Below are 57,671 nucleotides of genomic sequence, written 5' to 3' on the forward strand. Positions count from 1 at the left end.
TCATGTCACGTACAATGCCGCTCACCAGCTCCGCACAGAACAGATCGCCAGTGCCTTTCAGATCGGTTTCTACCCGTGGATGTTCAATAATATCCATCGATTCAGCCGTCACCACCGCCACGTTGATAGCGTCACGGTTTTGTCCGGGAGCACTGGTGATCACAATCCACTTCAGCGTATCGGTGAGCAGCGACCTCGCCGCAATCACTGCCTCATCAAGCGTACCGCACGGTTTGCCGCTCAGCATGTGCAGTTCAAAGACATTTGGCGTCAGCCCATGCGCCACTGGCAGCAGATGCTGACGGTAAGCCTCCGGGATCTCCGCTTTCACATACATACCGCTGTCCACGTCCCCTATCACCGGATCAACCAAAATGGTGATATTGGGGTGGTGCTGGCGCACGTTCTGCAACCATTGCGCCAACAGGACGATTTGCTCTGCGCTGCCCATGTAACCGGTGGTCACCGCCTTCAGCTCGCGCAGGGCGTCGCGCTCACTCAGCGCCTGTAAATAGCCGTTAAACCAGTCGGCAGGAATAATGCCGCCATAAAACGTCTCGTAATGCGGCGTATTACTGAACAGCACCGTAGGTACCGCCGTGACGCGCAAACCTTTTGCCTTAATAGCCGGCACCGCGATGCTGTTACCCACGCTGCCGTACACCACCTGTGACTGAACGGCGACGATGTCGGTTTGTAACGCCCGATGGCTATCGCTAAAAAGCACTGACTGTATATCACTCTCCTGCGCCATAAACATCTCCTCTCACTGGACAGCGGGCTGGCGCCTCACTATTATCGTCATATGCTAAAATTCATTTTGTCATAGGTCAATAATGATCGACGGAAAAACCGCCAGCGAAATCTTTGACAGCATCCGCCAGCATATCACCAGCGGAGCGTTACGTTCGGGGGATACCTTACCTCCCGTGCGTGAACTGGCCCAGGCGCTGAACGTCAACCGAAATACTGTCGCTGCGGCCTACAAACGGCTGGTCATCTCCGGGCTGGCGCTGAGTCAGGGGCGCAACGGCACGGTGATAAACGGCGCCTCTGCGCCAGTTGCGCTGGAAGGAAGCGATCCGCACACTCCGCTTGTCGATCTTTCCGGCGGCAATCCCGCAGCGGATCGTCTGCCCGAGCTGGGACGCTATCTAAAAACGCTCACGCATACTCACCGCTTGTACGGCGATGAAGCGTTATCGCCCGCGTTACAACAGTGGGCGCAAACATGGATGAAGGATGCCACCCCTGCCGAAGGCGAAATTGATATTACCAGCGGCGCCATTGATGCCATTGAACGCCTGCTGAGCGCCCACCTGCTGCCGGGCGACAGCGTGGCGGTGGAAGATCCGTGCTTTCTGAGCAGCATTAATATGCTGCGCTACAGCGGTTTTCGCGCCACGCCCGTGCGCGTTGACGAGGAAGGCATGCAACCGGACATGCTGGAGCAGGCTTTACGCCTGGGCGCACGCGCGGTGATTATTACCCCACGCGCGCATAATCCAACCGGATGCAGCCTGAGCGCCACGCGTGCCGCCGCGTTACAAAACATACTTGCCCGCTATCCGCAGGTGTCAGTCATTGTCGACGATCATTTCGCCCTGCTCTCGACATCAGCCTGGCATCCGGTTATCGCCGCGGAAACCCTGCGCTGGGCGGTGGTGCGTTCAATGTCGAAAACGCTCGGCCCGGACCTGCGTCTCGCCATCGTTTCCAGCGATCCGCTGACGTCGCAGAAACTGCGTCTGCGCCTGAACGCGGGCAGCCAGTGGGTCAGTCATCTACTTCAGGATCTCGCTTCTGCCTGCCTGAACGACAGTGATTTTCAGCGTTCACTGAACCATACCCGGCAGTTTTATGCGTCCCGCCAGCAAAAGCTGGCCGGGGCGCTGGGCCAGTATGGCCTGGCCGTACCGCCGGGCGACGGTCTGAATCTGTGGCTGCCACTGAAGGACATCAGTCAGAAAACCGCTTTTATGCTGGCGAAATCAGGCTGGCTGGTGCGCGAAGGTGAGGCGTTTGGCGTGAACGAACCTGCACACGGTCTGCGTATCACGCTGTCGACACTGAGCGACAGCGATATCAACACCCTGGCGGCTGATATTTATCAGGCGCTGAATGGCTAACAGGAGAAAAGCGTGCGAGTACATTTTGTTGTTCACGAATCATTTGAATCCACCGGCGCCTATCTGACATGGGCAGAACAACGGGGCTATACCCTCTCATGGTCTCGCGTTTATGCCGGAGAACCCGTGCCGAAGAACGCGGACGGCTTTGACATGCTGGTTGTATTTGGCGGCCCCCAGTCGCCGCGAACAACGCTTGCAGAATGTCCGTACTTTGACTCGCTGGCGGAACAGCATCTCATTAATCAGGCGATAAGCGCCGGACGTATTGTGGTGGGCATCTGTCTTGGCGCGCAATTGATTGGCGAAGCATTGGGCGCAAAGGTCTGTAAAAGCCCGGAAAAAGAGATCGGTCATTTCCCTATTACGCTGACCGCAGCAGGCAAAGAGCATCCGTTTTTCTCTCACTTTGATTCTCCACTGAGTGTCGGTCACTGGCATAACGATATGCCGGGATTAACCGATCAGGCGACCGTCATTGCGGAAAGTAAAGGCTGTCCGCGACAAATTGTGCAGTTTGGTCATTTCATTTACGGCTTCCAGTGCCACATGGAGTTTACCGCCGAGTCCGTCGAAGGGTTAATTAGGCACTCCCAACAGGAACTGGCGGAAGCCGCAGGGAAAACGTTCATCCGTTCGGTAAAGGAAATGCGCGAATGGAGTTACCAGGAAATGAATGAAACGCTGTGGCGGTTTCTGGATAAACTTCTGCAAGCACATTCAGAAAATTACCCCGGTCGCGGGTGCAACTAAACGCAGGACGCCTTGTCAGAACTACGAAGGATTTCTCATCGCAAGGAAAAGTGGAATGAAAAGAATCGCCTGTACGCTATTTGCTCTCCTGTTAACTCTTCCGGTCTGGGCGAAGCTGAATGCCCATGAAGAGGCACGCATCAGCGCCATGCTTGATGCACTGGCGCAAAAAAAGGATTTAATCTTCGTGAGAAACGGCGATTCACATAATTGTGATGAAGCAGTATCCCACCTGCGCCTGAAGCTGGGGAATACCCGCAACCGTATTGATACCGCAGAACAATTCATTGATAAAGTCGCCTCCTCTTCATCGATTACCGGCAAACCCTACATTGTGCGAATTCCGGGTAAAAATGATGAAAATGCCAAACCTTATCTGCACGCACTGATCGCGGAAACAGATAAAACCCTTAACTAATTTTCTCAACGAATCGGTTAGAACATTCCCTAACCGATAGTTTTACCATTGCCAAAGAGATAATGTCATGGCAAATACTTTATTGAAGTTTGTTTTACCTGTTTTATCATTAATGATAAGTCACAATGTGATTGCCGCAGAGAATAATCGCTGTGATTTCTCTATCAGTCAGCAATCCCCTTCGACACAAATTACCTCACTGATGAATCAATTACCGGATGTGGTTAAAACCGGTAACAAAGAATCCGTAGGGAATTTCGTCGACAGCATCTGGAATGAACTGCATGCATCCTGTGCTAATTTCGAAGACGCGAATGCGATAGTATGGCGCCTCACTCAGGCGCTGGATGAAACCGCTCAGTATGAAAAAGCCATTGAATTAAATAAAAAAGCAGCAGAGGCGACCGCCAATGTTGATCAGCAACAGCGTTTTATTCGTAAAGCGACCATGCAAGCGATGCTGGCTGGTAAAGAAAGTGAAGCACAGCAGTTCATTAAAACGTATCTTTCCATCAAAAACCTCCCCGCTGAGATGTGGCAACTGGATGATGCGAATAATCAGTTAAATTATGCTCTTGCCCATCTGACGGTGCCGTTAACCACCGGGCGCTGGACGCTGGCAAAAATATATTCTACCGGTCAACGTGATGGCGCGTCAGTAATTCGTTTTACTAACAATGGCGATGGGATCTATAACGTCGCAGACAACTATGTTTCCGCTGACATAACGCTCCACTACCGGGGTTCTAATGACCCTGAGCATTCAGTAAAAACAACGCAGATAAAACGACCCTGGCTTTATACAACAGCAGAGGATGCTGAGCTTTCGGCAAAATTACCTGATTTCCCAGGCGAAAATATTAAGCAAATAAAATCAGCTCAACGTTATAGCGTCGCCGGGGATAGCGTGACGACGGCAATATGGCAAATAACGCAAGGATCGTGGGAAATGGCGGTTCAGGCAACATTTCAGACAGCGCACAGCGAAAATGCCCTTCAGCAACTGTCTTCACTGTTTACAAAAATAAAATGGCCGCAGGCAGACACGCTTCCCCCCATTCAGAAAGAACTGGATGCACTGACAAAAACAACTTACCGTACCACGGCCGAGTGGAATAACGCTGCCCAACAGGCAAACTTACTGCTTCCGGCGGCAAAATTCCCGCTTGAAAAAGCAAGAGTCAACGCCATTCTCGGTATCCATTCATACCGGCAAAATAAACTGGAGAAAGCCTGGTCATATCTTCAATATGCTCGCGCCGCTTATTCGCAAACCATAACGACTCAAACCGAAGATAACTATGATTCGCAAGCGCTTCTGATGTACCTGACGGACATTGCTTACCGGACGAAAAAGAAGACCTATACCGAACTGGTGAAACAATCATTAAGGCATTCGCCAATGGATAGCCATTGGGTTTTTGATCCTGTTATCCCAGAAATATTCAACAAAAAAAGCCAGTTACGCTTTCCCTTTAACGTCGGCATTTTCCATGCCTCAGCATTCACGTATATCGAAGGAACCGTTGTTTATTCTGCAGCAAAATATGGCTATTCGACTGAGTTTTCCGCCGGGTTGACGGAGTTGTCTGAAGTCAATGTGCCGAACATTATCAAAGCTAAAATCAAACGCCTTCAGGAAGAAGATCGACAAAAAATAACTATAGCGGACAAAGACCTGCATAAAACAACCTATCCCTTTAGTTTACAGGGACAGAAGAAAATGGCGACAAAGTGGTCGGTCAAATGGTACAGCGGTAGCGAAAAAACAGAAAAATCACTGATCTACTGGACGTTTCCTTACCAGAGCGGTTATGGCGCGCTCCTTGCGGTGGTCGATAACAAGGACAACGCGGTATTGCCCGAGCTGGATAAATTTGCCAAACAACTGGCACAGTACTCTGCCCCTGCATCGTCGTCAGTTTCTGGAGAACGTAATGATGTTTCTAACTAACAGGCACGTTTTATTCGCTCTGGTTTGTTCCTTTGTCGCGCCAACGTTTGCCGCAGCCACCTCATCTCCTGTTGAACGATATGAACTGTGCCAAAAGCTACCCTATTACGACCAAGAGCAACAATATCTGATACGGCGCCAGCAACTCGACAGCTACAAGGAAGCAATGGGATTAATTCAGCAGGGAGATTTTATTACTGCACAGCGGGCGCTACTGTCCAGTCTGGAAAAAATGAAGGTAAGCTGCGACATTAACCACTATGAGTTGTCATCAGAACTGGATACCCTGGCATGGCTGTTGGAAAAAAAACACCGCTACGCTGAAGCACAGAGCCTGTTCGAAAATGCGCTACCGCTGGCAGAATATGATGATTTCATTAAAGGATTTTTAATTTCTGCCGCTAAATATGCCTGGTTCGCAGAAAAACAAACGGATGCCATCCTTTTAATTAAACGTGTGTATTCCGGCGAAGGAGGTAAAAAAATCTCACCTGATCTTTGGCACATAGACGAAAAAAATAACCAACTGTCCTGGCGGGTGGCTAATATGCGCTTCCCTGTTATTAACGCAAAGAAATGGTTGCTGGTTGATATTGACTCGGGTGAAACCCGGGATTACCCGACAGACCTGACCTACATATTATCATCCGGTGGAAAGATTCGCTTCACGATGGCCTATAATGAAGTCGAAAAAGAAGACTCAATGGTATCACCTGAGGATAAAAACGTTGCGCCGCCCGTAACAGATATCGGCCATATACCAGATTTCCCGGTGGATAAAAATCTCCAGCAGAAATTTGTTGTAGCAGCAGAGGAACAAATTTCCGTCACATGGAAAATTAAGCAAGGTGACTGGCGGGTCACCATAAAAGCGAAAATTCCTGAAAGCGACAGCCAGGCCGCAATAAAGTCGATTGCTGATTTGTTTGCGCAGATTAAATGGGATAATCCGCCAAAACTCTATCACCAGCAAACGATGCGCTCGATTGAAGCTGAATTGTATCCTCTTGGGGTAGGACTGTCCGCGCCTGATGCTCCTGATGAGAACTGGGACAAAGCCAGGATCATCGCGCAAAAAGGGTTACAGATCGCCGCATTCCCGGCTGAATATCAAAAATTTTACAGCATTACAGGCCTTGCGGATTATCGTAAGGGAAAGTATGCCGATGCCAGTCAGGCGTTCGAAAAAGCGCGGGCGCAGTTCCCCTATACTCATAACGACTGGGACTATGAAAAAATTTTATTCTACTCAGCGCTCAGTACATTACGTTTTGAAGAAGGGAAAGACGGTTATGAGCTTCTGGCGAAATATATCCAGGCAGCCGGCCTCATTGGCGATAGCCAGCAGTGGAGCGTAGACACCGCGCACGGGGCGATAAGAGAAAATAAAGATGATGGATTGATTTTTCCCTTACTCACTGCCCAGACAATACTGGAGTATGCAGGGACGGATTATCTCCTGTATTCCTCTGAAAAAAATCCAGACAGTTTCCTGGTTCAGATATTACCGTCAGATACGTCGCCAAAAGCATTTATCCTGCAGCGTCTGAAAATGGCGAAAGATCAGACGGAAGGCATTAAATTCGAGCACACCGCACAGGATATTTCAGGGAGTCAGAACAACGCCGTGCGTTGGGTCTTCCATAAAGAGGAATCCATCAGAGATTACCTGTCGCCGGATGACGGTGTTTACTGGTTTATTCCCTGGCAGGGAAAGACCATTGCTGTTTTTCCCAGAACGTATGACCGCAAAGCGCCTGCGGCAGAGAAAACGGATAACTTCGTTCGTGAACTGCTGACTGCTGATTTAAAAGGAAAAGCCTAATCTACGTCAAACCGGTCAGTGACACACTGACCGGCATTGGTTATATCCCCGCCCCCTGGCTGAAATGCTCTTCGCCAAACACCCCCGTGGAAAGGTAACGATCGCCACGATCGCAGATAATCGCCACAACGACGGCGCCCGGTGTCGCCTGCGCCACACGAATCGCCCCGGCCACCGCGCCACCGGAACTGACACCGCAGAAAATCCCTTCCCGCACCGCGAGCTCGCGCATGGTGTTTTCCGCAGCCTGCTGATGAATATCCAGTACCTCGTCAACCAGCGAGGCGTTAAATATTCCCGGCATATATTCCGCAGGCCAACGGCGGATCCCCGGAATACTGCTGCCCTCTTCCGGTTGCAGGCCAACGATGGTGACAGGCTTCGCCTGCTCGCGCAGAAAACGCGACACGCCAGTGATTGTGCCGGTCGTGCCCATACTGGAGACAAAATGGGTGATGCGCCCGGCAGTTTGCTGCCAGATCTCCGGCCCGGTGGTGCTGTAATGCGCCAGCGGGTTATCAGGGTTGTTAAACTGATCGAGCAGTTTACCCTCTCCGCGTTCTGACATGGCTAACGCTAAGTCGCGCGCCCCTTCCATGCCCTGCTCTTTGCTGACCAGAATCAGCTCTGCGCCATAGGCGCGCATCGCCGCGCGTCGCTCCTGGCTCATGTTGTCCGGCATCAGCAGGGTCATGCGGTAGCCTTTCAGCGCGGCAATCATCGCCAGCGCAATCCCGGTATTTCCACTGGTTGCTTCAATGAGTACGTCGCCTGGTTTAATTTCCCCGCGCTTTTCCGCCTGCACGATCATCGATAGCGCAGCGCGATCTTTCACCGACCCGGCGGGATTGTTACCTTCCAGTTTGAGCCAGATTTCACTGCCGTTGTCCGGCCCCATCCGCTGCAATTTCACCAAAGGCGTATTGCCGATTGTTTGTTCTAGTGTGTTCACGTCTTTTGTCCAACTCAATGCCCGATGGCGCTACGCTTATCGGGCCTGGGTAAAATCATCCCGGGATTACGCTATTTCTGCCAATACCACATCGTCATGGCGCTCAATGCGCTGCTCGCCATTATACAGCCGGGCATTTTGCAGGCCGACAAACAGGCGTTCGCCGCGCGCCGGGGTATCGTCGCCCTGCATCACCACCGTCAGCGGTTCGTTATACCATCCCAGCGGCTGCACGACTAACTGGGTAAAGTGGCCTTTCGGGCTGGCTTCGATCACCTGTACCGGCAATGGCGAGTCGAGACTGGTACGACGGCTAATGTCCACTTCCCACGGACGCAGGAACAGATCGACCGGCCCCTGATACGCAGGGGTATAACCCAGCGGCCAGCGGTGCGCGCCGACGTGGAACTGCGCGCCGCGAACAGTGCCCTGCAGTCGGTTCACCTCGCCCATAAACTCCAGCACGAAGCGGGTGGCCGGTTCGCGCCAGACCTGATCCGGCGCGTCGGCCTGTTCAATATGGCCCTGGCTCATCACCACCACCCGGTCCGCCACTTCGGTCGCTTCTTCCTGATCGTGGGTCACAAACACGCTGGTGAATTTCAGCTCTTCATGCAACTGACGCAGCCAGCGCCTGAGCTCTTTACGCACCTGGGCATCCAGCGCGCCGAAGGGTTCGTCGAGCAATAAAATTTGCGGCTCAACGGCGAGCGCGCGCGCCAGCGCCACCCGCTGTTTCTGCCCGCCGGAAAGTTGCGCCGGAAAACGATCCGCCAGGTGCGCAAGCTGCACCATTTCCAGCAGTTTGGTCACTTTCGTCTTGATAGCGGCCGCATTCGGTCGTTCACGACGCGGCAGCACCGTCAGGCCAAAAGCGATGTTGTCAAAGACGCTCATATGGCGAAACAGCGCGTAGTGCTGAAACACAAACCCGACCTTACGGTCGCGGGCATGCAGTCGGCTGACGTCAGTGCCGTGAAAACGAATATGCCCGCTGCTCTGATGCTCAAGCCCGGCGATAATCCGCAGCAGCGTGGTTTTACCAGAGCCGGACGGCCCCAGAAGCGCCACCATCTGACCAGAAGGAATATCCAGCGAGATATCGTTCAGCACCTGGGTGCGACCAAAAGACTTCTTAATATTGGCAATCTCAATGCTCATGATGTTCCTCCTGTTGCGCGCGTTTTTCCTGATTCTCCAGGCGCCATTGCAACATGCTCTTTAAAAACAGGGTAATAATCGCCATCAGCGTCAGCAGCGCGGCGGCGGTAAAGGAGCCAACGGTGTTATAGTCCTGCTCCAACAGTTCAATCTGTAACGGCAGCGACAGCGTTTCGCCGCGAATTGAGCCGGACACCACCGACACCGCGCCAAATTCGCCAATCGCCCGGGCGTTGGTCAGTACCACGCCGTACAGCAGCGCCCAGCGGATATTGGGCAGCGTTACGCGGCGGAACATCTGCCAGCCGGAAGCGCCGAGCAAAATCGCCGCCTCGTCCTCCTGACTGCCCTGACTGAGCATCACCGGCACCAGTTCTCGCACCACAAACGGACAGGTGACAAAGATAGTGACCAGCACCATCCCCGGCCAGGAGAACATGATTTGCAGGTTATGCTCGTCCAGCCAGCCGCCCAGCGGGCCGTTGGAACCATAGAACAGCAGATACACCAGCCCGGCGACCACCGGCGATACCGCAAACGGAATATCCAGCAGCGTGAGCAAAAGCTGGCGACCGGGAAAGTTAAAACGCGTCACCAGCCAGGCCAGCAGAACGCCAAACACCAGGTTCACCGGCACCGCGATCAGCGCAATCAGCACCGTCAGCCAGATGGCATGGAGCATGTCCGGGTCAGATAAATTCTCAATAACCGGCATCAGCCCACGGCTGAACGCCTGTACGAAGATGTAAATCATCGGCACCAGCAAAATGAACGCTGAAACCAGCATACCGACGCCAATCAGAAGCCATTTTCCCCAGTTAATGCGGGGAGCGTCATAACGCTTCAATTGAGTAACTTCCGCCATTAGTGACCTACCACGCGTCGGCCAAAGCGACTTTGCAGAGTGTTAATCGAAAACAGCAGCAGCAGCGAAGCCGCGAGGATCACCGAAGCGATCGCGCTGGCGGCGGGGTAATCAAATTCCTGCAACCGCACGAAAATCATCAGCGACGTCACTTCCGTTTTCCAGGCGATATTCCCGGCGATAAAAATCACCGCCCCGAACTCGCCGAGGCTGCGGGTAAAGGACAGGGCAACTCCCGCCACCAGCGCAGGCGACAGTTCCGGTAGCACGACTTTACGAAAACTTTGCAGACGCGTTGCGCCCAGCGTTTCCGCCGCTTCTTCATATTCCGGGCCCAGTTCTTCCAGCACCGGCTGCACGGTGCGTACCACAAACGGAATGCTGGTAAAGGCCATCGCCACCGCAATCCCCAGCCAGGTATACGTAACTTTGATGTCGACGCTCGCCAAAAACTGGCCGTAAAAACCATTGACTGAAAACAGTGAAGCCAGCGTCAAACCTGCGACTGCGGTTGGCAAGGCGAACGGCAGATCCATCAGCGCGTCCAGCAGCGTGCGCCCCGGGAAACGGTAGCGGGTTAAGATCCACGCCATCAGCAGGCCAAATACGCCGTTAAAAATCGACGCCACGAACGCCGCCAGCAACGTCACTTTATAGGCTGCGACCACCTGCGGGTTAGTGATGACCTCCCAGTATTGCGCCCAGCTCATTTGCGAGAGCTGCATCACCAGCGCGCTCAGCGGCAACAGCAAAATCAGGCAGACGAACAGCAGGCTGGTGCCCAGGCTTAAGGTAAAGCCGGGCAGCACGCGCCGGGAGGAGACAGCAAACATTACTTACGCCCCGCCGCCAGCAGTTTGTCCAGTTCGCCGCCGCTGGCGAAATGGGTTTTCATGACGTCCGGCCAGGCGCCAAACTTATCTTCCACGCGGAACAGTTCGGTCTGTGGGAATTGATCCTTCAGCTTATCCATGACTTCCGGGTTATTCACCCGGTAATAAAAACCGGTAATGATGGTCTGCGCCTGTGGGCTATACAGCCAGTTCAGGTACGCTTTCGCCGCTTTTTCCGTCCCGTTGGCTTGCACATTTTTATCGACCCACGCGACCGGGAATTCCGCCAGAATGTTGGTTTTCGGTATCACCACTTCAAATCCCTGCGCTTCGTACTGTTTACGGATGTTGTTCACTTCGGACTCGAAGCTTATCAACACATCGCCCAGCCCGCGTTCGGCGAACGTGGTGGTGGCGCCGCGTCCGCCGGTATCAAACACTTCGACGTTCTTCAGGAACTGAGTCATGAACTGCTCGGTTTTGGCTTTATCGGCACCGTCAGCATTATCTGCCGCGCCCCAGGCCGCCAGATAGGTATAGCGCGCGTTACCGGAGGTTTTGGGGTTTGGGAAGATCAGCTTCACATCGGAGCGCACGAGATCGTTCCAGTCCTGAATGTTTTTCGGGTTGCCTTTACGCACCAGGAAGCCCATCGTGGAATAGAATGGCGAGCTGTTGTTCGGCAAACGGCTCTGCCAGTCCGCCGGGATCAGCTTGCCTTTATCATGCAGGATCTGCACGTCAGTGACCTGGTTATAGGTGACCACATCAGCTTTTAACCCCTGCAAAATCGCCAGCGCCTGTTTTGAAGAACCGGCATGAGACTGTTTGATGGTCAGCTTGTCGCCGCCGTTATCTTTCGCCCACTGTTGTTCAAATGGCGGGTTAAGGGCGGCAAACAGCTCGCGGGAAACGTCATAGGAGCTGTTAAGCAGTTCCGTCGCCTGCGCCTGCCCGACCAGCAACAGCGACGCAACCAGCGCCAGAGAGTTCTTTTTCAGTAAGTTAACGGCCATTGCGCACCCTTATAAAATTAATGACTTTCTAATAGCCATAATATTTATAACCAGTGTGAAAGGAGTAACGGTTTTATATACCGTTTGCTGATTTGAAAGTTGAAAAGGGAATAAGAGAACCCCTTCCGGTCAGCGGAAGGGGTGTAACGTCGGTCAGACGCCGACGCTGACGCTTTCCGGCAGCGTGCTGCCGCCGTCAATCACGTTTTGGGTGCCCGTGAGATAGCTGGACTCGTCGGAGGCCAGGAACGCCGCCAGTTCGCCCACTTCCAGCGGACAGGCCAGACGACGCAGTGGTATCGCCTTCGCCATTTCTGTCAGCACCGATTCCGGATCGTCCGCGTTGGACTGGCGGGCGATGCTTTCCGCCATTGGCGTACGTACGTAGCCCGGGCAAATGGCGTTCACGCGGATCCCCGATTGCGCAAATTCCACCGCCAGCGATTTGGTCAGGCCGACAATCGCCGCCTTCGATAACGCATAAGCAGTTTCACCCGGATCGGCCACCATATCGCCGGTCACCGAAGACATCATCACAATGCGGCCATCTTTACGTTTTACCATTTCCGGCAATACGGCTTTCGTGACGTTCCAGACGCCTTTAATGTTGACATCAATATGGAAGTCGCGATCTTCATCGCTCATCTCGAGGAAACCGCCGAGGCGACACACGCCCGCGTTGTTGACGAGGATATCGATGCGTCCTTCCACCTCTTTCGCTCGCTTGATCGCTGCGGCGACAGACGCCGGATCCGTTACATCCGCCACCACGGCCGTGCAGCGATGACCGCGTCCACCCAGTTCGTCCGCCAGCTTTTCAATCTCATCGGAGATATCCAGCAGGATTAAGTTCGCGCCGTGGCGAGCAAACACTCTGGCGATCCCTTCGCCAATGCCCTTCGATGCGCCCGTAATCAGTGCTGTTTTGCCCGTGAGTTTACCCATTTCAATGCTCTCCTTGTGAATATGAAGTCTTACACTCCATTAACAACGAAAATACATTAAAAACAGATAAGTGCTGAGGAACAGCTCACTAATTAAGGTAAATCTTAGGAAAAAATGCGCCGGAATCAATCCCGGAGCAGATTAATCAACTCACTGCTGCGTTCGATCATTCGTAATGACTCGACATCATTGCGCTGTACCAACCCGACAAAGAGCAGGTCGGTGACCGAGTTCTGAGCGGTACGCGTCGACATAGATGAACTGCGCCATGCCTTCTCACTCGAAACCGTGTCCAGCGTGTAATGCGCCAGCCGGCGCAGCGGGGAATCAGCAAGCGAAGTAATGGCAATCACCGTCGCCCCCCGTTCGCGCGCCGCTTGCGCGCACAGTACGATCTCCTTTTTGGCGCCGCTGTAGGAGATCGCCAGTTGCACATCGCCCTTCTGCAACGCCTGCGCAACCGTCACCTGCACATGCGTATCCGCTTCACAGGCCACGCGATAGCCAATCTTCATCAGTTTAAACGACAGATCGCGTCCCACCAGCGCCGACCCGCCCAGTCCGGTTATCTGAATAAACCCGGCGCGACTGATGGTTTCAATCACCTGTTTCAGCCGGACGAAATCCATCAGGCCACTGGTCTCTTCCAGGGCGGATAATTTTTCGCGATTCAGCTTACGGGCAATGACCTCCAGGCTGTCTTCGCTGGTGATTGAGCTGTGCAGATGTAGCGCTTTATCCTGTTTTTTTTCGCGCCTGGCGCTGTTTTCCTCAATCAGCGCCATTCGTAATTCAGTAAACCCCTTCGCCCCCAGCTTTTGGGCAAATTTGACAATACTCGACTGGCTAACCTGCAACTGCTTCGCGAGCTGACGGGAGGAGACGGTTTTTAGCTCGTTGAGATGAGCCAACAGAAATTCAGCGATCTTGCGTTCATTGTCGGTAAATTCTGCTTCAGCGCTGCGTATTTTCGCCAGAAAAAACATGTCGTCTTACTCTCCCCTGTTAACGAATTTCTCAATTCTACCGCCTGCCCGGCAGGATACCGGATTGTTTACCAGAGTATGACTACCCTCACATTCTTCACACGGCAATTCAACGATTCCATTGCGATGTAAATCAGAGAATATATGATTCCATTCATTTTCCATAGTAGCAGCCCCGTTAAGCTGTAAAGTTTGTGGCGCTCTCGACAAAATGGCGGCGGTAGCATTCACCCGGGACCGGAGAAGGAATAAAGCGAATGGCAAAAGAAATCAGCGTTGATCTCCTGCAGGCAATCCTCTCCCGGGTTGGCGGAGCGGAAAACATTGCCCGGTGCGGAAACTGCATGACGCGTTTACGCCTGACGGTACATGACAGTCGTCTGGTTGACGCCAGCATCAAAACGCTGGAAGGCATTAAAGGCGTGGTGCTGTCGGATAATCAGGTTCAGGTCATTTTTGGCCCCGGCAAAGCGCAGCGGGCAGCGGATGCCATGAATGCCCTCCTTGAAAACGGCGGCCCTGCCGTTACGGCTGGCGCGGCGGAGATTGCCGCAAACACCAAAAAGCAGATCAAAGCGAAACAGACCTCCGGCATTCAGCAGTTCCTCGCCAGGTTTGCCACCATCTTTACGCCGCTGATCCCCGGTTTTATTGCCGCAGGCCTGCTGCTGGGGATTGCCACACTTCTTGCTACGGTGTTGCACGTGCCGGCAGATGCGCAGGGCGCCTTGCCCGACGCGCTGAACTTTATGAAGGTCTTCAGTAAAGGACTTTTCACCTTCCTGGTGATCCTGATTGGCTATAACGCCGCACAGGCCTTTGGTGGAACGGGCGTAAACGGCGCCATCATCGCCTCACTGTTTCTGCTGGGCTATAACCCCGCCGCGACCACCGGTTATTACGCAGGCATTGAGGATTTCTTTGGCCTGACAATCGATCCTCGCGGGAACATAATCGGCGTACTGATTGCGGCATGGGCAAGTGCGCGAATTGAGAACGTCATTCGCCGCTTTATGCCGGACGATCTCGATATGCTTCTGACCGCCACGCTGACCTTACTGGTCACCGCCGCACTGGCCTACCTGGTGATTATGCCGCTCGGCGGCTGGCTGTTCGAAGGAATGTCCTGGCTGTTTATCCACCTCAACAGTAACCCGTTAGGCTGCGCCGTGCTGGCGGGGCTGTTTCTGGTTGCGGTGGTGTTTGGCGTCCATCAGGGGTTTATTCCGGTTTATCTGGCGTTAATGAGCAGTCAGGGGTTCAACAGCCTGTTCCCTATCCTTTCTATGGCGGGCGCGGGTCAGGTCGGCGCGGCGCTGGCGCTCTACTGGCGCGCGGAAAAACACAGCGCCATCCGCAGCCAGATCCGCGGGGCGATAATCCCCGGGCTGCTCGGCGTCGGTGAACCGCTTATTTACGGCGTGACGCTGCCGCGAATGAAACCGTTTATTACCGCCTGTCTGGGCGGCGCAGCAGGCGGGCTGTTTATCGGTCTGGTGGCCTGGTCAGGTTTGCCTATGGGGCTGAACAGCGCATTCGGTCCGTCAGGGCTGGTGGCCTTGCCTTTAATGACCTCTGCGCAAGGGATCCTGCCAGCCATGGCGGTGTACGCCGGGGGGATGCTGGTGGCTTACGTTGGCGGCTTTATTTTTACCGCGCTGTTTGGCTGCCGAAATGTCAATCTGGACTAAATTATGCGTAAACGTTTTCTGCTTATGTCCGCGCTGGCCCTGAGTTTTAGCCTCAGCGCAACCCCATTTCCGGTCCTTACGGAAAGTACGCCTGAAAAAGTCGGAATGGATACTGAACGTCTGAACAGGCTGGATAACTGGATAGCGCAACAGGTGGCGGCGGGCTATCCCGGGGTGAATCTGCTCATCGTGAAAGACAACCATATTGTCTATCGCAAGGCGTGGGGGGACGCCAAAAAATACGACGGTCATGTTCTGATGCCTCAGCCTATCAGGGCGACCACGGATACTCTGTACGACCTCGCCTCCAACACCAAAATGTACGCCACTAACTTTGCGCTGCAAAAGCTGATGTCAGAGGGCAAACTGCATCCGGACGATCTCGTCTCGACGTACATTCCTGGTTTTGCCGATGCGCCAGAAGATGTGATTAAAGGGAAGAATGCGTTACGGATTGCGGACCTGCTGCATCACTCCGGCGGCTTCCCCGCTGACCCGCAGTATCCAAACCAGGCCGTCGCCGGGAAACTGTACTCGCAGGATAAGGCCACGACGCTGGCGATGATCAAACGTACACCGCTGGAATACCGCCCCGGCACGAAGCATATTTACAGCGACGTCGACTATATGTTGTTGGGCTTTATCGTCGAGTCCATCACCGACCAGCCTCTCGACCACTATGTCGAAAACGCCATTTATCGTCCGCTGGGTTTAAGCCATACGGTGTTTAATCCCCTTCAGAAAGGCTTTCGTCCACCGCAGATCGCCGCGACGGAGCTGAACGGCAACACCCGCGATGGCGTGATTCATTTCCCGCATATTCGCACCACGACGTTATGGGGCGAAGTGCACGATGAAAAAGCCTTCTACTCGATGGGAGGGGTCTCCGGCCACGCGGGACTGTTTTCCACCACCGGCGATCTCGCCGTACTGATGCAAACCATGCTCAACGGCGGCGGCTACGGCAACGTCAGATTGTTCAGCCCGGAGACGGTGAAAATGTTTACCCAACGCTCGGCGCAGGACGCCACGTTCGGCCTGGGCTGGCGGGTTAACGGGAATGCCAGCATGACGCCAACATTTGGCGCGTTGGCCAGTGCGCAGGCCTACGGTCACACAGGCTGGACGGGGACGCTTACCGTTATCGATCCGGTAAACCATCTGGCCATTGTGATGTTGAGCAATAAACCTCATTCACCGGTTGCCGATCCCCAAACGAATCCGAACCTGTTCAAGAGTGGCCTGCTGCCGATGGCGACATATGGGTGGGTAGTGGATCAGGTCTACGCGGCGATAAAATGACCGCATCGTACCGGATAAGGGTTCAAACAACGCCTTATCCGGCACGGCTTTCCTGATGGCGTTACGCTTATCAGGTTACAGGTTGATTCGCTTACAGCGCCAGCAGGCGATCCCGTGATGGGGCAAAGTAATAGCCGCCAGTCACCGGTTTGGTGAAGCGCAGCATCGCGTCACGTTTACCGTCGGTGTCACCGAACATACTCAGCAACTGCTGCTCAATGTTATGCAGACGCGCGCAGTAAGCGCAGAAGTACAGGCCATGGGTGCCGCTCGCGGTGCCGTAAGGCAGACTCTGGCGAACAATTTTCAGCCCTTTACCGTCTTCTTTAAGATCGACACGGCTCAGATGAGAGGTGGCCGGACGCGCGTCGCCGTCGATCTCTTCATTCGCGTCTTTCGTGCGGCCAATCATCATTTCCTGATCGTGAACGCTCATGCGATTGAGCTGCTTCAGGTTATGTTCCCAACGCTGAACGAACACATAGCTGCCGCCTGCATCCACACCGTCTTTAATGACCGCCACTTCACGACGCGTTTCTTCACCCGCCGGGTTTTCGGTACCGTCAACAAAACCACTGAGATCGCGCTCCTCCACCCAGCGGAAGCCATGGATTTCTTCCTGAACGTCAACGCAGTCGCCAAAGGCCTCCATCGCCGCCTGGGCTACGGAGAAATTCACATCGTGACGCAGGGAAAGAATGTGGATCAGGACGTCATACTGGGTGGCCGGTGCGAGTCCCTTACCGTAAGGGATGAAATTTTTCAGCTCTTCGGCCCCGACGCCGCCGCTCAGCGCACGCCAGGTGTCGTGTCCAAAAGCCACGACCGCGCCCAGATGCGCCTCGGGAAATTTCGCTTCAAACGTCGCCAGCTTATCGGCGAAGACTTTGCTGGCGCTGCGCAGTGCGTCAACGTCGCCTTTAACATTCGCTTCAATCCAAATCGCGGCGCGGCAATGTTCTGGCAAAATGCCACTCTGAACCTGAGACATCGTTCCTCCTGGAAAATGAGAATGCCACGCGGTCGTGGCATTGATGGAGGCTATTTTACCCTGTTTTTACGCGCAGCGGTTTGTTCAGACGCAAATTAACGACGCCAGATTATCTTGCTGACTTTCCATTCTTTAAGCGTGTCATCAGACGGCATTAAGCCTTCCGGCCCATGCCATTCGCCGGAAAAGAGATAGCTAATATGCTGACTGCCTTGCGCTTTACACTCCACCGCGACGCGGTCGTCATCAGTGGCTGGCTGGCAGTTGCCAAAGGCTTTGCTGTAGAGATCACTAAACGGCGTGCCCACGTCGACCCCGGCTTCGGAAGGAATGTCGCTGTCGAGAACATCGATGCGGCTAAGGGTGCCTTGTTCGCCATTAATGACCATCGCCACCTTGTCGTCCTTCATGGCTTCAAAAAAGCGCACGACGTTGCCGTTGGCGATTTTCATTCCGCTGCGCAGGCGATAATCCCCGTCCAGCGCGTCGGCTATCGCCTGTTCATTAAGCGGTGTGGCGGCAGTTAATGCGCCAACGCCCTGCTCGGTCACCTCCGTCGAGGAGCCAAACCAGTTCCACGGATTCGCCGCAGACCAGTTTACAGACGAGAGCGTCGAACACCCGGTCAGCGCCAGCGGCATCGCACATAACATCAAACGCAGCGATTTCATCACATTTCCTTCTTTATTCATCATCGTTGCTTGGAGTCCCGGTTCGCCAAAAAGTGCCGTTATTCTTTTTCAAGGGTGAAGCAGGCGCGTAACCGACGATGGGAGATCAGCCAGATCAACGCCACGACATCCGCCACCACCAGCGCCAGACTGACGCCGTTAACCGCTTCCCCTTGCAGCCATAGCACAAGCTGCCAGCCCAGCAGTACCGCCTGCGCCAGGATCAGTGCCGCGTAAAGCCCTCGCCAGATCGCAGGAAAAGCGTAGCGCCGCCCGCTAAGAAGGAAAGCCAGCACCGCCGGGACGCCAGGCAGCAATCCAAGCCAGAAATTATCGTGATCGGGATAAAACAAATTCAGCAGCGTATTGCCCTGTTCCCGGGAGGAACCGGCAATCACAAACAGCACCCAGGTTCGGGCCTGCAGCAACAATACCAGCCAGAACAGCGCAGGCAGGCGCAAATGGCCATGCGCGTCGTAATCAGCAGGATGAAACTCAGTATTCTTCATCTTCGATCAGGCGCTTACCCAAACAGAGCACGTCCGTATGTTCATAGCCCAGCCGTTCGTACATGCCGAGCACCACGTCGTTATCCTCGCGCACCATGATCTGCACCTTTGGACAACCACGCGCAATGAGCTTCTTTTCCAGCCGGTTGAGCAGCGCGTTGGCGATACCACGTCCCCGGAACTCCGGGTGCACGCCAAGATAATAAGCGGATCCGCGATGGCCGTCGTATCCCCCCATCACCGTCCCGACCACCTCGCCGCTGACTTCAGCCACGAGGAACAAGCTGACATCATGATTGAGCTTACGCTCAATATCCATTTCAGGATCGTTCCACGGACGCAGCAGATCGCAGCGCTCCCAAAGGGTGATCACCTCTTCGAAATCTTCCTGGCGAAAAACGCGTATCTCCATGGTATTTGCCGCCTTTTCGGGTCTAAAAACCAAGATTATGGCGCAAAGCGTTGATTCAGCCAATATCTGACGCGAAGCGGTGAAAAAAATGGCATAATAGCGAGCTGTCATGTATTGAAATGAAAAGTAAAACAATTCTCAACATCAACAGTCGTAACGGATTACGCGATACGATATAACATCTGGATTAAATATTTTTACAACTCAGGCCGTATGAGCACTTTTAAACCCCTAAAAACACTCACATCGCGCCGCCAGGTGCTGAAAGCCGGGCTGGCTGCCCTGACCATTTCGGGGATGACCCACGCCACAGCAAAAGAAGCTCCCCTGAAAACCAGCAACGGACACAGCCAGCCCGCGAAAAAAAAATCGGGCGGCAAGCGGATCGTGGTGCTGGACCCCGGCCACGGCGGCATTGATACCGGCGCGATTGGTCGCAACGGCTCGAAAGAGAAACATGTCGTGCTGGCGATCGCCAAAAATGTGCGTTCAATATTACGCAGCCAGGGAATCGACTGCCGCCTGACGCGTTCGGGGGATACGTTTATCCCTCTGTACGATCGCGTGGAAATCGCTCATAAGCACGGCGCCGATCTGTTTATGTCGATCCACGCCGACGGTTTTACGAACCCAAGCGCCTCAGGCGCGTCAGTGTTCGCATTGTCTAATCGCGGCGCCAGTAGCGCAATGGCGAAATACCTTTCCGACCGCGAAAACCGCGCCGACGAGGTGGCCGGTAAAAAAACCACCGACAGGGATCACCTGTTACAACAGGTGTTGTTCGACCTGGTGCAGACGGACACCATTAAAAACAGCCTGACGCTTGGATCGCACATTCTTAAGAAGATCAAACCCGTGCACAAGCTGCACAGCCGTTCCACGGAACAGGCGGCGTTTGTGGTGCTAAAATCACCGTCAATACCGTCGGTGCTGGTAGAAACCTCCTTTATCACGAATCCGGAAGAAGAGCGACTGCTGGGCACTGCGGCGTTCCGGCAGAAAATCGCGACCGCCATCGCCAATGGCGTCGTCAGTTATTTCCACTGGTTCGATAACCAGAAAGCCCATTCGAAGAAACGCTGAATATGAAACCCGATGCACAACGCGTTAAACAGTTCCTGCTGACCTTGCAGGACACCCTTTGCCAGCAGCTCAGCGCCATTGACGGCGCGACATTCATTGAAGACAGCTGGCAGCGTGAAGCTGGCGGCGGTGGACGCAGTCGGGTACTGCGTAACGGCGGCATTTTTGAGCAGGCGGGCGTAAATTTTTCCCATGTCCATGGCGAGGCGATGCCCGCTTCCGCCACGGCCCATCGTCCTGAGCTGGCCGGACGCAGTTTCGAAGCGATGGGCGTCTCGCTGGTGGTGCATCCGCTCAATCCGTACGTTCCCACCAGCCACGCTAACGTGCGCTTTTTTATTGCTGAAAAGCCCGGTGCCGATCCGGTCTGGTGGTTCGGCGGCGGTTTTGACCTCACGCCCTACTACGGTTTTGCCGACGATGCCGTTCACTGGCACCGGACCGCACGCGATCTGTGTCTGCCGTTTGGCGACGAGCTCTACCCCCGCTATAAAAAATGGTGTGACGACTACTTTTTCCTGAAGCATCGCAATGAGCAGCGCGGCATCGGCGGGCTGTTTTTTGACGATCTGAACACACCGGATTTCGATCGCTGTTTCGCCTTTATGCAGGCGGTGGGGAACGGCTATACCGACGCCTATCTGCCGATCGTCGAACGTCGCAAAGCGATGCCCTGGGGCGAGCGCGAGCGTAACTTCCAGTTGTATCGTCGCGGGCGTTATGTGGAATTTAACCTGGTCTGGGATCGCGGTACCCTGTTTGGGTTACAGACAGGCGGACGCACCGAATCGATTTTGATGTCGATGCCGCCGCTGGTGCGTTGGGAGTACGACTGGCAGCCGGAAGACGGTAGCCCGGAAGCCGCATTGAGTGACTTTATTCAGGTACGCGACTGGGTGTGAGTCGCGCCGCTTCGCAGGCTGGATAAGCGGCGCGCCATGCGGCAATCACGCAGCCGCCATTGCCTCACATCCACTGGCGCATTCGTTGATGTAACGTCGACGACGGCTTCTCGGCAAACAGCTGCTGGTAGTCGGTGGCGAACTGGCCCAAGTGCCAGAATCCCCACTGCATCGCGGCGTCCTTGACCGTGGCGCTTTGCGACCACGGACTGATCAGTTCGCGGCGCACCGCGTTCAGGCGGATCCTTTTCAACCACGCGTTTGGGCCAATCCCCAAAATAGCGTGAAACGCATTCTGCAACGTGCGACGGCTGACGTGCAGTTGATTGCACAGATCCAGCACCGTCAGCGGCTCAGACATGTTTTCCAGCACATACTCCCGCGCCCGCGACAGCAGCCTGCGGTAGCCCTGATGGCTAACGCTTTCCGCCGTATGAATTGGCTGCGCCTCTTCCAGCATCGTCCCCATCGCCATTAGCAGGTTATCGCCAAGCACTTTTCGTACAGCGGGCTGATGGAGATTCTCCGGATTCTCGCTAAACGTCGCCAGCGCCTGCTGAACAAAGCCCCACAGCGCCGCTTTGTGCTGCTCTTTGACCTCCAGCGCCGCCTGGCTGCGCAGCATATGTAGCACCCGCTCCGGGTTATGTAAAAAGTTGGCCTGCCGGGAGATCACATCTTCCGAAATCACCACCCCAAGAATGGTGTAATCGTCCGGGGTACTCAGTTCAAACTCGGTACCACCCGGCCGGGTCGCAATCTCCGCGCTGCCGAGGCACTGGCTGCCAATAAACCCCTGCTCGCCGCGCGTCGCCGGAATACCAAACCAGAAAGAGTTCGGCCAGACCAGACATGACTGGCGCAGCGCCAGTCCGGTGTATTCACGGAACACCTGAATATCATCGAGCAGGATTTCCGTGAACTCACCATGAAATTTGCCGGGATGCAGTTGATCGTAAATCTGCTGCCAGGCGGTAATGGTCAGGGCGTGCTCATACACGTCCGTGGTTCGCCGCTGGTGAACGTTGTCCACTTCCACCTTCGGCGTCAGTTTTACGTCTTCGGGTAATGCTTCATGATAAAGATGGTGCAAGTTAGCTGTACGGGTCTTTTTCATGATCTTTATGCCGGACGCCTGTTGAGACGCCCGGCCCTCCGACAGATTAATTTTTTATGCGATAGCGACTGCTGCGTTTACGCAACGCCCCGTCCGTAAAAAGCTGCTCCAGCGCCGCCCGGGCCTGCTCCAGCGGCCAGCCAAAATGCGCGGCGACCTCGCCCGCCGTCATGCCCTGACGCACCCCGGCGAGTTTTGCCAACAGCGCATCGGCGTTGTCTGGTACGCCAGGCGGCTGCGGCGCCGTTTTCGGCGCGGGAGGCGCCGATGCACGCTGAAACCCGCCGATCAGCCACTGGGTGTCATCCTCGGGCCGCCCAATCTCTTTTCGGCTGATGACGCGTCCGGTGCGCTGCGCCGCGGCGCTTCCGGCATCCAGCGCCGCCCGACAGGCCGCCAGATCGCCCTCCACTACCAGCGTCACCTTGCCAGGGTCAAGCACTTCGTGATTCAGCAGCGTAACGTTGGCGGCTTTCAGCATGGCATCCGCGGCATCCACCGCCGCGACCATGCCCTCCACTTCCAGTAATCCCAGCGCATTGATCATCGGCAACCTCCGTTACGCGCGCTGGATGGGACTACGGGCGATATCCAGAACCGCATCGGTAAAGGCATTGCAGGCCGCTTTACAGGCCGCCTGGCTCCCGGTTAAAAACGCAGCGGAATAGTTGGTTTCCGACGGCGGCGGCACGTAGGTCACCAGTTGAACATCGGCAGATTTCATCGCCGCATCAATACCAAAGGTCGCTTCGAGCGGCGGCGCAACCAGATAAGCGATCGGATCGCCCAGCGCAATCCCCGCGGTTGACGAGAGATACGAACCGGTGCGCGACACCACGTGCGCGAGAAATGCCGTATCTTCCGCATCGTTCGCCCACTGGAACGCAGCGCCGCTTTCAATATGGGCGACCATCGCGTCCAGTCCGGCGCGAACCTCCGCCGGGTTTGGTCCGCCGAGCATAATCAGCACTTCTCCGGCGGTAGGCGACGGGCCGTGGGCAGCGCCGGCGTATAGCGAGCGGCCATACACCACTTCCACCATCGCCTGTTTCGTCGCTTCGTCTGCGGCAATATACGTCACGTCGTCAGAGTCTGCCGTGATGAGACCGAGGCTACGTATATGCGACGGTAATTTCAGTTCGCGCGCAAACCCGTCGTTTACGGAAGCAATCACGCGCATCGCGCTGACCGAGGGTCGAATCAAATCTAATGCTGGCATGCTGCCTCCTTTAACGGGTCATGTTGATGCCGGACGCCTTTTGCTCCAGCATGCGTTTGGCCAAATCGACAATGACGGCGGCCGCTTCGACCGGCGGGGTGCCACCCTGGTGGATGTTCGAAATACAGGTGCGATCGGCTTCCACGGTGGTCGCCACACGTGGGGAATAGACCGCGTAGCAGGAGAGACTTTCTGACTGCCCCAGCCCAGGACGTTCGCCGACCAGCAGGACAACCACCTTCGCACCGAGGATCTCGCCGATCTGATCTTCTATCTTCACGCGGCCATAGCGCACAAAGAACGGCGTGCCGACCTTCAGCCCCGCCTGCTTCAGCCCGGCGAGAAGCGGCGGCAAAATCTCCTCATAGTTGGCAGTGATCGCATCAGTGGAAAGACCGTCGGATACCACCACCTGCACGTCCGGATTCATCACGCACTGCGCTTTCAGCGCCTCGACCGCTTCCGGACTCAGCCGACGCCCCATGTCCGGGCGGGTCAGATACAGGTTTTTATCGCTGATTTCCGAACGCACCTCCAGCAACCCCTGGGCTTTCACCCACTCTTCCGGCACCTCTTTCAGCACCGTGTCTTTCGAACGCGAGTGATCGGCGAGAAAGCGCAGCAGCGCCTGGGTGCGTGGGCGCGGCCCGGCGCGCCCCGTGCAAACCCGCGCGGCGGTGCTACGACGCAGCTCCGTGAGCACGTCGGCGCGGTGCGGATGCTCAACGCCAATCCACGCTTTCGCTTGTGCGGATCCTAAATCGACCTCACAGCTTTCGCTGGCGACGGGTGCCGCGCACTGCGGCTTATGGCATCCCTGCGCGGACGGCGCGGCGGTTTGTGGCGCGTCCTGGCCCATTGACGCCATCACGCTACGTACAATTTCTTCAATCTGTTTTTGATCCATGGTGTCTCATCCCCGCGTCATCAGAAGAACAGTGACGGATCGCCCGCCCGTTTGGTCAGACGACCGTTTGCCATAATGCCCATCGTTTCCAGCCAGCGTTCAAACTCCGGCGACGGGCGCAGGTTCAGCAGCTGGCGCACGGTTGCGGTGTCGTGGAAGGCGGTGGTCTGATAGTTGAGCATGATGTCGTCGCCGAGCGGCATGCCCATGATGTAGTTGCAGCCGGCGGTGGCGAGCAGAATCATCAGGTTTTCGTTGAGGTTCTGATCGGCGTCGGCATGGTTGGTGTAGCAGCAGTCGCAGCCCATCGAAATGCCGCTCAGCTTGCCCATAAAGTGATCTTCCAGGCCCGCACGGATAATCTGGCGATCGTTATAGAGGTATTCCGGCCCGATAAAGCCCACCACCGTATTAACGAGGAACGGATCGTAGTGCCGCGCCAGCCCGTAGTTACGCGCTTCCATTGTCACCTGATCCGCGCCAAAGTTAGCGCCAGCGGAAAGCGCCGAACCTTGCCCGGTTTCAAAGTACAGGCAGTTTTCCCCGGCGATGCGGTTGAATTCCGCCCCCACCGCGCGCGCTTCATCCAGCATCGCCAGCTCGACGCCAAACTCTTTTAATCCCTTCTCGCTGCCGCAAATACTCTGGAAGATCAGCCCGCCCGGCGCGCCGCGACGGATCGCTTCGATCTGGGTGGTGACGTGCGCCAGCACGCAGCCCTGGGTCGGGATGTTGAACTTGTCGATGACGCCGTAAACGGTATCCAGCACGCGGCTTAAGTTTTCCACGTCGTCGGTGACCGGGTTGACGCCAATCACCGCATCGCCTGCGCCAAAAGAAAGCCCTTCATAGATTTGCGCGGCAATACTCTGCACATCGTCGCGGGTGTCGTTCGGTTGTAAGCGGCAGCTAAAGGTGCCTGGAATACCGATCGTGGTATTGGCCTTTTTAATCACCGGCATTTTCTTGCCGCCGTAAATCAGATCGGCGTTGGAACAAATTTTCGCCACCGCCGCCACCACTTCAGAGGTGAGTCCTTTACGGGTAAAAGCGATGTCGTCAACGGATGTTTCGTCGCTCAACACGTACTCGCGCAGTTCGCTGATGCTCCAGTTTTTAATGCGGTTATAAGCGGTTTCGTTGACGTCATCCTGAATCAGACGCGTCACGCAGTCCTCCTCATAGGCAATCACCGGATTATTGCGAATATCCGCCACTGTCATTTCTGACAGTACCTGTTTCGCCGCCACGCGCTCCTGCGAACTTTGCGCTGCGACGCCTGCCAGCACATCCCCCGAACGCAGTTCGTTGGCCTTTGCCAGCACCTCTTTTACATCCTTAAACTGATATACATTGCCGAACAATGTGGTCTTTAGTTTCATAAGTCGTTCCCTCAGGAAGGAAATGCGAGTGATTTCACCGTCACCGGCACAACCGATCCGCCAAAAAGAGGCGTACCAATGTCGATATAGTCCCCCGCCCGCACGACCACCTCATCGATGACCGCCAGCGGGAGTTGCTGTAACTGCGGGCGCAACAACATGCCCAGGGCTTTACCAAAATCCTGCTCGGCCACCACCAGCAGGGGATGCGGATTGGGAAAACGCGCGACAAAGGCGGTCAGCGCGTCGATGACCGACAGTAACGCGGCGTAACGCACCGGAAGCGAGGCGGGCAGCGCCAGCACGTAAGCGTCGTTTTGCGGATCGAGATCGAGTTGAATGAGCGCCTGCTGCCAGGCATGCAACAGATCCGCGTCATCCTGCGGGATCGCCACCGGCAGATTGCGCAGCGGCAGTTGAACGTCGTCCAGCCAAATCGTACTGCCGGACAGCGACAGCGTATGCGCCCCCGCGCCGATCACCGTGGCCCGTACGGTCTGCGCCGGAAACTGCACGTTCATCTCCCGCAGGCGGGGATGTTCGTGCAGCGCCGTCGCTAACAGCGGTCCGATGTCAGCAAAACAGAACGGATCGGCGGGCAGGTTGCGGTAGCATTCGCCCACCCCGCCGGAAAGCGTAATCACATCAGGTTTCGCCCCGGCAGGCAGCAGCGCCGTTTGCATCAGCGCCTGCGCCAGCGGTGACGGCGTGCCGTCTATGATTTCCACAATCAGTTCCGCCATCCGCTGCGTCACCTCAACGACCTGCGCCACAGTAAGTGTGCGGGCGTCAGTTCCTTCGCCGAACAGCGCTGCGACGATCTTCTGACCGGGTTGGTGAGCGTAAACCACGCGTCCCTGGCCGTCGGTTTCCAACAGACGGCCCCCCACATTCAGGCAGGCGGTACCGGTGACCTTTCCGGCATCAAACAGCGCGTAGTTCGACGTCCCGCCGCCGATGTCGATATTGAGCACCCGACACATCCGCTGCTCTGAAAGGGTTTGCGCGCCCGCGCCGTGTCCGGCAATCACCGACTCCAGATGGGGACCGGCGCTGGCGACGACAAAGTCGCCGAGCGACTGCGACAGCGCCATCACCGCCCCGCGCGCATTGCGGGTTTTCGCGCTCTCGCCGGTGATGATGATCGCCCCGGAGTCCACGGTTTCCGGCGCGATGCCGGCCGCCTGGTATTGTTCAAGGATTAATGCCCTGAGTTCGACCTCTTTTAACCCACCCTGCTTATCGACAGGCGTAAAGAAAACCGGGCTTTGCCAGCTAATTTCGCGTTTGATGAATTCGTAACGAGGCACCTGCGACACCGCCGCGCGGTTGACCAGTTCCAGTCGTGAGAAGATCACCTGGGTGGTGGTGGTGCCAATATCGATACCAACGCTCAGTAGCTGGCGAGTGTTCACGATTGCGCCTCCACGTCGATTTCTGCCGGGACATTTTCATCTTTTGGCACCAGCATCATCGCCACGCCAATCGCCGTGACGCCGCCAATGAGCTTGCCGACAATCATCGGGAAAATCATCGCGTTCATGTTGGCTGCCGCGAAGCCTAAGTGGTCGCCCAGCGCGAAGGCGGCAGAGACGGCAAATGCGCAGTTGATCACTTTGCCGCGGGTATCCATCTGCTTCATCATGCCGAACATCGGAATATTGTTCGCCAGCGTCGCCACCATGCCGCCCGCCGCCATATTGTTGATTTTGAGCAGGCCGCCGACGCGCATCAGTGGTTTTTCGAACCAGCGGGTCAGCAACAGCACCATCGGATAAGCGCCGAGCAGCACGCAGGAGATAGAACCGATCACTTCAATGGCGCGCATCACCTCGCCGGGCGTGTCGCCAGGGGCCATGAAGATCGGATCAAGCCCTGGGATCAGATCCCAACCGAGCAGGAATTTGATCACCGCCGCCGCAAGGCCGATAGTGATCAGCGCCACGAGGAATTTGGCGAAGATCTGGAAGCCGCTGATCATCTTTTCCGGAATGAACTTCAACCCCAGCGCCACCAGCACCGCAACGATGATCACCGGGATCATGTTCATCAGGATCAGCGCGAAGGTAAACTCCACCGGCTGACCGTTGATCTCAACGCCGGAATACATTGCCACCAGCCCCCCGGCGATACAGCCGATGGGGATCGTCACGATGCCCGCCAGCACGCCGAGCGCCAGCCAGCGGCGGTCAGACGGCTCAATGATCCCCAGCGCCACCGGAATAGAGAAGACGATGGTTGGCCCCATCATCGCGCCAAGAATTAACCCTGAGTATAGCCACGCCGCCACATCGCCGCCCGCCAGCTCTTTGGCGAGGAAGAAACCGCCCATGTCGCAGGCCAGCAGCGTACCGGCGAACATTGACGGGTTCGCACCGAGCATTTCATACAGCGGAATAATCACCGGTCCGAGCAATTTCGCTAACACCGGCGCCAGCGCGGTCATACCGACCATGGCCAACCCCAGCGCGCCCATCGCCATAAAACCTTCTTCAAACTGTCCACCGGACCCTTCAATGCTTTTGCCGAATTTTCCGAGGAAACGCGCTGAACCGCCGAACTGTGACAGGATCCTGTCCACGGCGGCAATCAGCATAAAGAACATCATGATGTACATGATGATTTCGTTAATTCCCATAGCCTCTACTCCCTGTCTTTTGTGATTCGTGGGCCTGATGGCGCTACGCTTATCAGGCTGTTAATGTGCCGCCGTGTACAGGTCGATAATCTGTTCCCGGCTGGCGGTGCGTGGGTTGGTGCGCAGACAAATATCCTCCAGCGCCCCCGTCGCCCAGCCGCTGTAATGTTCTGCTTCCGCGCCTGCGTCGCCGAGGCGCGTCGTCAGGCCCACTTCGGCGATCAGATCGCTCACCGCCGTGATGGCATCGCGATCGTCCGATTTCTTATTGGTCAACGCCCGCCCGATATGCGTAAAGCGTTCACGGCACACCATTCGGTTAAACCCCATCACCGTTGGCAGCAGCATGGCATTCGCCTGGCCGTGAGGGATGTGCAGCGTCGCCCCCGGCTGGTGCGCCATCGCATGGCACAGCCCCAGTCCGGCGCTGGAAAACGCCATTCCCGCCATACAGGAGGCAAGCAGCATACTTTCGCGCGCGGCGAGATCGTGTCCGTAGCCCACCGCTTTCGGCAGTGATTTGCCGATCATCGCTATCGCGCCAATCGCCAGGCTGTCAGTAAACGGAGAGGCATTCAGCGCGCTGTACGCTTCCACCGCGTGAGTGAGCGCATCAATACCGGTCATTGCCGTGACCGATGACGGCACGCCTTCGGTCAGCGCGGCATCAAGAATCGCCAGATCCGGCATCAAAGAGGCATGCGCCAGCACCTGTTTGCGCCCGCTCGCCGCGTCGGTAATCACCGTGACGTTGGTGGTTTCCGATCCGGTACCGGCGGTGGTAGGCACCGCGATCAGCGGCAGGCGCGGACGCAGCGTGCTGGTTTCCGTCATCTCTGCCAGCGTCAGGCTGGGATTGGTGACCAACAGCGCGACCGCTTTTGCCGCATCCAGCACGGATCCGCCGCCAAACGCCACCACGCCGTCGCATTTAGCCTCGCGCAGCTGCGCAACCGCGGCACAGACGTCGGTAATACAGGGTTCCCCTGGTGGACACGACCAGACCGTCATCGCCACGCCCTTCATCGCCAGGCTGCGCTCAAGCGGCGCGGTCAATCCGGCCTGATGCAGAAAACTGTCGACCATCACAAACAGATGGCTGAGTTCGCGCGTCTGCGCTTCCTGTCCGCAAGCGCTCAACGCGCCGAGTCCACACAGCGTGACCGGCGGAACGCTAAAGGTTTTCACGCGTTGCAGATTCAGGGTATCGAATGCCTGAAAGAGCGCCGTCTGCAAGTCAGCTTGCATAGATTCCCTCCGCTTTCTCTTTCCCGCTGTTAGCGATAGCCAGCGGCGTCATAAACAGGCTGTGTTGGGGCAGATGCACCTGTAAAGTCGGGAAACGCTGGCGAAACAGTTCGCCCACCCCCGGCTGCATGCAGGAACCGCCCGCCAGCCACAGATCGTTAATCCCCTGCCCTTCAATGTGCCGGGCGACAATCTCCGCCATTTTTTCGTACACCGGCTTAACCACCGGCCAAATCTCCTGCGCATTGCTGCGCTTGTACTGCTCGGCCTCCTCCAGCGGGATGCGCCGGTTTCCGGCAAGGGTCAGTGAAATGTGATGACCACCGGTCGCTTCGTCGGCGGACCAGGTCACGTCCCCCCGCTTCACGATGGCGATGCCGGTCGTGCCGCCGCCGATATCCACCACGCCGGCGTTATCGAGTTGCAGCAGATCCGCCACTGCAGTCGGTTCATCCAGCACGTGGCTCACCTCCAGCCCGGCCGACTCCAGCACGTTGATTGAAATGCGCGGATCGGTGCCCGGCGGGAATGAGGTCGCCGCATGGGTGAAGCGGCAGCCGAGCCGTTTTTCGAGCGTATCGAGATGACGGCGCACCAGGGTGACCGCGCCGAAGAAATCCCAGACGATGCCGTCACGCACGACGTCAGCCCAGTCGAGGCACACCGCGACGGGCTGCGCGTCGCCGTCGACGACCATCGACACTACGTCGCAGGTGCCCAAATCCACGCCCAGCCACAGCGGAGACTCGCTGTCAGCGGGCGTCTGATTACAGAGCTGCGCGGCTTTTTGCAGTCGCGGCGTCAGCCAGCGTTGTTCGTCGTGCGCCATGTTTTATCCCTTAAACGATTCTGAACGCATCCACCAGCACGCAACGACGCAGACGCACAAAGGTGCGCGCGCTGGTGACCCCTTCCCCGGTTGGCGTAGTGATGGTCATCGTGGTCCAGCCTTCACCGCCCAGCCCCAGCCCGGCAATGCACGGCCCGTTTTTGACGAAAATGCTGGTATCAATGGCGTTGGCCATCTGGTTCATGTTGTCGATATTGCGCGAGTGCATAGCCGCCGTATGGTGACAGCCGCCTTCCAGCTCAACCGCCAACGCGATCGCCTCATCGACATTTGCCACCCGTACGACCGGCAGCACCGGCATCATCAGTTCGGTGACGGCAAAAGGATGACTGGCGGGCGTTTCGACAAACAGCAACCGGGTTAGCTCAGGAACCTTCAGACCAATGGCTGCCGCGATTTTCGCCGCGTCACGGCCCACCCAGTCACGGCTGACGGTGCCTTTGCCGCGTTCATCAATATTTTTCAGCAGTACCGGCTGAAGCTGTTCGGCCTGCGCGGCGGTCAGTTTCACCGCCTGTTGGCCTTCCATCAGGCGCATCAATTCGTCGGCAACGCTGTCGACGACAATCAATACCTTCTCGTCGGCGCAAATAATGTTGTTATCAAAGGACGCGCCTTTCACGATGGATTCGGCGGCGCGCGAGAGGTCGGCGGTCTCATCCACCACCACCGGCGGATTACCGGCCCCTGCGGCAATCAGCCGCTTGTTGGTGTGTTTACGGGCGGCTTCGACGACCGCTTCGCCGCCAGTGACCACCAGCAGGCCGATGCCCGGGTACTTAAACAGCCGTTGGGCGGTTTCGATATCCGGATTCGCCACCGTGACCAGCAGGTTCTCCGGGCCGCCCGCCGCCACCACCGCCTGGTTGAGCAGGGTGATGGCGCGCTGTGAAACGCCTTTCGCCGCCGGATGCGGGGCAAACACCACGCTGTTGCCGGCAGCAATCAGGCTGATGGCGTTATTAATCACCGTCGCCGCCGGGTTGGTGGACGGCGTCACCGAGGCCACCACGCCCCACGGCGCGTTTTCAATCAGGGTCAGTCCGTTATCACCGGTCAGTACCTGCGGCGACAGACATTCCACACCCGGCGTGCCGCGCGCCTGGGCGATATTTTTGGCCACTTTATCTTCGACACGGCCCATGCCGGTTTCTTTGACGGCAAACTCCGCCAGTTCTCTGGCGTGTTTTTCGCCCGCCTCACGAATGGCGTGAATCGCAAGCTGGCGCATCGCCACGCTTTTCAGCCCCTGCTGGGCGATTTTTGCGGCTGCCACCGCATCATCCAGGGAGGCAAAAACGCCCATTTCATGAACGGCGGCCACCGGATGGCTGCTGTCCTTCATTTTCAGCAGCACCGCTTTTACCACCTGTTCAATGTCCTGTTGATTCATGATGTTCAGTCCTATTTATGGAAAATCACCTGACCGCCCGCCACCACTTCATCGACGATGCCAATGACGCACAGATCCACTGGCGAGGCTTCACTGCGGTGCGCCTGACGCGCCGAGCTGCCGCTGACCAGCAGTACCCATTCGCCGGTTCCCGCGCCGATACTGTCGATAGCGACAGCGCACTGCCCGTCCGGGTTGCCCGCAGCATCAATCATCTCGACCATCAGCAGCTTGTCGTGGGCCAGTCCCTGATGGCGGACGGTGCAGACGATTTGTCCTGTAACGACAGCCAGTTTCATACCCGCCTCCTTGTTGCCGGATGACCGCGCCTGGCGTCTTATCCGGCCTACACAATCCGAACGCCGTGGGTGGTCTCCCGTAGGCCGGATAAGCACAGCGCCATCCGGCACCACGTGTCATGCTTAGATGTTGCTGTCGCCTTTGAAGCTGATCGGGAAGACTTCTTCCAGATCGCCATGCGGACGTGGGATAACATGTACGGAGACCAGCTCGCCAATGCGCTGCGCGGCGGCGGCGCCAGCATCCGTTGCCGCTTTGCACGCCGCGACGTCGCCGCGCACCATCGCGGTCACCAGACCACCACCAATCTGCTTCACACCAACCAGTTTCACGCGCGCGGCTTTCACCATCGCATCAGAGGCCTCAATCAGTGCAACCAGGCCCCGGGTTTCAATCATTCCTAAAGCTTCCATTGTGTTTTCCTCTCATGGGGTCCAGAACGGGACCGTTTATACAACCAGGGTTTGCGAATCGCGTACGCGGCTCGCGTCAGTCTGGCGCGGCACCGCAGCCACCAGCGCCAGTTCGATAATTTCCTGTACGCTACAGCCCCGTGACAGGTCATGTAGCGGCGCGGCCAGCCCCTGAATCAGCGGCCCGACAGCGCGGTATCCGCCCAGACGCTGGGCGATTTTGTAGCCGATATTGCCCGCTTCCAGCGACGGAAAGACCATCACGTTGGCGTTGCCCCGCAGCGGACTGTCGGGCGCTTTTTGCGCGGCGACCTCCGGCACGAAGGCGGCGTCAAACTGCAGTTCACCGTCCACCTGCAGTTGGGGCGCGCGTTCCCTCACGATCTCTGTCGCCTGCTGCACGTTAGCGACGTTAGGATGACGGGCGCTGCCGTGGCTGGAAAACGACAGCATCGCCACCCGCGGCTCGTCGCCGGTAATGGCGCGCCATGACGCCGCGCTGGCGATGGCGATATCCGCCAGTTGCGCCGCCGTGGGCTGCGGCACCACGCTACAGTCGGCAAACCCTAACGCTGGCCCAACGTACTGCGGCAGCATCAAAAAAATGGACGACAAGGTTTTGCAGCCAGGCTGAAGGCCAATGATGCGTAGTCCGGCGCGCAGCACATTGGCCGTCGATGACAGATTGCCCGCAATGCACACATCAGCGTGCCCCGCGCTGACCATCGCTGCGGCAAACATCAGCGGGTCGCTCAGTTTTTCCACCGCATCCGACGGCGTTTTTTCTCCTGCTTTTGCCAGCCAGCGGCGGGCAAAATCCTCGCGCATTGCGGGATTGCTCTGTGGGTCGATGACCTGAATCCCGTCCAGGGCCACGCGGTGGCTCAACGCAAACTGACGCAGAGCGAATGGGCTGGCGACCAGAACTGGGCGCGCCAGCCCCTGCTGTTGCAGGTAGTGCGCCGCTTTTAACACGCGCGGGTCTAACGCATCCGGAAACACCACCCTGGCAGGCGCCTGTAAGGCCAACTGGCGGGCGCGTTCAATGATCATTGTTCACCTCCCAGTCGCTGTTGGATCTGACTGACGGTAAGCGGCTGCGTCGCGACGGACAAAATCATCATCACGTAGACCGCGCTGGAAAGGCGGTTCAGCGCCTGCATGATGTCCGGTCGCAGAACCTCAAAACTGCGGTTGATAAAGACCTGCGCGGCAATGGTTTCCGTTTCGCGCACTTTGGTGCGTAGCAGGTTAAGCAGCGCCGCGTCGCGCCCGTGGCGGGCTTCCGGCACCAGATGGTCGTGGCCGAGATAGCGCAACGGCTGATGAGAAAGGCGGTGCAGATCGTCTTCGTTCAGGCCGACAATCGACTGCGCCGCCAGCGGTTCGTCCATCGCGTCGGCGCGCATAATATTGCCAAGCCGCGAACGAATATCCGCCAGCCACGGCTGCCAGAGGTCCGACAGTTCTGTTTGCAGCCACACAGTCAACGCGATAGTGCTGTCCAGCGCGGCGCGAAAACCCAGGCGCGGATCGCTTTTCGCGACCATTTTGTCCGCCGTCAGATGGGTCAGCGTGTCGGGCTTCTCCTTCACCGGCTGGCGGCACAGTTCGCAGCAGGCCTGCGGATGGGTGTCGCTGCTGGTCAGGCCGTGCACCGGCTGCAGTTGCTGTTGCTCGTCGTCGACGAACAGGCGGCCCTGCTCATCAAGAAATTTGATGCGCAGACGGCGACTTTCCAGCAGTTCACGGGCAGAGGGCGTCAGGCGGGCGTCAGCGGGAAGATGGATCTCCGCACCCTCGCTGAGCGTATGGTTCGCTCTGAGCCATGCTTCGGTGATGAAGTCGTTCATACCGATTGCCAGTTCGCAGGCCACGCTACGTACAGGAAACGCACGGTCGTCGGCGTGCCAAATTCAATGCTGGAGCCTTTAGGGATAAACATGACGTCCCCGGCTCTGGCGATCAGGGTTTCGCCTTCATGACGCACATGCAGTTCGCCTTCCAGCACCATGTCGATTTCGTCGTAGTTCAGCGTCCACGGGAAGAAAGCGTTGTCCCATTGCATAAATCCGGCGGCCATGCTGCTGCCATCCTGCTCAGTCACCAGATCGGTTAAGCCCACGCAGTGCGGTTCGGCGCCGTCAAAACGACCAAACTTCACGCTGCTGCCGTTAACAACCTTGATTCCGCCTTTGCCGGTAACGGATTTAAAGCCCGGCTGCATCCCGGCCTGCTCCAGCGACTGTTTTTCTTTCAGCACTTTCTCCATCAGTTGCGAAACCAGGCTTTCGGTGAACTGCCCTTCCGGCAACTGCGCTATGATGGTTTCACGAATGCGCTGGGTATCGGATTTGCCCGCGTCCGCGCTGCTCGTCGTCGGGGCAGATTCGTCGCATTCCGTTATCGTCACGCCCAGCTGTTCCGCGACCTCTCGCGCTTCCGGGGTGATAATGCTGGCGCGCAGGACCACCGACATCGCCTGTTCGCCGCGTGCATGAGCCGCACGTATGTCATTCGCTGTGATGAGTTTTTTCACCTGCCCCTTCCTCCTTTTGGCTAAGCTCACTCAGATAGTCCACCAGATGCTGTACGCTGCCCGGATCCTGGCTGTTGAGGGCAAAAATCGGCTCTGCAAAGCCCATCCCGCGCAGTAACGCCCGCGTAGCAGGCACGTCGGCATCCGGCCTGTCCGTTTTGCTGATCACCGCAATGTGTCGTTTACTGGCGCCAATATCTAACAGCCCGGCAGGTAAGCGACTTTCTCTGTCATTTGCCGCATGGACATAAATCAACGTGTCGACGTCCTGCAGCGTGGTTATTAAGGCGTGGTACCAGCGGGGATGGCTGAAATATTCCCCGGGGGTGTCAATATCGCCGTCGGCATTAAATTCCACGGCCTGCGTTTTCCTGGCGAGGGAATAATTTCCCTGCAGCGCGTTAAAAAGCGTCGTTTTTCCCGCACCTACCGCCCCCACAAACGCAATACGTTTCATACCGGCTCCGAATTAGCTTTTGGTCAGCTCACACAGGGTAAAATTTAATAAGCGCCCAAGTCCGCTGACCGTTTGCAATAATGCTTCCTCTACCGCGCCGACGGTTCCATAAATCACCAGCGCGCCGCTGAACCGGTCGAGAAAGCCGATATGGACATCGGCGGCTTTCATCGCCAGATCGCCTGCAATCATGGCGGTCTCACCGGGCGTCAGCGTCATAATGCCGATAGCGCCTGCCTCGGGAACGCCGATCTTTTTCGCCAGTTCTTCACCTGGATGCGCAATGAGATGCGCCAGCGTGACCTGTTTACCCGGCACAAATTCCTGAATGATGCGTTCTTTATCCATTGGCCACCGCCCCTGTTGAAACTGGTCTTATCGTGGCAATTTTTTGCTGGGGTAAATAACAAAATTCGGCAAGGTGATTTAAAAGGTGAAGGAGATCACTATTACGCAGAAATAAAAAAGCGCGGGAGAGACCCGCGCCGAAATGAATTAAAGTGAAATTACAGCGGTTGCGTTTGTGCTTCGACGACCGCCAGCGCCACCATATTAACAATCCGCCGCACAGAGGCGATCGGCGTTAATACATGTACTGGCTTCGCCACGCCCATTAATACTGGCCCGACGGTCACGCCTTCAGAACTGGAAACGCGCAGTAAGTTGTAACTAATACGTGCCGCTTCCATATTCGGCATCACCAGAATATTGGCGGAACCTTTCAGCGGACTGTCCGGCATCCGGTCATTGCGAATACTTTCCACCAGCGCCGCGTCACCGTGCATTTCGCCGTCGATCATCAGTTCCGGAGCCCGTTGTTTGATCAGCGCCAGCGCTTCGCGCATTTTGCTGGCCGCTGGCGCATTGGATGACCCAAAGTTGGAATGCGACAGCAGCGCCACCTTCGGCTCAATGCCAAAGCGACGCACCGACTCCGCCGCCATCAGGGTGATCTCCGCCAGCTCTTCCGGCGTCGGATCTTCATTGACATAGGTATCGGCAATGAAGGTGTTACCGCTCGGCAGCAGCAGCGCGTTCATCGCCCCCGCCGCATGCACGCCTTCACGGTAACCGAACACCTCTTTGACCACGCTGAAGTGCTCATGGTAGTCACCGATAGTGCCGCAGATCATCGCATCAGCTTCACCGCGTTGCACCATGATCGCGCCAATGGCCGTATGATTGCCGATCATCGCCCGCTGCGCCTGCTCCTGGGTGATCCCACGGCGCTTCATGATCTGGTAATACTCGCTCCAGTACTCTTTGAAACGCGGATCGGATTCGTTGTTGACGATCTCAAAATCAACGCCCGCTTTGATCTGTAATCCCAGTTTCTGGATGCGCATCTCGATCACGCCCGGACGGCCAATCAGGATGGGCTTCGCCAGTCCCAGGGTCACTAACTCCTGGGTGGCATGCAGCACGCGCGCCTCTTCCCCTTCCGGCAGCACCACGCGCTTCGGCTCTTTGCGCGCCTGGGAGAAGATCGGCTTCATAAACAGGTTGGTTTTATAGACAAATTCGGTCAGCTTATCGACATAGACGTCAAAGTCGGCGATGGGCCGTTTCGCCACGCCGGAGTCCATCGCCGCTTTCGCTACGGCCGGGGCGATTTTAACGATTAAACGCGGATCGAACGGTTTCGGAATGATGTATTCCGGCCCGAAACTCAGATCCTGATCGCCATAGGCCGAGGCCACCACTTCGCTCTGCTCGGCGTGGGCCAGTTCGGCTATCGCATGCACCGCCGCCAGCTTCATCTCTTCGTTGATTGCGGTGGCGCCAACGTCCAGCGCGCCGCGGAAAATGAACGGGAAGCACAGGACATTGTTCACCTGATTCGGATAATCCGAGCGTCCGGTACAGATAATCGCGTCCGGGCGAACCTCTTTCGCCAGCGGCGGCAGGATTTCCGGTTCCGGGTTCGCCAGCGCCAGAATCATTGGCGCACGGGCCATTTTCTTGACCATCTCCTGGGTCAGCACTTTCGGGCCGGAGCAGCCGAGGAAGATGTCCGCGCCGTCAATGACATCATCCAGCGTGCGTTTGCCGTCATCATCCACCGCATAGGCCGCTTTGGTTTCCGCCATATTCGGCTCGCGACCTTTGTAGATCACGCCTTTCGAGTCGCAGACCACAATATTGTGTTTTTGCATCCCCAGCGCCACCAGCAGGTTCATACATGCGATAGCCGCCGCGCCCGCGCCGGAAACGACCATTCGCACATCGGAGATGTTCTTTTCCACCACCCGCAGGCCGTTCAGAATAGCGGCTGTGCTGATGATGGCGGTCCCGTGCTGATCGTCATGGAACACTGGAATGTTCATCCGTTCACGCAGCTGTTGTTCAATATAGAAACATTCCGGCGCTTTAATGTCTTCGAGGTTGATGCCGCCGAAGGTCGGTTCCAGTGCGGCCACCACGTTGATAAATTTATCCGGATCCAGCTCGTCGACTTCGATATCGAACACGTCGATACCGGCAAATTTTTTGAACAGTACGCCTTTGCCTTCCATCACCGGCTTACCGGCCAGCGCGCCGATATTGCCTAAGCCGAGCACTGCCGTACCGTTAGAGATCACCGCGACGAGGTTGCCGCGCGCAGTGTATTTGTAGGCCGCCAGCGGATCTTTTTCAATTTCCAGACAAGGGGCCGCGACGCCCGGCGAGTAGGCCAGCGCCAGATCGCGCTGTGTCGCCAGAGGCTTGGTTGGAGAGACCTGGATCTTACCGGGGACAGGGAATTCGTGGAAATCAAGCGCGCTTTGTTTTAACTGGTCATCCATCTTGTTGTTCCTTTTCACGTAACGATCAAAAAATGAGACGCAACAGCCTGGTGCGCCGCACATTATCACCGCTGTGCGGGGCGCAAACTTTGAAGGTCGCCAAACTCTTACGACTCAAAATAATGAAATTGTAATCAACTCATAACAACCATGTTACCCGGTTGCGCCAGCAATACCATGCCTGTCTGCTATGCTTTTTTGTTATGCAGTTCATGAATTTTCCAGAAGTGTGAATTAACGCACTCACCTAACACTTTACTTTTCAAGGAGTATTTCCTATGAACCAGTTAGACGGCATCAAACAATTCACTACTGTCGTGGCGGACAGCGGCGACATTGAGTCGATTCGCCATTATCAGCCCCAGGATGCCACCACCAACCCTTCTCTGCTGCTGAAAGCGGCGGGTCTTGACCATTACAGCCACCTGATCGACGACGCCCTCGAATGGGGTAAAAAACGCGGTAAAACCCAGGAGCAGCAGGTCGCGGAAGCCTGCGATAAGCTGGCGGTCAATTTTGGTGCGGAAATTCTGAAAAGCATCCCCGGTCGCGTATCGACCGAAGTCGATGCCCGCCTCTCGTTCGATAAAGAAAAAAGCATCGAGAAAGCACGTCATCTGGTCGACCTGTATCAGCAGCAGGGCATCGAAAAATCACGCATTTTGATCAAGCTGGCCTCCACCTGGGAAGGCATTCGCGCGGCGGAAGCGTTAGAAAAAGAAGGCATCAACTGCAACCTGACGCTGCTGTTCTCTTTCGCCCAGGCCCGCGCCTGCGCTGAAGCGGGCGTGTATCTGATCTCCCCGTTTGTTGGGCGCATCTATGACTGGTATCAGGCGCGCAGTCCGATGGATCCGTATGTGGTGGATGAAGATCCGGGGGTGAAATCCGTGCGGAACATCTATGACTACTACAAGCAGCACCGCTATGAAACCATCGTCATGGGGGCCAGCTTCCGCCGTACCGAACAGATTCTGGCGCTGACAGGCTGCGACCGCCTGACCATCTCCCCTGACCTGCTGAAACAGCTGCAGGAAAAAGAAGAACCGGTCATTCGCAAGCTGGTGCCCTCTTCGCAAACCTTCCATCGTCCGACGCCGATGAGCGAAGCCGAATTCCGCTGGGAACATAACCAGGACGCAATGGCGGTTGAAAAGCTGTCTGACGGCATCCGCCAGTTCGCCGTCGACCAGCGCAAACTGGAAGACCTGCTCGCTGCCAAACTTTAAACACTGCCACGGAGAGAAATATGTCCCGTAAAGAACTTGCCAACGCCATTCGCGCGCTCAGTATGGATGCCGTGCAGAAAGCCAATTCCGGCCACCCCGGCGCCCCGATGGGGATGGCCGATATTGCCGAAGTGCTATGGAACGATTTTCTCAAGCATAATCCGACCGATCCCACCTGGTACGACCGTGACCGCTTTATTCTCTCTAACGGTCATGCCTCGATGCTGCTCTACAGCCTGCTGCACCTGTCCGGCTACGACCTGCCGCTGGAGGAGTTAAAAAACTTCCGCCAGCTACACTCCAAAACGCCGGGCCATCCGGAAATCGGTTATACGCCGGGTGTAGAAACCACCACCGGCCCGTTGGGTCAGGGGCTGGCGAACGCCGTCGGCCTGGCCATTGCGGAACGCACTCTCGCCGCGCAGTTCAACCAGCCGGATCATGAGATCGTCGACCACTTCACATATGTGTTTATGGGCGACGGCTGTCTGATGGAAGGGATTTCACACGAAGTGTGTTCGCTGGCGGGCACGCTGGGTCTCGGCAAACTGATCGGCTTTTACGATCACAACGGCATTTCCATTGATGGCGAAACCGAAGGCTGGTTTACCGATGACACGGCTAAACGGTTTGAAGCCTACCACTGGCATGTGGTGCATGAAATAGACGGCCACGATCCGGAAGCGGTGAAGAAAGCGATTCAGGAAGCCCAGAGCGTGAAGGACAAGCCGTCGCTGATTATCTGCCGTACGGTTATTGGTTTTGGCTCACCGAACAAAGCAGGTAAAGAGGAGTCGCACGGCGCAGCGCTGGGCGAAGAAGAAGTCGCGCTGACCCGCCAGAAGCTGGGCTGGCGCCATCCGGCGTTTGAGATCCCAAAAGAGATTTATCGCGCCTGGGATGCCCGTGAGAAAGGCGAAAAAGCGCAACAGCGCTGGAAAGAAAAATTTGCCGCCTATGAGAAGGCGTATCCGGATCTTGCCGCCGAGTTTAGCCGCCGGATGAGCGGCGGCCTGCCGGAAGCCTGGGAAGAGACGACGCAGAAATTCATCAACGACCTGCAGGCGAATCCGGCGAAAATCGCCACCCGCAAAGCCTCGCAAAACACGCTCAATGTTTATGGACCGCTGCTGCCGGAGCTGCTTGGCGGCTCGGCGGATCTGGCGCCCAGCAACCTGACCATCTGGAAAGGCTCCACCTCGCTGAAAGAGGACCCGGCGGGAAATTATATCCATTACGGCGTGCGCGAATTCGGCATGACCGCCATCGCCAACGGTATTGCTCATCACGGCGGATTTGTCCCCTACACCGCTACCTTCCTGATGTTTGTCGAGTATGCGCGAAACGCCGCGCGCATGGCGGCGCTGATGAAGGCGCGGCAGATCATGGTGTATACCCATGACTCCATTGGCCTGGGGGAAGATGGCCCGACCCACCAGGCGGTGGAACAACTGGCGAGCCTGCGCCTGACGCCGAACTTCAGCACCTGGCGACCATGCGATCAGGTTGAGGCGGCGGTCGGCTGGAAGCTGGCGGTGGAACGTCATAACGGTCCAACGGCGCTTATCCTGTCACGTCAGAATCTGACGCAGGTCGAGCGTACGCCGGAGCAGGTAAAAGAGATTGCCCGCGGCGGCTACGTGCTAAAAGACAGCGGCGGCAAGCCGGACATCATTCTGATCGCCACCGGTTCGGAGATGGAAATTACGCTGCAGGCGGCGGAAAAGCTGACCGGCGAAGGACGTAACGTGCGGGTGGTTTCGTTGCCTTCAACGGACATTTTTGATGCCCAGGACGAGGCATACCGTGAGTCGGTGCTGCCGTCAAACGTGACGGCGCGCGTGGCGGTCGAAGCCGGTATTGCCGATTACTGGTACAAATACGTCGGCCTGAAAGGCGCAATTGTCGGTATGACGGGTTACGGGGAATCGGCGCCTGCCGACAAGCTGTTCCCGTACTTTGGCTTTACGGTCGAGAATATCGTTGCGAAGGCGCAGAAAGTGCTGAAGGCCTGATATCTGTCTTCACCTTAGCGCGTAATCCACAGCGTGGGCCAGGCATCTGGCCCATGCCAGCCATCGCAGCTCGGTTCTTCCGCGTAACGCACCAGGCGAAAACGTTGACCGTCAAAGCGCCAGCGGGTCTGAATACCGCAGTCCGTCATTCCCCGCCCCTTCGCCAGGGTTATCAACTCGCGGGATTTCTCATCAAAACTGGCGTTCATCAACTCCATGTCATTGCTCCCCGATCCGTTTTTAAACGGCAGACGCAGACGAACAGCGTGGGAAGCCAACGGTTTTTTGCGCGACACAACCCACGCCAGATCGACGGTGTTCCACGCGCCGGCTTCACAGGCAATCATCATCAGGGCTTTATCATCGGTGAGCGCAGTGACGCGGACATCCCGGCGCGACGGATCAAGCGAACAGCGAATACCGTTCATTCGCCAGTTACCGTAATCGAGCAGATCGTTTCGTTCTTCAAGGGACAGCGGCGTGGGCGTGGGGTTAACTACCGCCACGCCTTTCAGTGCGGGCGCGGGCGGCACGCTGAGGGGCGGATCGTCGCCTTTATCAATCCACGCCGTTTCGCTTCCCACGCGCTTTTGCTGCGCGTCGATAAACAGCAGCGCGGCCTTCAGCCCGGTTAATGAAATGCGTTGACTGCCTTTACGCAGAGTAATCGCGTCGCTTTCCTGAATCGTCTGCAGAAACTCGCTTATCGTCGCCGTATCGTCAGTCATGAGATGCCACGCCGTGACGCGCCAGCGCTGGCCGTTCAGGGCCAGAGGATGACCGTCAAGCAGCAGTCGCGGCGCGATCTCTTTTTCGCCCTCTGGCGTTTTTAAGCCGCCAAGATCGATACGCAAAACGGCGTCAGTATGTGCGCCTGCGCTACGGCTGAGGGTCATCACCAGACCGCCATGGTCACCGGTATTACGCGCAATGCAGAAGTTTTGGTTATTACAGGTCACCTGCCAGTCAGAAAAGGCCTGCTGCGCCGGGGCCGCCCATAACAGTCGACCCGGAAGCAGGCCGAGCAGGAAAAGGAAAATGACGCGATAGCGCATGGACGGTGATAACCCCAGAAGTCAAACGAGCAACAGGTCGTATCTTCGTTGCGCAGTTAGCCATCCTCAATCGGATTTATCGGATTGCGTCAATAATTCGTAAAGAAATATAACCTTTAATTATCAATCCATTAAATGCGAAGAATGCAAATAGTTAAGCAATAACACGGTCTTACCGTCTCGTATCTCGCCCGTTTTAATCATCTCCAGCGCCCGGGTAAAGGGAAGCTCCAGCACGTCGATCTCTTCATCTTCGACGCCGCCACCCGCATTTGCGCGCTGGCTGTCACTGTACTCAGCAATAAAGAAATGGATCAGTTCCGTGACGCCGCCGGGGGACATATACAGCTCAAATAATTTACGCACTTCGCCGACGGCATAGCCGGTTTCTTCAATGGCCTCTTTGCGGATACAGGCTTCCGGCTCATCGTTGTCGAGCAGTCCGGCGCAGGTTTCAATGAGCTGTCCGCTTTCATTGCCGTTAACCCAGGTCGCGACGCGGAACTGACGGATCAGCACCACCGTTTTTTTCTCAGCGTTATACAGCAGAATGGTCGCGCCGTTGCCGCGGTCGTACACTTCGCGCTTGTGACGAATCACCTCGCCGCTTGAGCGGGTCAGATCGTAGGTGATATTGCGCAGGATGAAATAGTTATCAGAAAGGATTTTGTCTTTAACGAGGGTAATTTTTTGCGACATACCGGCTCCACAGCGTAAGGTGAGAAAACATACTACGCCGCGGATCCGGATTTGTCTGCGTGGGATTACGCTGAATTATGTGCGATGCCGGACGACGCTGAGCGTCTTATCCGACATCAGGAGTGCGAAGTCGACGCCTGCTTACCCCCCCCATCAGGCACAGGGACTATTCCCCCAGCCAGTCGATAATCCCCTGCGCGGCATGACGCCCTTCGGCCATCGCGGTCACCACCAGATCTGCGCCGCGTACCGCATCACCACCGGCGAAGATTTTCGGGTTAGTGGTCTGGTAGCGGTAGGCGCTTTCAACGTTTGCCGCTATGCGTCCCCAGCTGTCCACCTTCACGCCGTGGGTTTCCAGCCACGGCATGCCGTGCGGATGAAAACCAAACGCCATGATCACCGCGTCCGCGGGCATCACAAACTCGCTGTCGGCGATGGGTACCGGACGGCGGCGGCCCTGGGCGTCCGGCTCGCCAAGCTCGGTACGCAGGAAGCGCACGCCGCAAACCCGGCCTTCGGCATTCAGTTCCAGCTCAACAGGCTGAACGTTAAATTCAAAATTAGCCCCCTCTTCGCGCGCGTTCTTCACCTCTTTCTTCGAGCCGGGCATATTGGCTTCGTCGCGACGGTAGGCGCAGGTCACTTTGCTTGCGCCGTGACGCAGCGCGGTACGCACGCAGTCCATGGCCGTATCTCCCCCGCCAAGCACCACGACGTTTAACCCGGCGGTATTGATGTACGGTTCATCCGGGTGTTCATCCAGCCCCATCAGCTGTTTGGTGTTGGCAATAAGGAACGGCAACGCGTCATACACGCCCGGCGCATCTTCGTTAGGTAAGTCGGCTTTCATCGAACGGTAGGTCCCTACGCCGACAAACACCGCGTCGTATTCGTCCAGTAGCGTCTCCAGCCTGACGTCGCGACCTACTTCGCAGTTCAGCTCGAAATGAATTCCCATTGCGCTGAAGATTTCCCGGCGGCGCGCCAGCAGCGATTTGTCGAGTTTAAACGCCGGAATGCCGAAGGTCAGCAGCCCGCCGATCTCCGGATGCCTGTCGAAAACCGTGGCGCTGATGCCGTGACGCGCCAGCACGTCCGCACAGGCCAGGCCCGCCGGACCCGCGCCGATAATCGCCACCCGTTTATCACTTTGCCGTACGTCGCTGAGGTCCGGTCGCCAGCCGTTTGCCAGCGCGCGATCGGATATGTAACGTTCAATATTGCCAATGGTCACCGCGCCATATTCGTCCCGCACCGTACAGGCCCCTTCACAGAGACGATCCTGAGGACAAACACGCCCGGTGATTTCCGGCAAGCAGTTGGTTTGATGAGAGAGTTCTACCGCCGCATCAATGTCGCCAGCCTTCACCCGTTCAATCCACTGCGGAATGTGATTGTGCAACGGGCAGGTCCACTCACAAATGCTGTGCTCGCCGCATTTCAGGCAGCGCGACGCTTCCTGCTTTGCCTGCGCGCTGCGAAACGGCAGGTAGATTTCATCAAAGCCGGTTTTGCGCGCGTCAATGGCCAGCTTATCCGGCTCACCGCGCGCAGGCGTGGCGCGCATCTGCTCGATTTTGCTGATACCCGGCGATGTTTGTCCTCCTGTTTCCGCATGCCAGGGCTGGATTTCCTGGCGCGCGGTACGCAGTCGTCGCGCTTTCGCCAGGCGGGCTAAGCTCCCTTCCGTCACCAGTTGCAGCGCGTCCGCCGGGCAGTTTTCCACACAGGCCGGTCCGTTTTCGCGCCCTGCGCAAAGATCGCACTTGTGAGCGGTCGCGTTAACCTGATCTTTCGCGACCGGCGTCAGGATAATCTGCATCGCGCCAAACGGGCATGCCACCACGCAGGATTTACAGCCAATACATTTTTGCGCATTGACCTGTACGCTATCGTTAATATGGCTGATGGCGCCGTTCGGGCAACTGCGGGCGCAAGGAGCATCCTCGCAGTGGTGACAGGTGACGGCACTGCGCTGATGCTGGTGCTTGATGACCGCGATCCGGGGCCGGTAATGTTGTTGACTCAGGACGTGTTGCTCATCATTGTGGGCCATAACGCAAGCCACTTCGCAGGCATGGCATCCCAGGCACTGTTGGCTGTTGGCCATAATAAAACGGTTCATGGCGACCTTCTTTTTTGGTTGTAAAAACCTTATTCTTTACGTGTTATTACCGACTAAGCAGGGCGTCGGCAATGTTCATCTGCCCAGGAAGCACAACTATTTCTACAGAACCTGAAGCAGATCAATTTATTTCAGCTTCAATGAAACTGCGTTTCATCCTGAACACGGTTAAAGGAACTCACGCCAGTGATCGTCAAACGTCCCGTCTCGGCCAGCCTGGCCCGGGCCTTTTTTTACATTGTTCTGCTGTCGATTCTGTCCACCGGCGTAGCGCTGTTAACGCTGGCGAGCAGCCTGCGCGATGCCGAGGCGATTAACGTCGCCGGTTCGCTGCGCATGCAGAGCTACCGGCTGGGTTACGATCTGCAAAGCCGCAGTTCGCAGTTGACCGCCCATCGCCAGCTTTTCCAGCAGGCGTTGAACTCTCCCGCCCTCAGCAATCTGAACGCCTGGTACGTGCCGCAGGCGGTAAAAAGCCGCTACGGGCAACTGCACGCCAATTGGCTGGAGATGAATAAGCGGCTGATTGACGGCGATTTACCCTGGTATCAGGCCAACATTAATGCCTATGTCGATAAGATCGATCTGTTCGTATTGGCGTTACAGCACTACGCCGAACGCAAGGTCATGCTGGTTGTCGGCACGTCGCTGGCGGGCGGCATCGGTATCTTTACCCTTGTTTTTTTCACCCTGCGACGTATTCGCCATCAGGTAGTACGTCCGTTAAGTCAGTTGGTGATGGCCAGCCAGCGTATTGAACACGGCCAGTTCGATTCCCCTCCGCTGGAAACCCATCTGCCGAACGAACTGGGGTTGCTGGCGAAAACCTTCAACCAGATGTCGAGCGAGCTGCACAAGTTGTACCGTTCGCTTGAAGCCAGCGTGGAGGAAAAAACCCGCGACCTGCACGAGTCCAGACGTCGCCTTGAGGTGCTTTACCAGTGTTCGCAAGCGCTGAATACCAGCCAGATTGACGTTCACTGTTTTCGTCATATCCTGCAAATTGTGCGCGAAAACGAAGCCGCCCAGTTTCTGGAACTGACCGTTGGCGAGAACTGGCGCATCAGCGAAGGCGAAAAACAAGCCGAATTGCCGATGCAGATCCTGCCGGTCACGATGCAGGACACGGTTTACGGTGAACTGCACTGGCAGAGCCAGAACGTGAACAGCGCAATCCCCCTGTTGAACAGCGTCTCAACGATGCTTGGGCGCGGCTTGTACTTTAACCAGGCGCAAAAGCATTTCCAGCAGCTGTTGTTGATGGAGGAACGAGCCACTATCGCCCGCGAACTGCACGACTCGCTTGCGCAGGTGCTCTCTTATTTGCGCATCCAACTGACGCTGCTGAAGCGTTCGATTCCGGAAGATAACGCCCCTGCGCAGTCAATCATGGATGACTTCTCCCGGGCGCTGAATGATGCATACCGCCAGTTACGTGAACTGCTGACGACCTTCCGCCTGACGCTGCAGCAGGCCGATCTCCCCTCCGCGTTGCATGAGATGCTGGAAACCCTGCAAGCTCAGACGCCCGCGAAACTGACGCTGGACTGCCGCCTGCCGACGCTGGCGCTTGACGCGCAGATGCAGGTGCATTTACTGCAAATTATTCGCGAAGCGGTTCTTAACGCGATGAAGCACGCGAATGCCAGTGAAATCGCCGTCAGCTGCGTGACCGCGCCGGATGGCGATCATACGGTCTATATTCGCGATAACGGCGTGGGCATTGGCGAACCGGATGAACCGGCAGGGCATTACGGCCTGAATATTATGCGGGAACGTGCGGAACGGCTTGGCGGCACGCTGAGTTTTTCTCAACCGTCCGGCGGCGGCACGTTAGTGAGCATTAGCTTTCGTTCGACAGATTCGCAAGACGATACCGCACATCTGACGTAGAATTTCACAAAACCGGACGTAAGCGCGCAGGAAGCTGACAAACGCCGCAAAGAGGCATGATAATTTACATTATCTCCTTTTTTTCTCCACGTTTGGTTTGTGCCTTGCCGCTACAGTGAAGCACATCACACCGATAAGTTATCAAGAAAAATGAGGTCCTCTTTCTGATGGCGAATTTCTTTATCGATCGCCCCATTTTTGCCTGGGTGCTGGCTATCCTGTTGTGCCTGACAGGAACCCTGGCTATTTTTTCTTTGCCTATTGAGCAGTATCCGGACCTTGCGCCGCCCAACGTGCGCATCACCGCTAACTATCCGGGCGCATCCGCGCAAACGCTTGAGAACACCGTTACCCAGGTCATTGAGCAGAACATGACCGGCCTCGACAATTTGATGTACATGTCATCACAAAGCAGCGGGACCGGCCAGGCCTCGGTGACGCTGAGCTTTGTCGCCGGAACCGATCCGGATGAGGCGGTTCAGCAGGTGCAAAACCAGCTGCAGTCGGCCATGCGTAAGCTGCCGCAGGCAGTGCAGAATCAGGGCGTAACCGTGCGTAAAACCGGGGACACCAACATTCTGACTATCGCCTTCGTCTCCACCGACGGCTCAATGGATAAGCAGGACATCGCGGACTACGTCGCCAGTAATATCCAGGACCCGCTAAGCCGGGTTAACGGCGTGGGCGATATTGATGCTTACGGTTCGCCATATTCAATGCGTATCTGGCTGGATCCCGCCAAACTCAACAGCTACCAGATGACCGCGAAAGATGTGACCGACGCCATTGAATCGCAAAACGCGCAGATTGCGGTGGGTCAGCTCGGCGGTACGCCTTCCATTGATACTCAGGCGCTGAACGCCACCATTAACGCCCAGTCGCTACTGCAAACCCCCGAACAGTTCCGCGCCATTACGCTGCGGGTGAATCAGGATGGCTCGGAAGTGACGCTGGGAGACGTCGCCACCGTCGAAATGGGGGCGGAAAAGTATGATTATCTGAGCCGCTTTAACGGCCATGCGGCCTCCGGGCTGGGGGTAAAACTGGCCTCTGGCGCGAATGAAATGGCGACGGCGACCCAGGTGCTCGCGCGGCTGGATGAACTGGCGCAGTATTTTCCGCACGGGCTGGAATACAAGGTCGCCTATGAAACCACCTCCTTCGTGAAGGCCTCAATCGAAGATGTGGTGAAAACGCTGCTGGAGGCCATCGCGCTGGTGTTCCTCGTGATGTATCTGTTCCTGCAAAATTTCCGCGCCACACTGATCCCCACCATCGCCGTACCGGTGGTGTTGATGGGGACCTTCTCGGTACTTTACGCCTTTGGCTACAGTATCAATACCCTGACGATGTTCGCGATGGTGCTGGCTATCGGTCTGCTGGTCGATGATGCCATTGTGGTGGTGGAGAACGTCGAACGCATCATGAGCGAAGAGGGACTTTCCCCGCGCGAAGCGACGCGTAAGTCGATGGGACAAATTCAGGGGGCGCTGGTCGGTATCGCGATGGTGCTCTCGGCGGTATTTGTGCCAATGGCATTCTTCGGCGGCACGACCGGGGCGATCTACCGCCAGTTCTCCATTACGATTGTCGCGGCGATGGTGCTGTCGGTGCTGGTGGCGATGATCCTCACCCCTGCCCTGTGCGCCACGCTGCTAAAACCGCTGCATAAAGGGGAGCATCACGGGCAGACTGGCTTCTTCGGCTGGTTTAACCGCACCTTTAACCGTAACGCCGAGCGCTACGAAAAAGGCGTGGCGAAGATCCTTCACCGCAGCCTGCGCTGGATGTTGATTTACGTGCTGCTGCTCGGGGGAATGGTGGTGCTGTTTCTGCGTCTGCCGACCTCCTTCCTGCCGCTCGAGGATCGTGGGATGTTCATCACCTCGGTGCAGTTGCCGAGCGGTTCCACGCAGCAACAAACCCTGAAAGTGGTACAGCAGGTCGAAAAATACTTCTTTACCCACGAAAAAGAGAACGTCCAGTCCGTGTTTGCCACCGTCGGCTCCGGCCCCGGCGGCAACGGCCAGAACGTGGCGCGAATGTTTATTCGTTTAAAAGACTGGGACGAGCGCAACACCACGACCGGCACATCGTTTGCCATTATCGAGCGCGCGACCAAAGCGTTTAACCAGATTAAAGAGGCGCGGGTGTTTGCCAGCAGCCCGCCGGCTATCAGCGGCCTGGGCAGCTCTGCGGGTTTCGACATGGAGTTGCAGGATCACGCCGGGGCCGGTCACGATGCCCTGATGGCCGCGCGCGACCAGTTGTTGCGGCTTGCGGCGAGCGACAACCAGTTGACTCGCGTACGCCACAACGGTCTGGACGACAGCCCGCAGTTGCAGATCGATATCGACCAGCGCAAAGCTCAGGCGCTAGGCGTCTCTATTGATGACATCAACGATACGTTACAAACGGCCTGGGGGTCGAGCTACGTCAACGACTTTATGGACCGCGGGCGCGTAAAAAAGGTGTATGTTCAGGCGGCGGCGAAATACCGTATGCTGCCGGAAGACATCAATCTGTGGTACGTGCGCAACAACAGCGGCGGCATGGTGCCCTTCTCGGCCTTCGCCACCTCGCGCTGGGAAACGGGCTCGCCGCGACTGGAGCGCTATAATGGCTACTCCGCCGTTGAAATCGTCGGCGAGGCGGCGCCTGGCGTCAGTACCGGTACGGCGATGGACGTGATGGAGTCGCTGGTACGCCAGCTTCCAACCGGATTTGGGCTTGAGTGGACCGCGATGTCGTATCAGGAACGGCTGTCCGGCGCACAGGCGCCCGCCCTTTACGCCATTTCGCTGCTGGTGGTATTCCTGTGCCTGGCGGCGCTGTATGAAAGCTGGTCTGTGCCGTTCTCGGTGATGCTGGTGGTGCCGCTGGGGGTGATTGGCGCCCTGCTCGCCACCTGGATGCGCGGTCTGGAAAACGATGTCTATTTCCAGGTAGGACTGTTGACGGTGATTGGTTTGTCAGCGAAAAACGCCATTCTTATTGTGGAATTCGCCAATGAGATGAACGAAAAAGGACACGATCTGCTGGAGGCCACGCTGCATGCCTGTCGCCAGCGCTTGCGACCTATCCTGATGACCTCGCTGGCCTTTATCTTCGGCGTACTGCCGATGGCGATCAGCAACGGCGCAGGCTCGGGGGGTCAGCATGCGGTCGGTACCGGCGTGATGGGCGGGATGATCTCGGCGACAATTCTGGCTATCTACTTCGTACCGCTGTTTTTCGTGCTGGTGCGCCGACGCTTCCCGTTGAAGCCGCGTCCGGAATAAACAAACAAAAAGGCGACCTGCCAACGGGTCGCCTTTTCAGTGTGATGCGTCTCACACGATCTGTTCTGTTATTTGGATGCCTTTCCAGAATTTTATTTACGAAGCATAACTTCGATAAAGTCTTTCCAGTTCCCCAGTTCACGTTCAATCATAACGACCTCTGCTTCTTATTATGGGTATTCTACAAAACACCTTCACGCCGGGTGAAGTTAAATTAGCCGATTGCTGCGATTACATCCTCCGGGGAGACCGTGAAGTGATGTAAACATCATGGCGCTGAACCCATAAATTTTATGTGACTTACTGCAATATTTTGAAACAATCATACCTTATTATCGGCAGCGTTTATTTTGATTAAAAAACAGCCGGATGCAAGAGGTAAATTCCGAATCGCGATAAACATCGATCCGGCGCAGATCAGGAGAATTATTATTCACACTCCTTCAACAATGATATATTTTCTGATCACCATTACATGACAAATCATATTATCAGTCACAACATTATTACTGATTAAAAAATCAGTTTACGATAATAAGGATGCAAATGATTACCCTTTACGGCATCAAAAACTGCGATACCATTAAAAAAGCCCGCCGCTGGCTGGAGGCGCAAAACCGGGATTATCGCTTTCATGACTACCGCGTAGACGGCCTGGATCCCGCGCTACTTACTACGTTTATCGAAGAACTGGGCTGGGAAGCGTTGTTGAATACTCGCGGCACCACCTGGCGTAAACTCGATGAAGCCACACGCAATGCCATTACCAATGCCGCAGCAGCCACCGCGTTAATGCTGGAAATGCCGGCAATCATCAAACGCCCATTGCTCTGCGCGCCCGGGAAGCCTATGCTGCTGGGTTTTAGTGAATCCAGTTATCAGCAGTTTTTTGACGAGGTGTAGTCTATGTCGTGCCCGGTTATTGAGCTGACACAGCAGCTTATTCGCCGCCCTTCCCTTAGCCCGGACGATGCGGGATGTCTGGCGTTGATGATTGAACGCCTGCGCGCCATCGGTTTTACCGTTGAGCGTATGGATTTTGCGGATACACAGAATTTTTGGGCATGGCGCGGTCAGGGCGAGACGTTAGCGTTTGCCGGTCACACCGATGTAGTGCCTGCGGGTGATGCCGACCGCTGGATCAACCCGCCCTTCGAACCGACAATTCGTGACGGTATGTTGTTTGGTCGCGGCGCGGCGGATATGAAAGGTTCGCTGGCGGCCATGGTGGTGGCGGCAGAACGTTTCGTTGCGCAGCATCCCAACCACAAAGGACGCCTGGCGTTTCTGATCACCTCCGATGAAGAAGCCAGCGCGAAGAACGGCACCGTCAAGGTGGTGGAAGCGCTGATGGCGCGCAATGAGCGCCTCGACTATTGTCTGGTGGGCGAGCCGTCGAGCACCGAAGTGGTAGGCGACGTCGTCAAAAACGGCCGCCGCGGTTCTCTGACCTGTAACCTGACGATTCATGGCGTGCAAGGACACGTGGCCTATCCGCATCTGGCGGATAACCCGGTGCACCGCGCCGCGCCGATGCTCAACGAACTGGTGGGCATTGAATGGGATCGGGGCAATGATTTCTTCCCGGCCACCAGTATGCAGATCGCCAATATCCAGGCGGGAACCGGCAGCAACAATGTGATCCCCGGCGAGCTGTTTGTGCAGTTTAACTTCCGCTTCAGCACTGAGCTGACCGATGAGATGATCAAAGAGCGGGTTCATGCCCTGCTGGACAAACATCAGTTGCGTTATACCGTCGACTGGTGGCTCTCCGGCCAGCCGTTCCTGACGGCACGCGGGAAGCTGGTGGATGCGGTGGTGAATGCCATTGAGCACTATAATGAAATTAAACCGCAGTTACTGACCACGGGCGGGACATCCGACGGACGATTTATTGCCCGCATGGGGGCGCAGGTGGTGGAGCTCGGCCCGGTGAATGCCACGATTCATAAAATCAATGAATGTGTAAACGCCGCCGATCTGCAACTGCTTGCCCGTATGTATCAACGTATCATGGAACAACTCGTCGCCTGATGATGTTCCGTTAAGAGGTAAAGCGCATGGACTGGCTGGCTAAATATTGGTGGATTCTGGTACTGGTGTTTCTGGTAGGCGTACTGCTGAACGTGATAAAAGATCTCAAGCGCGTCGACCATAAAAAATTTCTCGCCAACAAGCCGGAGCTTCCCCCGCATCGTGATTTCAACGATAAGTGGGATGATGAGGACGACTGGCCGAAGAAAGACCAACCGAAGAAATAACCCCATTACGAACTGAAAGGGGCCGGAAAAGGCGACGTTGCCTTCCGGCCATTTCATCGCCCAGGCGGAAAACATCATTTCGCTTTTTTCCGCTCCTGACTTACATCATCTCGATGATATCGTCATCCTTTGGCGTCCCGCCGCTGAGTGCTTCATCAAAATAGTGCTTCGGCACGGTGTAGCGTAAATGGTCGAGCGCAAACTGCATGCTGCGATCGTCTATCGCATGTCCCAGATCGTCCACGATATCCAGCGTCACGTCGCCGCCCGCACGTTGCAGCGCGTCTTGCGCCGCCACCGCATGGGAAAGCTCAATTACCCGATCTTCACCGCCATGAATCAGATGGATAGTCGTCGCGGTGGTTGCCGTTTCCGGCAAGCTGGCGTAGCGGCCATTGAACGCAATCACGCGGGAAGCCAGGCCTGGCTCAGCCTTGATGCTTTCAAGCGCCATGATCGCCCCCTGCGAAAAACCGATCAGCGCCGTAGCGTTAGCTCCGACGCCGCTCTGCTGTTGCCACTCGCGCACAGTGTCAATAAAGGCAGGCATCACGGCATTTATCCGCGCCTGGCGATTTTCCTCGGTCACCCCGTCCACCGAGAACCATTGCCGTCCCGACGCTGTGCCGCTCGGCTCGATGCCGCCCACGCTCACCACCAGCGCGTCCGGAAAGACGGGTGCAAACCATGAGCCGATCTCGCCCATTGCGACCGGATTATCTCCAACGCCATGAAACAGGAGCAACAGCTGCTGCGCAGGTTTACCCGGACGTTGAACAACAAAATGATCATGTTTCATGGCATTCTCCTTAGCTTAGGGTGTCAATTCTACGCCCCCCAATCGCAATGACCATGCCAGAAAATTGAAGGAGTTAGTGAAAAAATTGCCATTGCACAATGCGATCGCGGTACTGTCGGCAACGTTCATCATCTAACGCGGCAAGCGCCTGCGCCGCCTCGTCCCGTTGTTGCCTCAATAACGCTTTGCGCCCCGAAAGCCTCAGTGCGCCGCACAGCTGCGCGTCACTATGTCGATCCTGTATGCCGCCCCGCAGCGCCGGGAGTGGCAGCGTACAGGAGGCCAACAGGCGGTTCAGACAGCCAAGCGAGGTGAGCAATGGCCGGTGAGCAAAGGCAAAACCAGACAGGGCGCGCCAGTCATCTTCATTAAGCGTAGACGTTTTGAGGGGGTCTACCGGAATCGTCTCGCCATTCCATTGACTAAGGACTTCCGCATCGCGGCGTAAACGCCCATGCTCCTCATTCGCGAGTCGTTTTCCAGCCGCCGTTAACGGCAGTATCGCCATCGCGGCGTAACAGCCGCTGCTGGCTTCTTTGTGATTCCCCATGCGGACCAGAATGAAGCCGCAGCGCTGCCAGAAACGCCAAAGCAGCGGCGTGTAGCCAAAGCTAACGGAAAGGTAGTCACAGGGGGCATCATGGGCCTGGGCAATCAGTTGCTGACCAATACCCTCTCCCTGCCGACCGGGATGAATGGCTATCCGGCTGACACGACGACCGGTCAGCGTGGCGGCCAGCGGATCGCCGCCGTGCGCCGCCAGCGACTGCGCCACGAGATTTCCGCGAGGCCGACGGTAACCCGCCCAGACGGCCTGGCTGAGTTCACCGCTCAGCCCGCCTTCATCCACCAGCCATAGCGCGCCAACGGTTTGTCCGGCGCAGCTTGCCTGAAAAAAATGCTGCCCCGGCGCATCCATCATCCGGCGCAGGTCCAACGGCGAGGTGCGATAGTGCGCGCCGGAAAGCAGCCGGTAAGCCGCCAGCGGTAGCGCCGGGCGCGTTCGCCAGCTTTTTTGCTCAAAAGGGGTGATGGTTACGTCACCCTGCGGCAAAGTGGCAAAATCGTCATCGTCAAATACCAGCGCGTCGCTGACGGTTTTCTCCAGCGGACACCCTTTGGCCCAGCGAACGGGGTGCTGGAGTTCGAAGCGTTGAAGCGTCGGAAAACGGGCGCAAAACTTAAGCAAAAATCCGCGTCCGGTGCCTTCGTAGCCCTGAACGGTGGTGGTCAATAAGACGCGGGGGAAACGCGATACAAGGCGGTGCAGGAGCGGCGCGGGGATCGCGGCCGCTTCGTCCACGATCAGCCAGTCGGCGCGTACGTCGGCTGCCAGCAGCGCATCCGGTGAGTAAAAGCAGAATTTATCGCCAGCAAACTGCGCCAGCACGTCCGTTGCCGCTTTCGCAGGCGCGGTGACGATCGCCGTCCCGGCAATACGCGCAATCAGCTGGCCCGCCAGGGCGGACTTGCCGCGACCGCGGGCGGCGATCGCGGCGGCAATGCCTTCCGGCATCGTTGACAGTTTCGCCAGAAGGGCGGCTTGTTCCGGCAACGGCTCACCGCTGGCAGGCTGCCACGCAGGACGCTGCGGAAAATGCGGGACGGTAAACGGCTGATGTTGCTGCCAGCACAGCGTCTCCCCGTCAGAGAGGAGGACATGGCAGAAATGGCGAACAAAATTGGGCGTCGGGATGGGCTGAGCGCAGTCGCTCCAGCGAAGCGAATCCGCATCCGGTTGCGTGGACCAACGCGCCAGCGGCGGAACCAACAGGACCAGCCAGCTTCCCGCGCGCAGCGTACCGCTTAAGGCTGCGAACGCCGCCGCATCCAGCCCCTGACGCGCATCAAAAACCGCATGACGGAATTCTCGACCCAGCAGGGTTTGCAGCGCCTGCGGCAAACAGCAGGGCGCCGAGGGCGCATCGTCCGAAACCCAGAGCCAGTCGCCGGGAAGCTGTGCCCGCAGGCGCAACGCCTGTTCCCGGCACCAGTCATTCTCGCCGCTCAGCACCAGCAGGCGGCGGATCCCCTCGCGCGCCAACTGCGCGGTGAGCGCATTCAGCGTCATAACGTCGGACATCCCTGCCTCTGCAATCAGAGCGCTTTGCCGAAGGTATTACACTGCGCCGGATCGCCGCTGTCGAAGCCGCGTTTAAACCAGGTGTAGCGCTGTTCAGACGTGCCGTGAGTGAAGCTGTCCGGTACCACGCGTCCCTGGCTTTGTTGCTGCAGACGATCGTCGCCAATGGCTTCGGCGGCATTCAGCGCTTCTTGCAAATCGCCAGCCTCCAGTACGCCCTGCTGCTGCATGTTGTGACCCCAGACGCCCGCAAAGCAGTCAGCCTGCAGTTCCATTCTCACGGAAAGACGGTTAACTTCCGCCTGCGAGGCATTTTGCTGCAGCTGGCGAACTTTTGGCTCAATGCCTAACAGTTTCTGGATATGGTGACCGACTTCATGCGCAATAACGTAGCCCTGAGCGAAATCGCCGTCCGCGCCCAGCTTGTTTTTCATTTCGTCATAGAAGGAAAGATCGATATAGACCGTACCGTCCGCCGGACAGTAGAACGGTCCCATAATGGACTGCCCGGTGCCGCATCCGGTGCGCGTAGCGCCGCGGTACATCACCAGCTTAGGCTGCTGGTAGGTACGCCCCATTTTTTCAAACTGCTGTCCCCAGGTGTCTTCCGTTGTCGCCAGAATCACGGAGGTAAACTTGGCCGCTTCATCGTCGTTTGGACTGATGGAGCGTGAAGATTGTTGCTGCGAAACCGGCTGCCCGGTCATTAAGCCCGTCAGGTCGACCCCATAATAGCCTGCGACCAGAACGACAATCAGCAGGACCAGACCGCCTTTTCCGCTCGGCAAACGAAAACCCGGACCGCCCAGAGACGGGCCGCCGCCAGAACGGCTGCGTCGGTCTTCCACATTGTCACTTTCACGTCGCCCTTGCCAGCGCATAATCACCTCATCTCTCTATTCATTATGATGATGATCGTAGGCGGTTCAGCACAAGATTACCACTGGAAAGCGCAAGCGAGCCGGAGAAAAAGCCCCGGCCCGCTGGGTCTGTTAGTCGAGATTCACGCCCAGACGACGCGCAACGGTTTCGTAGGCTTCAATCAGGCCGCCCAGGCTCTGACGGAAACGGTCCTTGTCCATCTTGTCGAGGGTCTCTTTATCCCACAGACGGCTGCCGTCCGGCGAGAATTCATCACCGAGCACCACTTCACCTTTGTACAGACCAAACTCCAGCTTGAAGTCGACAAGGATCAGACCTGCGTCATCAAACAACTTCTTCAGCACGTCATTGGCTTTGTAGGTCAACTCTTTCATGCGCGCCAGGTTCTCTTTGCTCACCCAGCCGAAGGTTTCGCAGTAAGAATCGTTCACCATCGGATCGTGCATCGCATCGTTTTTCAGAAACAGATCGAACAGTGGCGGATTCAATTCGATGCCTTCTTCAATACCCAGGCGTTTGACCAGAGAGCCAGCAGCACGGTTACGCACCACGCACTCTACCGGCACCATATCCAGTTTTTTTACCAGACATTCGGTGTCTGAGAGCAGGCGCTCCATTTGCGTCGGGATACCGGCCTCTGCCAGTTTGGTCATGATAAAGTGGTTGAACTTGTTGTTCACCATGCCCTTACGATCAAAC

General features: G+C 56.7%; 54 protein-coding genes (2 of these 54 only partly in view). 16 read left to right on the top strand and 38 right to left on the bottom strand.

The window, feature by feature from the left end; all coding sequences use genetic code 11:
* Positions 1-754 carry the 5' portion of a pyridoxine/pyridoxal/pyridoxamine kinase gene (pdxK, locus tag OOJ60_RS09835; protein ID WP_205612487.1) on the bottom strand. Its footprint begins 113 nt before the window's first position, so 754 of the gene's 867 nt are visible here — the first part of the coding sequence; it begins with the start codon at positions 752-754; its stop codon lies beyond the left edge, outside the window.
* 82 nt (positions 755-836) lie between these two features.
* On the opposite strand from pdxK, the gene ptsJ reads away from it, so the two are divergent.
* The 5 genes from ptsJ to OOJ60_RS09860 all read left to right on the top strand — a co-directional run bounded on the left by ptsJ (position 837) and on the right by OOJ60_RS09860 (position 7,079).
* Complete coding sequence (ptsJ, locus tag OOJ60_RS09840; protein ID WP_205612488.1) at positions 837-2,129, top strand: MocR-like B6 salvage transcription factor PtsJ; 1,293 nt, start codon at positions 837-839, stop codon at positions 2,127-2,129.
* A 12-nt stretch (positions 2,130-2,141) separates the two neighbouring features.
* Entirely contained in the window at positions 2,142-2,882 is a 741-nt protein-coding gene (locus OOJ60_RS09845; protein ID WP_205612489.1) for a type 1 glutamine amidotransferase, read from the top strand.
* A gap of 55 nt (positions 2,883-2,937) precedes the next feature.
* Positions 2,938-3,300 (top strand): YfeK family protein, encoded by a 363-nt coding sequence (locus tag OOJ60_RS09850; protein WP_042290841.1) that lies wholly within the window; start codon positions 2,938-2,940, stop codon positions 3,298-3,300.
* A gap of 67 nt (positions 3,301-3,367) precedes the next feature.
* Positions 3,368-5,254 carry a hypothetical protein gene (locus OOJ60_RS09855; protein ID WP_205612490.1) on the top strand — a complete coding sequence of 629 codons (1,887 nt, stop codon included), beginning with the start codon at positions 3,368-3,370 and terminating at the stop codon, positions 5,252-5,254.
* Positions 5,238-7,079: a tetratricopeptide repeat protein gene (locus tag OOJ60_RS09860; protein ID WP_205612491.1), complete on the top strand. Its 1,842-nt coding sequence runs from the start codon at positions 5,238-5,240 to the stop codon at positions 7,077-7,079. Before OOJ60_RS09855 ends, OOJ60_RS09860 begins: the two co-directional genes overlap by 17 nt.
* Before the next feature lie 40 nt (positions 7,080-7,119).
* On the opposite strand, the gene cysM is transcribed toward OOJ60_RS09860, so the two are convergent.
* The 7 genes from cysM to murR form a co-directional block, all read right to left on the bottom strand.
* Complete coding sequence (cysM, locus tag OOJ60_RS09865; protein ID WP_042290846.1) at positions 7,120-8,031, bottom strand: cysteine synthase CysM; 912 nt, start codon at positions 8,029-8,031, stop codon at positions 7,120-7,122.
* A gap of 66 nt (positions 8,032-8,097) precedes the next feature.
* Entirely contained in the window at positions 8,098-9,192 is a 1,095-nt protein-coding gene (gene cysA, locus OOJ60_RS09870) for a sulfate/thiosulfate ABC transporter ATP-binding protein CysA (protein ID WP_205612492.1), read from the bottom strand.
* Positions 9,182-10,057, bottom strand: coding sequence for a sulfate/thiosulfate ABC transporter permease CysW (gene cysW / locus OOJ60_RS09875; RefSeq protein WP_060570567.1), 876 nt, complete (start codon positions 10,055-10,057; stop codon positions 9,182-9,184). Before cysW ends, cysA begins: the two co-directional genes overlap by 11 nt.
* Complete coding sequence (cysT, locus tag OOJ60_RS09880) at positions 10,057-10,890, bottom strand: sulfate/thiosulfate ABC transporter permease CysT (RefSeq protein WP_042290851.1); 834 nt, start codon at positions 10,888-10,890, stop codon at positions 10,057-10,059. Before cysT ends, cysW begins: the two co-directional genes overlap by 1 nt.
* Positions 10,890-11,906 carry a thiosulfate/sulfate ABC transporter substrate-binding protein CysP gene (gene cysP / locus OOJ60_RS09885; RefSeq protein ID WP_205612493.1) on the bottom strand — a complete coding sequence of 339 codons (1,017 nt, stop codon included), beginning with the start codon at positions 11,904-11,906 and terminating at the stop codon, positions 10,890-10,892. The genes cysT and cysP overlap by 1 nt, the downstream gene beginning before the upstream one ends.
* A 153-nt stretch (positions 11,907-12,059) precedes the next feature.
* Positions 12,060-12,851, bottom strand: coding sequence for an SDR family oxidoreductase UcpA (gene ucpA / locus OOJ60_RS09890; RefSeq protein ID WP_042290853.1), 792 nt, complete (start codon positions 12,849-12,851; stop codon positions 12,060-12,062).
* 125 nt (positions 12,852-12,976) lie between these two features.
* Positions 12,977-13,837, bottom strand: coding sequence for an HTH-type transcriptional regulator MurR (gene murR, locus OOJ60_RS09895; protein WP_042290854.1), 861 nt, complete (start codon positions 13,835-13,837; stop codon positions 12,977-12,979).
* A 257-nt stretch (positions 13,838-14,094) separates the two neighbouring features.
* Here murR and murP point away from each other — a divergent pair, with 257 nt between their 5' ends.
* Both murP and pbp4b read left to right on the top strand, forming a co-directional pair.
* Positions 14,095-15,528 (top strand): PTS N-acetylmuramic acid transporter subunit IIBC, encoded by a 1,434-nt coding sequence (murP, locus tag OOJ60_RS09900; protein WP_199956609.1) that lies wholly within the window; start codon positions 14,095-14,097, stop codon positions 15,526-15,528.
* 3 nt (positions 15,529-15,531) lie between these two features.
* A complete protein-coding gene (pbp4b, locus tag OOJ60_RS09905; RefSeq protein ID WP_205612494.1) occupies positions 15,532-16,830 on the top strand; it encodes a penicillin binding protein PBP4B in 1,299 nt (432 codons plus the stop codon).
* A 91-nt stretch (positions 16,831-16,921) separates the two neighbouring features.
* On the opposite strand, the gene OOJ60_RS09910 is transcribed toward pbp4b, so the two are convergent.
* From OOJ60_RS09910 to OOJ60_RS09925, 4 genes are all read right to left on the bottom strand, one after another.
* Positions 16,922-17,821, bottom strand: a complete 900-nt coding sequence (locus OOJ60_RS09910) for a Dyp-type peroxidase (protein ID WP_042290859.1) — start codon at positions 17,819-17,821, stop codon at positions 16,922-16,924.
* Between the two features lie 95 nt (positions 17,822-17,916).
* A complete protein-coding gene (locus OOJ60_RS09915; protein ID WP_042290861.1) occupies positions 17,917-18,492 on the bottom strand; it encodes an RpoE-regulated lipoprotein in 576 nt (191 codons plus the stop codon).
* A gap of 59 nt (positions 18,493-18,551) precedes the next feature.
* Positions 18,552-19,001 carry a DUF2919 domain-containing protein gene (locus tag OOJ60_RS09920; protein WP_060570560.1) on the bottom strand — a complete coding sequence of 150 codons (450 nt, stop codon included), beginning with the start codon at positions 18,999-19,001 and terminating at the stop codon, positions 18,552-18,554.
* Positions 18,988-19,413 carry a GNAT family acetyltransferase gene (locus OOJ60_RS09925; protein WP_181822783.1) on the bottom strand — a complete coding sequence of 142 codons (426 nt, stop codon included), beginning with the start codon at positions 19,411-19,413 and terminating at the stop codon, positions 18,988-18,990. The genes OOJ60_RS09920 and OOJ60_RS09925 overlap by 14 nt, the downstream gene beginning before the upstream one ends.
* 213 nt (positions 19,414-19,626) lie before the next feature.
* On the opposite strand from OOJ60_RS09925, the gene amiA reads away from it, so the two are divergent.
* Positions 19,627-20,496: an N-acetylmuramoyl-L-alanine amidase AmiA gene (gene amiA / locus OOJ60_RS09930; RefSeq protein WP_042290865.1), complete on the top strand. Its 870-nt coding sequence runs from the start codon at positions 19,627-19,629 to the stop codon at positions 20,494-20,496.
* Positions 20,497-20,498: 2 nt separating this feature from the next.
* Positions 20,499-21,398 carry an oxygen-dependent coproporphyrinogen oxidase gene (gene hemF / locus OOJ60_RS09935; RefSeq protein WP_199956605.1) on the top strand — a complete coding sequence of 300 codons (900 nt, stop codon included), beginning with the start codon at positions 20,499-20,501 and terminating at the stop codon, positions 21,396-21,398.
* Between the two features lie 64 nt (positions 21,399-21,462).
* Here hemF and eutR read toward each other — a convergent pair whose 3' ends face one another.
* From eutR to maeB, 18 genes are all read right to left on the bottom strand, one after another.
* On the bottom strand, positions 21,463-22,515 hold the full coding sequence (gene eutR, locus OOJ60_RS09940; RefSeq protein WP_181822781.1) for an HTH-type transcriptional regulator EutR: 1,053 nt from the start codon (positions 22,513-22,515) through the stop codon (positions 21,463-21,465).
* A gap of 46 nt (positions 22,516-22,561) precedes the next feature.
* On the bottom strand, positions 22,562-23,062 hold the full coding sequence (gene eutK / locus OOJ60_RS09945; protein WP_181822780.1) for an ethanolamine utilization microcompartment protein EutK: 501 nt from the start codon (positions 23,060-23,062) through the stop codon (positions 22,562-22,564).
* 12 nt (positions 23,063-23,074) lie between these two features.
* Positions 23,075-23,734 (bottom strand): ethanolamine utilization microcompartment protein EutL, encoded by a 660-nt coding sequence (gene eutL, locus OOJ60_RS09950; protein ID WP_042290871.1) that lies wholly within the window; start codon positions 23,732-23,734, stop codon positions 23,075-23,077.
* Between the two features lie 10 nt (positions 23,735-23,744).
* Positions 23,745-24,641 carry an ethanolamine ammonia-lyase subunit EutC gene (eutC, locus tag OOJ60_RS09955; protein WP_042290872.1) on the bottom strand — a complete coding sequence of 299 codons (897 nt, stop codon included), beginning with the start codon at positions 24,639-24,641 and terminating at the stop codon, positions 23,745-23,747.
* A 20-nt stretch (positions 24,642-24,661) separates the two neighbouring features.
* Entirely contained in the window at positions 24,662-26,023 is a 1,362-nt protein-coding gene (gene eutB / locus OOJ60_RS09960) for an ethanolamine ammonia-lyase subunit alpha (protein WP_012906585.1), read from the bottom strand.
* An 11-nt stretch (positions 26,024-26,034) separates the two neighbouring features.
* Entirely contained in the window at positions 26,035-27,438 is a 1,404-nt protein-coding gene (gene eutA / locus OOJ60_RS09965) for an ethanolamine ammonia-lyase reactivating factor EutA (protein WP_205612495.1), read from the bottom strand.
* Positions 27,435-28,661: an ethanolamine utilization protein EutH gene (gene eutH / locus OOJ60_RS09970; RefSeq protein ID WP_042290876.1), complete on the bottom strand. Its 1,227-nt coding sequence runs from the start codon at positions 28,659-28,661 to the stop codon at positions 27,435-27,437. Before eutH ends, eutA begins: the two co-directional genes overlap by 4 nt.
* Before the next feature lie 60 nt (positions 28,662-28,721).
* Positions 28,722-29,909 carry an ethanolamine utilization ethanol dehydrogenase EutG gene (gene eutG, locus OOJ60_RS09975; RefSeq protein ID WP_205612496.1) on the bottom strand — a complete coding sequence of 396 codons (1,188 nt, stop codon included), beginning with the start codon at positions 29,907-29,909 and terminating at the stop codon, positions 28,722-28,724.
* Positions 29,899-30,738, bottom strand: a complete 840-nt coding sequence (gene eutJ / locus OOJ60_RS09980; RefSeq protein WP_199956601.1) for an ethanolamine utilization protein EutJ — start codon at positions 30,736-30,738, stop codon at positions 29,899-29,901. The genes eutG and eutJ overlap by 11 nt, the downstream gene beginning before the upstream one ends.
* A 10-nt stretch (positions 30,739-30,748) precedes the next feature.
* On the bottom strand, positions 30,749-32,152 hold the full coding sequence (locus OOJ60_RS09985; protein ID WP_205612497.1) for an aldehyde dehydrogenase family protein: 1,404 nt from the start codon (positions 32,150-32,152) through the stop codon (positions 30,749-30,751).
* An 11-nt stretch (positions 32,153-32,163) separates the two neighbouring features.
* Positions 32,164-32,451 carry an ethanolamine utilization microcompartment protein EutN gene (gene eutN / locus OOJ60_RS09990; protein WP_042290880.1) on the bottom strand — a complete coding sequence of 96 codons (288 nt, stop codon included), beginning with the start codon at positions 32,449-32,451 and terminating at the stop codon, positions 32,164-32,166.
* Positions 32,452-32,574: 123 nt separating this feature from the next.
* A complete protein-coding gene (gene eutM / locus OOJ60_RS09995; protein ID WP_000387720.1) occupies positions 32,575-32,865 on the bottom strand; it encodes an ethanolamine utilization microcompartment protein EutM in 291 nt (96 codons plus the stop codon).
* 36 nt (positions 32,866-32,901) lie between these two features.
* Positions 32,902-33,918 carry a phosphate acetyltransferase gene (gene pta / locus OOJ60_RS10000; RefSeq protein ID WP_199956599.1) on the bottom strand — a complete coding sequence of 339 codons (1,017 nt, stop codon included), beginning with the start codon at positions 33,916-33,918 and terminating at the stop codon, positions 32,902-32,904.
* Positions 33,915-34,718 (bottom strand): ethanolamine utilization cob(I)yrinic acid a,c-diamide adenosyltransferase EutT, encoded by an 804-nt coding sequence (gene eutT, locus OOJ60_RS10005; RefSeq protein WP_199956598.1) that lies wholly within the window; start codon positions 34,716-34,718, stop codon positions 33,915-33,917. Before eutT ends, pta begins: the two co-directional genes overlap by 4 nt.
* Positions 34,715-35,404, bottom strand: coding sequence for an ethanolamine utilization acetate kinase EutQ (gene eutQ / locus OOJ60_RS10010; protein WP_205612498.1), 690 nt, complete (start codon positions 35,402-35,404; stop codon positions 34,715-34,717). The genes eutT and eutQ overlap by 4 nt, the downstream gene beginning before the upstream one ends.
* Positions 35,379-35,861 (bottom strand): ethanolamine utilization acetate kinase EutP, encoded by a 483-nt coding sequence (gene eutP / locus OOJ60_RS10015; protein ID WP_060570546.1) that lies wholly within the window; start codon positions 35,859-35,861, stop codon positions 35,379-35,381. Before eutP ends, eutQ begins: the two co-directional genes overlap by 26 nt.
* Before the next feature lie 12 nt (positions 35,862-35,873).
* Entirely contained in the window at positions 35,874-36,209 is a 336-nt protein-coding gene (gene eutS, locus OOJ60_RS10020; RefSeq protein ID WP_042290888.1) for an ethanolamine utilization microcompartment protein EutS, read from the bottom strand.
* 158 nt (positions 36,210-36,367) lie between these two features.
* Positions 36,368-38,647 (bottom strand): NADP-dependent oxaloacetate-decarboxylating malate dehydrogenase, encoded by a 2,280-nt coding sequence (gene maeB, locus OOJ60_RS10025; RefSeq protein ID WP_042290889.1) that lies wholly within the window; start codon positions 38,645-38,647, stop codon positions 36,368-36,370.
* 278 nt (positions 38,648-38,925) lie between these two features.
* On the opposite strand from maeB, the gene tal reads away from it, so the two are divergent.
* Together tal and tkt are read left to right on the top strand one after the other, a co-directional pair.
* Positions 38,926-39,876, top strand: a complete 951-nt coding sequence (gene tal / locus OOJ60_RS10030) for a transaldolase (RefSeq protein ID WP_060570544.1) — start codon at positions 38,926-38,928, stop codon at positions 39,874-39,876.
* 20 nt (positions 39,877-39,896) lie between these two features.
* Positions 39,897-41,891, top strand: coding sequence for a transketolase (gene tkt, locus OOJ60_RS10035; protein WP_205612499.1), 1,995 nt, complete (start codon positions 39,897-39,899; stop codon positions 41,889-41,891).
* A gap of 14 nt (positions 41,892-41,905) precedes the next feature.
* Here the strand turns inward: tkt and OOJ60_RS10040 are convergent, their stop codons facing one another.
* From OOJ60_RS10040 to aegA, 3 genes are all read right to left on the bottom strand, one after another.
* On the bottom strand, positions 41,906-42,946 hold the full coding sequence (locus OOJ60_RS10040) for a DUF1176 domain-containing protein (protein WP_060570542.1): 1,041 nt from the start codon (positions 42,944-42,946) through the stop codon (positions 41,906-41,908).
* Positions 42,947-43,069: 123 nt separating this feature from the next.
* Positions 43,070-43,645, bottom strand: coding sequence for a GDP-mannose pyrophosphatase NudK (gene nudK / locus OOJ60_RS10045; RefSeq protein ID WP_042290897.1), 576 nt, complete (start codon positions 43,643-43,645; stop codon positions 43,070-43,072).
* Positions 43,646-43,811: 166 nt separating this feature from the next.
* Positions 43,812-45,773: a formate-dependent uric acid utilization protein AegA gene (gene aegA / locus OOJ60_RS10050; protein WP_205612500.1), complete on the bottom strand. Its 1,962-nt coding sequence runs from the start codon at positions 45,771-45,773 to the stop codon at positions 43,812-43,814.
* A 186-nt stretch (positions 45,774-45,959) separates the two neighbouring features.
* Here aegA and narQ point away from each other — a divergent pair, with 186 nt between their 5' ends.
* Together narQ and acrD are read left to right on the top strand one after the other, a co-directional pair.
* The gene (gene narQ, locus OOJ60_RS10055) at positions 45,960-47,666 is read left to right on the top strand and encodes a nitrate/nitrite two-component system sensor histidine kinase NarQ (protein WP_042290899.1); all 1,707 of its coding nucleotides are present in this window, start codon (positions 45,960-45,962) and stop codon (positions 47,664-47,666) included.
* A 167-nt stretch (positions 47,667-47,833) separates the two neighbouring features.
* Positions 47,834-50,947 (top strand): multidrug efflux RND transporter permease AcrD, encoded by a 3,114-nt coding sequence (gene acrD / locus OOJ60_RS10060; RefSeq protein WP_042290900.1) that lies wholly within the window; start codon positions 47,834-47,836, stop codon positions 50,945-50,947.
* Positions 50,948-51,039: 92 nt separating this feature from the next.
* On the opposite strand, the gene ypfM is transcribed toward acrD, so the two are convergent.
* Positions 51,040-51,099 (bottom strand): protein YpfM, encoded by a 60-nt coding sequence (ypfM, locus tag OOJ60_RS10065; RefSeq protein WP_001386977.1) that lies wholly within the window; start codon positions 51,097-51,099, stop codon positions 51,040-51,042.
* Between the two features lie 394 nt (positions 51,100-51,493).
* Here ypfM and OOJ60_RS10070 point away from each other — a divergent pair, with 394 nt between their 5' ends.
* Genes OOJ60_RS10070 through OOJ60_RS10080 form a run of 3 tightly spaced genes read left to right on the top strand, consistent with a single transcriptional unit; the run spans position 51,494 to position 53,208 of the window.
* On the top strand, positions 51,494-51,850 hold the full coding sequence (locus OOJ60_RS10070) for an ArsC family reductase (RefSeq protein ID WP_205612501.1): 357 nt from the start codon (positions 51,494-51,496) through the stop codon (positions 51,848-51,850).
* A 3-nt stretch (positions 51,851-51,853) separates the two neighbouring features.
* On the top strand, positions 51,854-52,981 hold the full coding sequence (dapE, locus tag OOJ60_RS10075; protein WP_205612502.1) for a succinyl-diaminopimelate desuccinylase: 1,128 nt from the start codon (positions 51,854-51,856) through the stop codon (positions 52,979-52,981).
* A gap of 26 nt (positions 52,982-53,007) precedes the next feature.
* A complete protein-coding gene (locus OOJ60_RS10080) occupies positions 53,008-53,208 on the top strand; it encodes a YpfN family protein (RefSeq protein ID WP_042290905.1) in 201 nt (66 codons plus the stop codon).
* A gap of 100 nt (positions 53,209-53,308) precedes the next feature.
* Here the strand turns inward: OOJ60_RS10080 and ypfH are convergent, their stop codons facing one another.
* The 4 genes from ypfH to purC all read right to left on the bottom strand — a co-directional run.
* Entirely contained in the window at positions 53,309-54,007 is a 699-nt protein-coding gene (ypfH, locus tag OOJ60_RS10085) for an esterase (RefSeq protein ID WP_042290906.1), read from the bottom strand.
* A 73-nt stretch (positions 54,008-54,080) separates the two neighbouring features.
* Positions 54,081-56,090 carry a tRNA(Met) cytidine acetyltransferase TmcA gene (locus OOJ60_RS10090; protein ID WP_205612503.1) on the bottom strand — a complete coding sequence of 670 codons (2,010 nt, stop codon included), beginning with the start codon at positions 56,088-56,090 and terminating at the stop codon, positions 54,081-54,083.
* A 14-nt stretch (positions 56,091-56,104) separates the two neighbouring features.
* Complete coding sequence (gene ypfJ / locus OOJ60_RS10095; RefSeq protein ID WP_181822769.1) at positions 56,105-56,971, bottom strand: KPN_02809 family neutral zinc metallopeptidase; 867 nt, start codon at positions 56,969-56,971, stop codon at positions 56,105-56,107.
* A 111-nt stretch (positions 56,972-57,082) separates the two neighbouring features.
* Positions 57,083-57,671, bottom strand: partial view of a phosphoribosylaminoimidazolesuccinocarboxamide synthase gene (purC, locus tag OOJ60_RS10100; RefSeq protein WP_042290911.1) — the 3' portion only. Its footprint extends 125 nt past the window's final position; 589 of the gene's 714 nt are visible here — the last part of the coding sequence; its start codon lies beyond the right edge, outside the window; its stop codon occupies positions 57,083-57,085.

The sequence above is a fragment of the Citrobacter sp. R4 genome (genome assembly GCF_026719175.1).
In the GTDB taxonomy this organism is placed as follows: Bacteria; Pseudomonadota; Gammaproteobacteria; order Enterobacterales; family Enterobacteriaceae; genus Citrobacter_A; species Citrobacter_A sedlakii.

Coding starts and splice junctions, on each gene's coding strand:
- ptsJ (WP_205612488.1), top strand. CDS start 837: ATGATCGACGGAAAAACCGCCAGCGAAATCTTTGACAGCATCCGCCAG.
- OOJ60_RS09850 (WP_042290841.1), top strand. CDS start 2,938: ATGAAAAGAATCGCCTGTACGCTATTTGCTCTCCTGTTAACTCTTCCG.
- OOJ60_RS09855 (WP_205612490.1), top strand. CDS start 3,368: ATGGCAAATACTTTATTGAAGTTTGTTTTACCTGTTTTATCATTAATG.
- OOJ60_RS09860 (WP_205612491.1), top strand. CDS start 5,238: ATGATGTTTCTAACTAACAGGCACGTTTTATTCGCTCTGGTTTGTTCC.
- cysA (WP_205612492.1), bottom strand. CDS start 9,192: ATGAGCATTGAGATTGCCAATATTAAGAAGTCTTTTGGTCGCACCCAG.
- cysW (WP_060570567.1), bottom strand. CDS start 10,057: ATGGCGGAAGTTACTCAATTGAAGCGTTATGACGCTCCCCGCATTAAC.
- cysT (WP_042290851.1), bottom strand. CDS start 10,890: ATGTTTGCTGTCTCCTCCCGGCGCGTGCTGCCCGGCTTTACCTTAAGC.
- cysP (WP_205612493.1), bottom strand. CDS start 11,906: ATGGCCGTTAACTTACTGAAAAAGAACTCTCTGGCGCTGGTTGCGTCG.
- ucpA (WP_042290853.1), bottom strand. CDS start 12,851: ATGGGTAAACTCACGGGCAAAACAGCACTGATTACGGGCGCATCGAAG.
- murR (WP_042290854.1), bottom strand. CDS start 13,837: ATGTTTTTTCTGGCGAAAATACGCAGCGCTGAAGCAGAATTTACCGAC.
- murP (WP_199956609.1), top strand. CDS start 14,095: ATGGCAAAAGAAATCAGCGTTGATCTCCTGCAGGCAATCCTCTCCCGG.
- pbp4b (WP_205612494.1), top strand. CDS start 15,532: ATGCGTAAACGTTTTCTGCTTATGTCCGCGCTGGCCCTGAGTTTTAGC.
- OOJ60_RS09910 (WP_042290859.1), bottom strand. CDS start 17,821: ATGTCTCAGGTTCAGAGTGGCATTTTGCCAGAACATTGCCGCGCCGCG.
- OOJ60_RS09915 (WP_042290861.1), bottom strand. CDS start 18,492: ATGAAATCGCTGCGTTTGATGTTATGTGCGATGCCGCTGGCGCTGACC.
- OOJ60_RS09920 (WP_060570560.1), bottom strand. CDS start 19,001: ATGAAGAATACTGAGTTTCATCCTGCTGATTACGACGCGCATGGCCAT.
- OOJ60_RS09925 (WP_181822783.1), bottom strand. CDS start 19,413: ATGGAGATACGCGTTTTTCGCCAGGAAGATTTCGAAGAGGTGATCACC.
- amiA (WP_042290865.1), top strand. CDS start 19,627: ATGAGCACTTTTAAACCCCTAAAAACACTCACATCGCGCCGCCAGGTG.
- hemF (WP_199956605.1), top strand. CDS start 20,499: ATGAAACCCGATGCACAACGCGTTAAACAGTTCCTGCTGACCTTGCAG.
- eutR (WP_181822781.1), bottom strand. CDS start 22,515: ATGAAAAAGACCCGTACAGCTAACTTGCACCATCTTTATCATGAAGCA.
- eutK (WP_181822780.1), bottom strand. CDS start 23,062: ATGATCAATGCGCTGGGATTACTGGAAGTGGAGGGCATGGTCGCGGCG.
- eutL (WP_042290871.1), bottom strand. CDS start 23,734: ATGCCAGCATTAGATTTGATTCGACCCTCGGTCAGCGCGATGCGCGTG.
- eutC (WP_042290872.1), bottom strand. CDS start 24,641: ATGGATCAAAAACAGATTGAAGAAATTGTACGTAGCGTGATGGCGTCA.
- eutB (WP_012906585.1), bottom strand. CDS start 26,023: ATGAAACTAAAGACCACATTGTTCGGCAATGTATATCAGTTTAAGGAT.
- eutH (WP_042290876.1), bottom strand. CDS start 28,661: ATGGGAATTAACGAAATCATCATGTACATCATGATGTTCTTTATGCTG.
- eutG (WP_205612496.1), bottom strand. CDS start 29,909: ATGCAAGCTGACTTGCAGACGGCGCTCTTTCAGGCATTCGATACCCTG.
- eutJ (WP_199956601.1), bottom strand. CDS start 30,738: ATGGCGCACGACGAACAACGCTGGCTGACGCCGCGACTGCAAAAAGCC.
- OOJ60_RS09985 (WP_205612497.1), bottom strand. CDS start 32,152: ATGAATCAACAGGACATTGAACAGGTGGTAAAAGCGGTGCTGCTGAAA.
- eutN (WP_042290880.1), bottom strand. CDS start 32,451: ATGAAACTGGCTGTCGTTACAGGACAAATCGTCTGCACCGTCCGCCAT.
- eutM (WP_000387720.1), bottom strand. CDS start 32,865: ATGGAAGCTTTAGGAATGATTGAAACCCGGGGCCTGGTTGCACTGATT.
- pta (WP_199956599.1), bottom strand. CDS start 33,918: ATGATCATTGAACGCGCCCGCCAGTTGGCCTTACAGGCGCCTGCCAGG.
- eutT (WP_199956598.1), bottom strand. CDS start 34,718: ATGAACGACTTCATCACCGAAGCATGGCTCAGAGCGAACCATACGCTC.
- eutP (WP_060570546.1), bottom strand. CDS start 35,861: ATGAAACGTATTGCGTTTGTGGGGGCGGTAGGTGCGGGAAAAACGACG.
- eutS (WP_042290888.1), bottom strand. CDS start 36,209: ATGGATAAAGAACGCATCATTCAGGAATTTGTGCCGGGTAAACAGGTC.
- maeB (WP_042290889.1), bottom strand. CDS start 38,647: ATGGATGACCAGTTAAAACAAAGCGCGCTTGATTTCCACGAATTCCCT.
- tal (WP_060570544.1), top strand. CDS start 38,926: ATGAACCAGTTAGACGGCATCAAACAATTCACTACTGTCGTGGCGGAC.
- tkt (WP_205612499.1), top strand. CDS start 39,897: ATGTCCCGTAAAGAACTTGCCAACGCCATTCGCGCGCTCAGTATGGAT.
- OOJ60_RS10040 (WP_060570542.1), bottom strand. CDS start 42,946: ATGCGCTATCGCGTCATTTTCCTTTTCCTGCTCGGCCTGCTTCCGGGT.
- nudK (WP_042290897.1), bottom strand. CDS start 43,645: ATGTCGCAAAAAATTACCCTCGTTAAAGACAAAATCCTTTCTGATAAC.
- aegA (WP_205612500.1), bottom strand. CDS start 45,773: ATGAACCGTTTTATTATGGCCAACAGCCAACAGTGCCTGGGATGCCAT.
- acrD (WP_042290900.1), top strand. CDS start 47,834: ATGGCGAATTTCTTTATCGATCGCCCCATTTTTGCCTGGGTGCTGGCT.
- OOJ60_RS10070 (WP_205612501.1), top strand. CDS start 51,494: ATGATTACCCTTTACGGCATCAAAAACTGCGATACCATTAAAAAAGCC.
- dapE (WP_205612502.1), top strand. CDS start 51,854: ATGTCGTGCCCGGTTATTGAGCTGACACAGCAGCTTATTCGCCGCCCT.
- OOJ60_RS10080 (WP_042290905.1), top strand. CDS start 53,008: ATGGACTGGCTGGCTAAATATTGGTGGATTCTGGTACTGGTGTTTCTG.
- ypfH (WP_042290906.1), bottom strand. CDS start 54,007: ATGAAACATGATCATTTTGTTGTTCAACGTCCGGGTAAACCTGCGCAG.
- OOJ60_RS10090 (WP_205612503.1), bottom strand. CDS start 56,090: ATGTCCGACGTTATGACGCTGAATGCGCTCACCGCGCAGTTGGCGCGC.
- ypfJ (WP_181822769.1), bottom strand. CDS start 56,971: ATGCGCTGGCAAGGGCGACGTGAAAGTGACAATGTGGAAGACCGACGC.